The 50088-nt window shown below is 38.3% G+C and carries 47 protein-coding genes and 2 pseudogenes; 25 read left to right on the top strand and 24 right to left on the bottom strand.

The annotated features are described in order from the left end of the window. Positions 1–91: 91 nt before the first annotated feature. Positions 92–595 carry a DUF4112 domain-containing protein gene (locus VB713_RS09280; protein WP_323311272.1) on the top strand — a complete coding sequence of 168 codons (504 nt, stop codon included), beginning with the start codon at positions 92–94 and terminating at the stop codon, positions 593–595. A gap of 19 nt (positions 596–614) precedes the next feature. Further along, entirely contained in the window at positions 615–1550 is a 936-nt protein-coding gene (locus tag VB713_RS09275; RefSeq protein WP_323311269.1) for an alpha/beta hydrolase, read from the top strand. A gap of 697 nt (positions 1551–2247) precedes the next feature. Here the strand turns inward: VB713_RS09275 and VB713_RS09270 are convergent. The 3 genes from VB713_RS09270 to VB713_RS09260 all read right to left on the bottom strand — a co-directional run bounded on the left by VB713_RS09270 (position 2248) and on the right by VB713_RS09260 (position 5497). After that, the gene (locus VB713_RS09270) at positions 2248–2601 is read right to left on the bottom strand and encodes a hypothetical protein (RefSeq protein ID WP_323311268.1); all 354 of its coding nucleotides are present in this window, start codon (positions 2599–2601) and stop codon (positions 2248–2250) included. A gap of 345 nt (positions 2602–2946) precedes the next feature. Next, entirely contained in the window at positions 2947–4008 is a 1062-nt protein-coding gene (locus VB713_RS09265; RefSeq protein ID WP_323311267.1) for a D-alanine--D-alanine ligase family protein, read from the bottom strand. A gap of 130 nt (positions 4009–4138) precedes the next feature. Next, complete coding sequence (locus VB713_RS09260; RefSeq protein WP_323311266.1) at positions 4139–5497, bottom strand: NAD(P)/FAD-dependent oxidoreductase; 1359 nt, start codon at positions 5495–5497, stop codon at positions 4139–4141. Between the two features lie 733 nt (positions 5498–6230). Here VB713_RS09260 and VB713_RS09255 point away from each other — a divergent pair. Both VB713_RS09255 and VB713_RS09250 read left to right on the top strand, forming a co-directional pair. Next, positions 6231–6461, top strand: coding sequence for a DUF433 domain-containing protein (locus VB713_RS09255; protein ID WP_323311265.1), 231 nt, complete (start codon positions 6231–6233; stop codon positions 6459–6461). Further along, positions 6458–6790, top strand: coding sequence for a DUF5615 family PIN-like protein (locus tag VB713_RS09250; RefSeq protein ID WP_323311264.1), 333 nt, complete (start codon positions 6458–6460; stop codon positions 6788–6790). Before VB713_RS09255 ends, VB713_RS09250 begins: the two co-directional genes overlap by 4 nt. Positions 6791–6895: 105 nt before the next feature. On the opposite strand, the gene VB713_RS09245 is transcribed toward VB713_RS09250, so the two are convergent. Next, on the bottom strand, positions 6896–7264 hold the full coding sequence (locus VB713_RS09245; protein ID WP_323311263.1) for an SET domain-containing protein: 369 nt from the start codon (positions 7262–7264) through the stop codon (positions 6896–6898). A gap of 197 nt (positions 7265–7461) precedes the next feature. Here VB713_RS09245 and VB713_RS09240 point away from each other — a divergent pair, with 197 nt between their 5' ends. Further along, entirely contained in the window at positions 7462–7935 is a 474-nt protein-coding gene (locus VB713_RS09240; RefSeq protein ID WP_323311262.1) for a hydrogenase maturation protease, read from the top strand. Between the two features lie 27 nt (positions 7936–7962). Here VB713_RS09240 and VB713_RS09235 read toward each other — a convergent pair whose 3' ends face one another. The 3 genes from VB713_RS09235 to VB713_RS09225 are packed head-to-tail and all read right to left on the bottom strand — an operon-like array spanning position 7963 to position 10094. Then, positions 7963–8337: a hypothetical protein gene (locus VB713_RS09235; RefSeq protein WP_323311261.1), complete on the bottom strand. Its 375-nt coding sequence runs from the start codon at positions 8335–8337 to the stop codon at positions 7963–7965. Positions 8338–8356: 19 nt separating this feature from the next. Further along, entirely contained in the window at positions 8357–9643 is a 1287-nt protein-coding gene (locus tag VB713_RS09230) for a SagB/ThcOx family dehydrogenase (RefSeq protein WP_323311260.1), read from the bottom strand. Then, positions 9630–10094 (bottom strand): ankyrin repeat domain-containing protein, encoded by a 465-nt coding sequence (locus VB713_RS09225; protein WP_323311259.1) that lies wholly within the window; start codon positions 10092–10094, stop codon positions 9630–9632. The genes VB713_RS09230 and VB713_RS09225 overlap by 14 nt, the downstream gene beginning before the upstream one ends. 1101 nt (positions 10095–11195) lie before the next feature. Between VB713_RS09225 and VB713_RS09220 the strand changes: the two genes are divergently transcribed. Further along, positions 11196–11405, top strand: a complete 210-nt coding sequence (locus VB713_RS09220; protein ID WP_323311258.1) for a molybdopterin-binding protein — start codon at positions 11196–11198, stop codon at positions 11403–11405. Between the two features lie 207 nt (positions 11406–11612). Continuing rightward, positions 11613–12191, top strand: coding sequence for a Uma2 family endonuclease (locus tag VB713_RS09215; RefSeq protein ID WP_323311257.1), 579 nt, complete (start codon positions 11613–11615; stop codon positions 12189–12191). An 84-nt stretch (positions 12192–12275) separates the two neighbouring features. Here VB713_RS09215 and VB713_RS09210 read toward each other — a convergent pair whose 3' ends face one another. The 3 genes from VB713_RS09210 to VB713_RS09200 all read right to left on the bottom strand — a co-directional run bounded on the left by VB713_RS09210 (position 12276) and on the right by VB713_RS09200 (position 16084). After that, on the bottom strand, positions 12276–13475 hold the full coding sequence (locus VB713_RS09210; RefSeq protein ID WP_323311271.1) for a 4-hydroxy-3-methylbut-2-enyl diphosphate reductase: 1200 nt from the start codon (positions 13473–13475) through the stop codon (positions 12276–12278). 82 nt (positions 13476–13557) lie between these two features. Continuing rightward, positions 13558–14427, bottom strand: a complete 870-nt coding sequence (locus VB713_RS09205; protein WP_416242424.1) for an SGNH/GDSL hydrolase family protein — start codon at positions 14425–14427, stop codon at positions 13558–13560. A 292-nt stretch (positions 14428–14719) separates the two neighbouring features. Beyond that, positions 14720–16084 (bottom strand): ammonium transporter, encoded by a 1365-nt coding sequence (locus VB713_RS09200; protein WP_416242422.1) that lies wholly within the window; start codon positions 16082–16084, stop codon positions 14720–14722. A 182-nt stretch (positions 16085–16266) separates the two neighbouring features. Here VB713_RS09200 and VB713_RS09195 point away from each other — a divergent pair. Beyond that, positions 16267–16371 (top strand): annotated as a pseudogene (locus VB713_RS09195) (four helix bundle protein); the annotation flags it as partial. A 75-nt stretch (positions 16372–16446) separates the two neighbouring features. Here VB713_RS09195 and VB713_RS09190 read toward each other — a convergent pair. The 4 genes and pseudogenes from VB713_RS09190 to VB713_RS09175 all read right to left on the bottom strand — a co-directional run. Further along, positions 16447–18675: a CHASE2 domain-containing serine/threonine-protein kinase gene (locus VB713_RS09190; RefSeq protein WP_323311255.1), complete on the bottom strand. Its 2229-nt coding sequence runs from the start codon at positions 18673–18675 to the stop codon at positions 16447–16449. Between the two features lie 113 nt (positions 18676–18788). After that, positions 18789–19067, bottom strand: a complete 279-nt coding sequence (locus VB713_RS09185) for a hypothetical protein (protein WP_323311254.1) — start codon at positions 19065–19067, stop codon at positions 18789–18791. Positions 19068–19553: 486 nt separating this feature from the next. Then, complete coding sequence (locus VB713_RS09180) at positions 19554–20198, bottom strand: signal transduction histidine kinase LytS (protein ID WP_323311253.1); 645 nt, start codon at positions 20196–20198, stop codon at positions 19554–19556. Positions 20199–20413: 215 nt separating this feature from the next. Further along, a pseudogene (locus VB713_RS09175) lies at positions 20414–20560 on the bottom strand (mechanosensitive ion channel family protein); the annotation flags it as partial. A gap of 94 nt (positions 20561–20654) precedes the next feature. On the opposite strand from VB713_RS09175, the gene VB713_RS09170 reads away from it, so the two are divergent. Genes VB713_RS09170 through VB713_RS09160 form a run of 3 tightly spaced genes read left to right on the top strand, consistent with a single transcriptional unit; the run spans position 20655 to position 23636 of the window. Beyond that, a complete protein-coding gene (locus VB713_RS09170; protein ID WP_323311252.1) occupies positions 20655–22196 on the top strand; it encodes an FAD-dependent oxidoreductase in 1542 nt (513 codons plus the stop codon). A 14-nt stretch (positions 22197–22210) separates the two neighbouring features. Next, positions 22211–22915 carry an actin-binding WH2 domain-containing protein gene (locus VB713_RS09165; protein ID WP_323311251.1) on the top strand — a complete coding sequence of 235 codons (705 nt, stop codon included), beginning with the start codon at positions 22211–22213 and terminating at the stop codon, positions 22913–22915. Positions 22916–22934: 19 nt separating this feature from the next. Then, positions 22935–23636 (top strand): actin-binding WH2 domain-containing protein, encoded by a 702-nt coding sequence (locus VB713_RS09160; RefSeq protein WP_323311250.1) that lies wholly within the window; start codon positions 22935–22937, stop codon positions 23634–23636. 7 nt (positions 23637–23643) lie between these two features. Here VB713_RS09160 and VB713_RS09155 read toward each other — a convergent pair whose 3' ends face one another. After that, the gene (locus VB713_RS09155) at positions 23644–24594 is read right to left on the bottom strand and encodes a putative 2-dehydropantoate 2-reductase (protein WP_323311249.1); all 951 of its coding nucleotides are present in this window, start codon (positions 24592–24594) and stop codon (positions 23644–23646) included. A 120-nt stretch (positions 24595–24714) separates the two neighbouring features. On the opposite strand from VB713_RS09155, the gene VB713_RS09150 reads away from it, so the two are divergent. Both VB713_RS09150 and VB713_RS09145 read left to right on the top strand, forming a co-directional pair. Beyond that, positions 24715–25116 (top strand): fasciclin domain-containing protein, encoded by a 402-nt coding sequence (locus VB713_RS09150; RefSeq protein ID WP_323311248.1) that lies wholly within the window; start codon positions 24715–24717, stop codon positions 25114–25116. A gap of 314 nt (positions 25117–25430) precedes the next feature. Continuing rightward, positions 25431–25778: a hypothetical protein gene (locus VB713_RS09145; RefSeq protein WP_323311247.1), complete on the top strand. Its 348-nt coding sequence runs from the start codon at positions 25431–25433 to the stop codon at positions 25776–25778. A 509-nt stretch (positions 25779–26287) separates the two neighbouring features. On the opposite strand, the gene VB713_RS09140 is transcribed toward VB713_RS09145, so the two are convergent. After that, on the bottom strand, positions 26288–26770 hold the full coding sequence (locus VB713_RS09140; RefSeq protein ID WP_323311246.1) for a transposase: 483 nt from the start codon (positions 26768–26770) through the stop codon (positions 26288–26290). Positions 26771–26891: 121 nt separating this feature from the next. Here VB713_RS09140 and VB713_RS09135 point away from each other — a divergent pair, with 121 nt between their 5' ends. The 3 genes from VB713_RS09135 to murD all read left to right on the top strand — a co-directional run bounded on the left by VB713_RS09135 (position 26892) and on the right by murD (position 31083). Further along, positions 26892–27320 carry a hypothetical protein gene (locus VB713_RS09135; protein WP_323311245.1) on the top strand — a complete coding sequence of 143 codons (429 nt, stop codon included), beginning with the start codon at positions 26892–26894 and terminating at the stop codon, positions 27318–27320. Between the two features lie 170 nt (positions 27321–27490). Beyond that, positions 27491–29641: a glycine--tRNA ligase subunit beta gene (gene glyS / locus VB713_RS09130; RefSeq protein ID WP_323311244.1), complete on the top strand. Its 2151-nt coding sequence runs from the start codon at positions 27491–27493 to the stop codon at positions 29639–29641. Between the two features lie 80 nt (positions 29642–29721). Then, entirely contained in the window at positions 29722–31083 is a 1362-nt protein-coding gene (gene murD, locus VB713_RS09125) for a UDP-N-acetylmuramoyl-L-alanine--D-glutamate ligase (RefSeq protein WP_323311243.1), read from the top strand. A gap of 666 nt (positions 31084–31749) precedes the next feature. Here murD and VB713_RS09120 read toward each other — a convergent pair. Next, positions 31750–33408, bottom strand: coding sequence for an alpha/beta hydrolase (locus VB713_RS09120; protein ID WP_323311242.1), 1659 nt, complete (start codon positions 33406–33408; stop codon positions 31750–31752). A 154-nt stretch (positions 33409–33562) separates the two neighbouring features. Between VB713_RS09120 and VB713_RS09115 the strand changes: the two genes are divergently transcribed. Next, positions 33563–34000 carry a hypothetical protein gene (locus VB713_RS09115; protein WP_323311241.1) on the top strand — a complete coding sequence of 146 codons (438 nt, stop codon included), beginning with the start codon at positions 33563–33565 and terminating at the stop codon, positions 33998–34000. Here the strand turns inward: VB713_RS09115 and VB713_RS09110 are convergent. Further along, entirely contained in the window at positions 33997–35013 is a 1017-nt protein-coding gene (locus VB713_RS09110; RefSeq protein WP_323311240.1) for a M28 family peptidase, read from the bottom strand. The two genes, VB713_RS09115 and VB713_RS09110, sit on opposite strands and share 4 nt — an antisense overlap. Before the next feature lie 343 nt (positions 35014–35356). Here VB713_RS09110 and VB713_RS09105 point away from each other — a divergent pair, with 343 nt between their 5' ends. The 5 genes from VB713_RS09105 (at position 35357) to VB713_RS09085 (ending at position 39358) form a co-directional block, all read left to right on the top strand. Then, positions 35357–35956 (top strand): hypothetical protein, encoded by a 600-nt coding sequence (locus tag VB713_RS09105; RefSeq protein ID WP_323311239.1) that lies wholly within the window; start codon positions 35357–35359, stop codon positions 35954–35956. A gap of 283 nt (positions 35957–36239) precedes the next feature. Beyond that, entirely contained in the window at positions 36240–36557 is a 318-nt protein-coding gene (locus VB713_RS09100) for a hypothetical protein (protein ID WP_323311238.1), read from the top strand. After that, entirely contained in the window at positions 36554–36931 is a 378-nt protein-coding gene (locus VB713_RS09095; RefSeq protein ID WP_323311237.1) for an aspartyl protease, read from the top strand. The genes VB713_RS09100 and VB713_RS09095 overlap by 4 nt, the downstream gene beginning before the upstream one ends. 545 nt (positions 36932–37476) lie before the next feature. Then, a complete protein-coding gene (locus VB713_RS09090; protein ID WP_323311236.1) occupies positions 37477–38703 on the top strand; it encodes a sulfite exporter TauE/SafE family protein in 1227 nt (408 codons plus the stop codon). Positions 38704–38791: 88 nt separating this feature from the next. Continuing rightward, positions 38792–39358, top strand: coding sequence for a hypothetical protein (locus VB713_RS09085; protein ID WP_323311235.1), 567 nt, complete (start codon positions 38792–38794; stop codon positions 39356–39358). A 67-nt stretch (positions 39359–39425) separates the two neighbouring features. On the opposite strand, the gene galE is transcribed toward VB713_RS09085, so the two are convergent. After that, positions 39426–40424, bottom strand: coding sequence for a UDP-glucose 4-epimerase GalE (gene galE / locus VB713_RS09080; RefSeq protein WP_323311234.1), 999 nt, complete (start codon positions 40422–40424; stop codon positions 39426–39428). Between the two features lie 252 nt (positions 40425–40676). Between galE and VB713_RS09075 the strand changes: the two genes are divergently transcribed. Both VB713_RS09075 and VB713_RS09070 read left to right on the top strand, forming a co-directional pair. Beyond that, positions 40677–41306, top strand: a complete 630-nt coding sequence (locus VB713_RS09075) for a hypothetical protein (protein ID WP_323311233.1) — start codon at positions 40677–40679, stop codon at positions 41304–41306. A gap of 135 nt (positions 41307–41441) precedes the next feature. Further along, positions 41442–43193, top strand: coding sequence for an ABC transporter ATP-binding protein (locus VB713_RS09070; RefSeq protein ID WP_323311232.1), 1752 nt, complete (start codon positions 41442–41444; stop codon positions 43191–43193). 90 nt (positions 43194–43283) lie between these two features. Here VB713_RS09070 and VB713_RS09065 read toward each other — a convergent pair whose 3' ends face one another. From VB713_RS09065 to VB713_RS09045, 5 genes are all read right to left on the bottom strand, one after another. Continuing rightward, complete coding sequence (locus tag VB713_RS09065) at positions 43284–43469, bottom strand: hypothetical protein (RefSeq protein ID WP_323311273.1); 186 nt, start codon at positions 43467–43469, stop codon at positions 43284–43286. A gap of 42 nt (positions 43470–43511) precedes the next feature. Beyond that, entirely contained in the window at positions 43512–45116 is a 1605-nt protein-coding gene (gene murJ / locus VB713_RS09060; RefSeq protein WP_323311231.1) for a murein biosynthesis integral membrane protein MurJ, read from the bottom strand. Between the two features lie 164 nt (positions 45117–45280). Continuing rightward, a complete protein-coding gene (locus VB713_RS09055) occupies positions 45281–46216 on the bottom strand; it encodes a hypothetical protein (protein WP_323311230.1) in 936 nt (311 codons plus the stop codon). An 89-nt stretch (positions 46217–46305) separates the two neighbouring features. Continuing rightward, positions 46306–46815, bottom strand: a complete 510-nt coding sequence (locus VB713_RS09050) for a pentapeptide repeat-containing protein (RefSeq protein WP_323311229.1) — start codon at positions 46813–46815, stop codon at positions 46306–46308. 87 nt (positions 46816–46902) lie between these two features. Further along, on the bottom strand, positions 46903–48408 hold the full coding sequence (locus VB713_RS09045; protein ID WP_323311228.1) for an LCP family protein: 1506 nt from the start codon (positions 48406–48408) through the stop codon (positions 46903–46905). 304 nt (positions 48409–48712) lie between these two features. On the opposite strand from VB713_RS09045, the gene VB713_RS09040 reads away from it, so the two are divergent. Further along, complete coding sequence (locus tag VB713_RS09040) at positions 48713–49777, top strand: mannose-1-phosphate guanylyltransferase (RefSeq protein WP_323311227.1); 1065 nt, start codon at positions 48713–48715, stop codon at positions 49775–49777. Positions 49778–50088 lie beyond the last annotated feature (311 nt).

The following is a 50088-nucleotide window of genomic DNA, read 5'->3' as shown; positions in this document are numbered from 1 at the left end:
ACCAATTACCAATCACCAATTACCAATTACCAATCACCAATTACCAATCACCAATTACCAATTACCAATCACCAATTATCAATTATCAAAAATGTCTAATTCTCCTAATCGCTTTTCCATTGAACCTGATGGATATGCACCTAGATTAAAGCGTATACGTCAAATTAGTAGACTCTTAGATAATGCTATTACAATTCCTGGAACTCAGGTTGGGATTGGGTTAGATCCAATTCTCGGATTAATCCCTGTTGGCGGAGATGTTTTGGGATTGATAGTTTCTATCTACATTATCATTGAATCAGCGCAGATGGGTGTGCCTAGAGCTACCTTGATCCGAATGGTTGCGAATATCATCATTGATGCTTTAGTAGGTGCTATCCCCATGTTGGGAGACTTATTTGATTTTGCCTGGAAAGCAAATATTTATAACATCAAGTTATTAGAGGATTACTTACAAACTCCTGGTGAAAAAAAGAAAGTTGACCAGGTGTTTATTATTACCCTTTTTGCTGGATTATTTTTACTTGCCATTGTCTTAATAGCATTACCCGTGATATTAATAAGAATGCTATGGAATGCCTTAACTGGCAGTTAAATTAATTATTAATTACACAATGCAAGACTGGTGGCAAGTTAACTTTCCCAAAGGGCGGCAAAGTCTGATTATTCCTGATGGTAATGGCTATACTGCACAAATCGCTTATGGCGAAAAAGGTACAGGTAAGCCGTTAATTTTATTACATGGTCTGGGCAGTTGGAGTTATAATTGGCGACATAGTATCAAGCCATTATCTAAAAATTTTCGGGTAATTTGTTTTGATGCTAAAGGTTATGGTTTTTCCGAAAAAAATCTGTTTCGCCGAGAAAAAACTGGTCATCAAGTAATTGAATTAGAAAGAATTATTCAGGCTTTATGCGATGAACCACCTGTCATCGTAGCAGAATCTTTAGGTGCATTAGTTGCTTTAGCATTAGCTGCAAAAAATCCCCTATTAATTGGGCGTTTGGTAGTTATTAACGCACCTATTTTTGTTGAACAGTTACCCCATTGGGCTATGGGATTACTTGCCCAAACACCGCTGGAAATCATACACACAATTGATTTTTTACGTCTAGCATATTGGTTTGCACCTATAGTTAGAGAGGTAATGGGTATAGAAAGACGTAAAGTGTTATTTGATCCTTCTATTCTCACAGAAGAAGATGTTTATTGGATAACTTATCCGTTTATTGAAATTCCGGGAACTTTGGTAAAGGTAGCTGAAGAATTGCAAATAGCAGTACAAGAAATTGAAAATTTCCAAACTGGAAAGCCAAATATGCTCAGTGAGATTCAAAGTAATCTTAGCAATATTGAATGTCCTACACTAATTTTATGGGGTGATCAAGATAGTTGGTTTCCTCTGAGTCATGGGGAGAAATTACATCAACATATCCCTAATTCGCGCTTTCAAATTCTGTATAACTGCTATCATGATGCCTCAACTGGTGCTTCTCAGGTAGTGAATTCAGAGATTATTAAATTTTTGCAGGATACAGATTTTTGTTAGAGGATGTTTGTAAAGTATCAGAATTGATCGAGATCCCCCCAACCCCCCTTAAAAAAGGGGGGCAAAATTTCTCAAAGTCCCCATTTTTAAGGGGGATTTAGGGGGATCTACAAGTGTTAGATACCACACGAAAAAGTTTACAAACATCCTCTTAGAGGATGTTTGTAAAGTGGGTTACGCTGTAGCGAAACAACCCTACATATTTTTGATGTTTAATTAAGTTGATCCTAATTATCCATAAAAGAAGAGTGGGAGAAGGCATACCAATCGCCTTTAATCTCCCACTCTGCATTTGCTGCTGGAGCGTTCAGGAATATGTATAGACGCTGCCCGTTATTTAGGGGGGCTAAATTGTACGTCAACGACAGCGCCTGTATGCTGTGAATATTCCTTTGCAGCAAATGTTAAACTTGATTATTATTTTTTTGCTGAACTCATAGCTCAGAAAAATGTAAGTAGATTGCTTTTTATCCCTAAGGAAGACTTTCTAAAAAAGCCTTTGTAAGCTTCATTTCTTAATAGTAGTCGCCCCTGATAACAACACCCTTTAAGTCGTTTATCTTTTATTAATTTAACTGGGTTCTTTACAGATTGGTTGCCAAGTTGGCACTTTTATCGGTTATTAATTTGAGAGGATGTTGTCCGAGTATTCTGATTATTCTCAAAACCTTACACCCTATACTTTTCTTCAAACCCGTTATGGAAGTTTGAATAAGCGGAAGATTACCCAGCAACCAGCAGCACAAGTCAGTGCGATCGCAATTATTAACCATGAAGGTGTAGCATTACTGGTATCAGTGAATTTGGTGATTAGTTCTGCACTGACTACCTTTGAGGGTTTTTCTGCTTCCTTTTTTGGCACATCCCCAATGTAATTTAGTTCATAATAACCAAAAGTTCCGACTCCTACAGAAATTCCAAACAACCCTACAAACAAAAGCCAAGAATGTTTTACCAACAGGTTTTTAGCTGGAGGTGTATGTTTTGATGCTTCTAGACTAGTTTCTGTTGATTGGTTTGGCTTTTGCTTTACATTGTCACTACTGTCCATAATTCATATCACGCTTATATGCTCTAGTAGATTATTGTACTAGAAGACATAAGTGTTAAATTAATTCGTAATTCGTAATTCAGTTTGGTATTAGAGGATGTTTTAAAAGTGATGACTGATGTATTAAAAACTTTAGACCCTCCTAAATCTTCCTTTTTAAGGAGGACTTTGAGTAAGTTATTCCTCTCTTAAAAAGAGGGTTTAATGAGGATTTCGATACAGACATAGACTTTTCAAATACCCTCTTAGATATCGACTGAATTTAAATATGCGTTTTCCAAAACCCTTGTAGAGACATTCCTGATGTAGGGATTCTCGTCTCTACAATTCTTTTTCACCAGATGTTTATTTAGTATGGGAATGTCTTTCAATAGCTAATTGAATTAATTCGTCTACTAATTGGGGAAAAGAAATACCAGTATTGGCCCAAAGTTGAGGATACATACTTGTGGCTGTGAATCCTGGTAAAGTATTAATTTCGTTAATTAAAATTTCTCCGGTAGCTTCGATATAGAAAAAGTCTACCCGTGCTAAACCAGCAGCGTCAACAGCTAAAAAGGCTTTTAATGCCATTTCTTGAATTTGCTGAACTACTAACTCTGACAGATGTGCGGGAATAAATAAATCGGCTTTACCTTGGGTATATTTAGTTTCGTAATCGTAAAAATCACTATCAAACGTAATCTCACCAATAACAGATGCTTTGGGGTTATCGTTACCTAAAACGGCACATTCTACTTCTCTAGCGACAACACCGGCTTCGACAATGATGCGTCTATCATAGGTTGCGGCATTATCTAAAGCTGATTCTAACTCTTGGCGCGATCGCACTTTGGCAATTCCCACCGAGGAACCCAGATTAGCTGGTTTAACGAAACAGGGATAGCCTAAAGTTAGTTCAATTTCATCACATAATTTGGGAAAAATACAAGGATTTGACCAAATTTGCGCCCTAGTTATCGCTTTATATTTTACCTGGGGTAGTCCAGCTTGAGCAAAAGCGGTTTTCATACCGATTTTATCCATTCCCGTAGCCGAACCTAACACTCCAGAACCCACAAAAGGGACTTGCATTAAAGTGAGTAAACCTTGAATTGTCCCATCTTCACCATTGGGGCCATGGAGAATAGGAAACCACAAATTAATTTCTGCTGTTTGCGGTGGAAACTCCCATAAATTAGGGGTTACGGCTAGATTTTCTCTAGCCACACCAGATGATAAAACTTGCTGTGCAACTTCCCCAGCTTGCCAAAAACCATCTTTTTGGATGTAGAAAGGCACAATTTCGTACTTATGACTATTTTCCTCTGCACTTAAAGCATTAGCGATCGCACGTGCAGAAATTATTGAAACTTCATGTTCTCCAGAACGTCCACCAAACAGCAACCCCACCCGCAGCTTAGACATCTTCTGTACCTCGACACTATCTAAAGCAGATAGCGTACCACAGGGAATGCAATCTTAACCGATGAGATTTTCAAGAAATATATAGCAGGAGTCAGGAGTCAGGAGTTCGGAGTACAACTGGCCAAAAATCTTACAGCTTGACTGGCTGCTTTTTTTCTGTAGTTTGAGAATGACTGCTATTGTTAACAGGTGCTACTTCTAAAAAGGACTCTTTACCTGTAATCAATCTAGAGCGACGATTACGAGTAATATAATTCCATGCCCACTGGAATACTACTACTAATTTAGTGTCAAACTCAATTAAGAAGTAGATGTGAATTATTAGCCAAAATACCCAAGCTAGGAAACCGGTCAGTTTGATGAAGCCTAAATCTACAACAGCTAAATTTTGCCCAATCATCGCCAAACTACCTACGTCGGTATAATGAAATTGTGGCAAAGTATGACCGTGAAGCCGTAGTTGAATCAGTCCGCCTACATATTCTCCTTGTTGTTTAGCTACGGGTGCTACACCAGGTAAGGGTTTACCATTTTGATGGGAGAAGTTGGCTAAATCTCCAATTACAAAAATGTTTTTATAACCCTTGATCGTCAAATCTGGTTCGACAATTACTCTTCCAGAGAAATCGCATTCTACATCTGTTCGTTCTGCGAGGACTTTCCCCAGTGCCGAACCTTGAACACCTGCTGCCCATAATATAGTTTTTGAGGCAATGTCTGTCAATTCATCGTTTTGCTTGAAAGTAACTATGTCATTTTCAATATTTGTCACCCTGGTAAGAGTGTGAATAACCACTCCCAACTTTTGCAAAGATTCTGCTGCTACTTTGGATAACTCTGGCGCAATGTGTGGGAGAATGCGATCGCCCCCTTGCAATAGCAAAATTTTCGCTTCTGAGGTGTTGATGTTGCGGAAATCTTCTTTGAGAGTTTTGTATGCCAACTCTGCGATCGCACCTGCCAATTCTACACCAGTTGGACCACCCCCCACAATCACAAAAGTCAAAAAAGCACGACGTTTTACGGGATCAGTTTCTTGTTCTGCTGCTTCAAATGCCGAAAATATCCGCCGACGCATTTCTATGGCATCTTCTACAGTTTTCAAGCCAGGCGCAGTTTCTTTCCAGCTATCTTTACCAAAATAAGAATGGTTAGCACCTGTGGCGACAACTAATGTATCATACGGTACTATTTGATCACCCAAAATAACTCGTTGCGCTTTTGGATCAATAACACTTACTTCTCCCAGCAATACTTTTGTATTCTTGCTTTTGCTGAATACAGATCGCAATGGTGCAGAAATATCAGCAGGTGATAACGTACCTGTCGCAACTTGATATAAAAGCGGCTGAAATAGGTGAAAATTTCGTTTATCAATGAGAGTAACATCTACCTTTGCATTAGCAAGAGTCTTTGCTGTATACAGTCCACCAAAGCCACCACCAACAATGACAACTTGATGTAATGGCTTTTTCTCAAGTGCTACCATAAGACATATTTCCTTTTGTTAAGATTCCTGTAACGTTTCTTAACAAGAATGTAACAAAATCATAATATATTTTGCCGTTTATTTAGAACACTTGAAAAAATAATGAAAGTAGTCAAAGTTACTAATAAATTAGAACTTGTAACTCAGTTCTAGGATACTTCTAAGATACTATTTTCCTCTGCACTTCCAGAATTAGCGATCGCACCCGCAGAAATTATTGAAACTTCATGTTTCTCCAGAACGTCCACCAAACAGCAACCCCACCCGCAGCTTAAACATCGTCTGTACCTTGACGCTATTTAAAGCAGCGTACCCCAGGGAATGCAATCTTAGGGAACGAAAAATAGGGAAACGTTCAATTCAAGCTATAGCTTTATGTACTATACCTTGGTTTAAATATTATGAATAATTGTAGGTTGGGTTGAGGAACGAAACCCAACGCAAAAAGGGTAAATGTTGGGTTTCCTTGCGTCAACCCAACCTACTTTACTGGTAATAACTGGGAATATTGGCTTGATTTCAAAGAATCTTTAGATATAGAGGAATATGAATTTCCCGAACACTTATCTAATTTAGAAAATGAAGAAACCAAACATAAAAAACTAATTCAAGAACAAGCTGCACGAGATGATTTTTGGGCTAAACGAGATGCAGAAAGATTAAGAAAAGACAATAAATAAAAATTGTAAGTTAGATTAAAATAATAGGTATAAACAACAAACCCTGGTTAAAAATGAGTTATCGCCATATTATTACAATCGAGCCAGATAAACGCGGTGGTAAGCCCTGTATCAGAAGAATGCGAATAACAGTATATGATGTTTTAGGCTGGTTAGCTGCTGGAATGTCTCATGCAGAAATATTAGATGATTTTCCAGAATTGACAGAGGAAGATATCAAAGCTTGTTTAGAGTTTGCTGCTGACAGAGAACATCGCTTAATTGCTGTGGTAGGTGACGCTTGAAACTACTTTTCGACCAAAACCTGAGTCGGAAACTACCTACTCGCATAGCTGACATTTTCCCCAATGCTAGTCATGTTCAGTTTCACAGTCTTACAGAAGCAAATGATAGCAAAATTTGGGAATTTGCCAAAGCTAACAATTTTTGTATTGTTACTCAGGATGTAGACTTTGCAGAAAGAAGTCGTCTTTACGGTTCACCACCAAAGGTGATTTGGCTCAGGTGTGGAAATGCAACTACCAATCAAGTAGAAGCGATTATCCGAACTGGGGCAGAAGTAATTAAAGAATTGATGAGTAATGAAGCTTTAGATTGCCTTGAACTTTACTAAGCAATTGAGTCTTGATACTTCCTTAGTGTTATTGACACTAATTTTTTGTGAGTCGGTTACTAACTCCTGTTTTACTCTCTGAGACTCTGCACCTCTGCGTGAAACTCATTCCACCACATCAAACCAAACAGGCGACAAATCATCAACTTGCCCATTATAATTAACCGTAATTTCCTCACCTGCTCTAATATCTTTATGAGCAATAAATTCAATTACATTTTTAGAAAAATTCTTAATATAAAGCGCATTGGGATGATAGGAATGATTAAAAAGTGACGCAAAGCCCAAAGCTATAGCGCCACTTTCCCCATGCCAACCAAAATAATAATTTAATAAAACCGTTTTGACAATTAATTTAACTTGTTGCTTAGGGATAACAATCACTGCTGCTTTTTCAATTACCTCTCCTTTAGCAAAACTCTTCTGAGCAAATATACCTCTACCTTTAGAGTCTGTATCACGAAGTACTAGCATATACAATTCTGTCTGATGGGTGAAAAATATTGTGTAGGACTAATCACGCCAAACGCAGAGAGAATAAAGATTTTAGTGCATGACTTACGGCTGCTATAGTCACTATAAAGTCAATGATTAGAGATATAGTCAAAATTTCCGTAAATATTAATTTTTGTGCGCCGATATAATTGAAATCATGTTATTATAAATATCCCATGCTAACCATCATTGGTTGTGGAAATCTCAATCGTAATGACGATGCTGTAGGCGTAATCATCGCCCAACGTTTACAGCAATATCTCGCCCAAAACCCTCATCCCAACATCCGCGTTTTTGATTGTGGTACTGCGGGAATGGAAGTGATGTTTCAAGCGAGAGGAAGTGAAAAATTAATTATTTTGGATGCCAGTTGCACAGGTTCCGAACCAGGTGCTATATTTAAAGTCCCAGGTAAAGAACTAGAAGCGCTGCCAGAACCTAGTTACAACCTGCATGATTTTCGTTGGGATCATGCTTTAGCAGCCGGGAGAAAAATCTTTGTAGATGATTTTCCTCAACAGGTGACAGTTTATTTAATTGAAGCCGCTAACCTTGATTTAGGCTTAGAATTAAGTCCAGTTGTCCAACATTCAGCCGATTTAGTTTTTGCAGAACTAATCACAATTTTCAGCCAGAATGTTATGGCTTAATTAATAGTCCAAAATCCCAAATTTAGCTTATGCCCAATCACGATAAACTGATAATTCATCTACCCTCATTTCAAATGGTATGCCATTAGTTTCAGGGGGACATACGCGAATTTTAGCACTGCTGACAATGCTGTAGAGTAAACTTCCCATTGACACGATTTTTTGCAAAACCCGCCAGTTAGTAACTTGATCAGGGCATTCGATTACTAATGTTAAAGCACTAGCGTGAGTTGTCACATACCAACGACAATCGGACAATAGACCTTGAATAGTGCGATCGCACCCGTCATAAAAGTACCTACTAATAGAATACTCTAATTGTTGCCGCAAAATAATATCAGCTGATGTTGGCTGCATAGGGTGCTTATCATCAGCATGAGAATCAAATTGTCTTCTAGCCATTTCTCTTGATTTTCCTATTTTATTTACCAATTGCCATTACATAAAGCACATCCTTATTGGTTCCTAGAAACTCTTGGGCTTCATCATCATAAAAAGCACCAATACCACTACAATCTATGCCCCAATAATTGCTAAATAGATACACTCTTTGTCCGATAAAACCAGCTAATTGCATAGCAGTTTGATAGCTGAGATAATCGGATACAAAAAACAAAGTTACAGCGCAATCTTTAGCCAGCGCCTGATTAATACACAAGTAACCTGTATTTTCGCTAAAATCACCCGAATTTATGAGATTCCTACCGTTATATAAACCGGGTGTCATTCCCTCGACACGATGCACCACCGAGTAAATTTCTATTTCCTCAAAATTCTCACTTGGTATTGGTTGTTGAACATCTTGCAAAATTTGCCAATAGATTTGTTGGGAAATAGATTGCTTTTGAAAACGTCGAATAGAACGCCTATTCCAAACGTTCTCAGAAAACCTTTCTCGGTCAAAATTAAATTGAGGATGTTCTAGATGTTGCTGGTGACTAGATTGCCATGATGTTGCTTGATAGGCATCTTCAATGAATTGATTAGCTTGAAAATAGTCAGTACCACAAACAAAAGGAATAGGTAGTCTTAAGCGTCTGACTGGCTTTTCTTGCGTCTCTCCCGATATCACACAACTAGTAATAAACTCCTTATTCTCAAATCCTAAATCGGCATTGAGAGAGAGTTTATCAAAGTCAAAGATTAATTGGATGTTTTTTTCGTGAAGATATGCTGAAGATGCGATAGCGCCTAAATGGTGTCCGCTATCCAAAAAGCAATACCTCATGCTCCTGTCTTGATATTTCCAGCTAGACCTATAATAAACACAACTAACTAAAAAAATGAATCCGTTGATACGTTTATTCGGTATAACATAACTCTCCAACCCATCATCAATTAATTCATAGATCAGTGTTAGACAATTATTCTCAACTTCTAGATGATAGATAGCATCTAGAAATCCCTCAACACCACGCATTTGAATATAAATCTCCGTTGGGTATAACGCGCCTGCTGAGGGATTTACTCGGAGTTTATAAGCGCCATCCTTATAAATCTTCTCAAAAGTAATGGCGCTTGTTAACCTGATAAAAGCATGAATTGGATTATCGAGATTTAATCTCACTCGCCGATAAAATTTTGGATAAACTTTAAAGGTGTGGGGTTGAGTTGAGGCATCCACATAATTGGGATTCATCTGCACTGATAGGTAAGAATGCTTGGTAGCCTCGTGACAGGCTTCCGCAGAAAGCTTACTGTGTGGCATTTTTTAGTAACCTTAAAACTTCTATATTGCTGGCAAAGTCAATTGCTTTATAGTCGTCCAAATTTTGTAGATTCATGTTAGGATTGTGTTGTAATAGCAACCTTACTACTTCTGTCTTTCCAGCCGATGCACCATACATCAGGACAGTTGCACCATTATCATTTTGATTGTTAATATCAATGTTGACTGACAACAGCAAATTGATTAAATCGTAGTGATTGCCAAAACAAGCGAACCATAAAGCATTATTGCGATCATTGTTTCTGGCGTTAATATCTACACCCGCATCTATCAGTTCTCTGACAACTGGGTAGACTCCCTCTCTTGTCGCTTTCATTAAAGCTGTATCACCGTTTTCACCACGCTGATTTAAATCTTCAGCATTGTACTTATTTGCTATTAGCCATTGGCTAGTTTTTGTACTCAATTTTGGCTGATTTGTTTGACTCATAATTATGACTATGAACACAACTAAAAATATGATGGTGAGCAATGCCCACCATATCTAAAAACACTATTTTAATTCTCGCAAACTATTAGTAGCTGACGAACAATTTATAATTTATAGACCGACATATAATGATTTATTAAAAACAATTTATTGAGAATTAATATTTACGCAGTTTCTCTATATTTTTATCTAACTTTCTAGTACCGTGCGGTGTAAGTGAATGAACAATTTTCAAGCCTTGTAATCAATCAAATTTGCGTAGCTTTTAATGGTCATTTTAATTTACGCCGTGTTGTACTAGCTTGGTTTTAGTGTAAGGATTCAGGATACAGAATATTTGATATAGCAGGGAACAGAAGAGAAAAATATTCTTCTTCCTTCTTCCTCCTGATTCCTGAATTCTTAGGTTTTAGTTTAACCAGGAATAAAGTAAGAACATCTTTGATAACTCTGTAATCGCTTGTGGTAGAAATTTAGGTTTACCACCCAATACTGCTCGGTTAAGGCTCAAAAGTTATTATATGGTAGGTTGGGTTGAGGCACGAAACCCAACATTATCAAGGATTTTGTTGGGTTTCACTGTCGCTCAACCCAACCTACATTTCCTTAACCGACAAGTATTGGTTTACCACCAACAATTTAGCATATTTATATATTATCACTTCGATAAATTTAAATCATAAATCATTTATAAATATCCCCATGTTTTCAGCAGAGTTAGACAGGAATTTTATCCCATTCCCCACATATTTGAAATTAAAAATTCATCATAAATTTGAGATTAATTGCTATTAAAAAATATATAAATTATAACTGCGTATAATTTACTATGGAAATAATTAGAGATTCAATACAATTAGAGTCAAAAATTTTAAATCACGTAGCTTTGATTGGCTTAATAAAACTCAACATTTCCAGGACTTTTTAGAGTTGTGCTGTCACTGAATCCAACCTACAATTTTCTAATAATTTTGGATAAAAATAGTTATATGTTGTGTTAGTCTACTCAATAAATTTGTTAAAAAAATATAAAAAATTACCATTAATATATAAAATTTGTTAGCTTGTTCAGTGTAAATAACTAAAAGGAAAATAAAAACAATGGAAATTAGCGCCAGAAATACCTTCAAAGCAACTGTGAAAAAAATTGTTCCTGGTTCAATTAATACAGAAGTAACGTTAGAATTAGCGCCTGGTATAGAAGTAGTATCTGTCATCACTAAATCATCAGCAGAAAAGCTAGGTTTAGTAGAGGGTAAAGAGGCTTATGCTGTGATTAAGTCATCAGATGTACTTATTGCTGTTGACTAAAAAATTCAGCGACTTGTAAAGTGTAGGACAGGTAATACGATTCCTACAGAGCGCTTGTACGCTATCATGTAGTTCACCGCAGGTATCGCTTTTCCGGTATGTAGTTTGTGGAGAGTGATACCTTTAGTAAACTACATGATTGCATGGCACGAAATTTTCAACTTATCCCTGTTGATATAATCAAAACAAACTTGCAAAAATCTTGATATGATAGCTATTCCCCAACAACCCCTAAAAATGACTATTGAGGAATATCTCACCTGGGAACTTAACCAAGATATTCGTTATGAATACATGAATGGCGAAGTTTTTGCTATGACAGGTGGTACAATTCCTCACAATGATATTGCTCTAAATCTTTACAGACCTTTATATTCTCATCTCCGTCTTAGAGGTTGCCGAGTTAATGTATCAGATGTGAAAGTGCAAGTTACTTCTAAAAGCCCATACTTCTATCCTGATCTTATAGTTAGTTGTCACCCTGATGACCTCAACGCCCGTAAATTTATTCAAAATCCCAAATTAATTGTTGAAGTTCTTTCTCCTGGTACAAGTGATAAGGATAGAGGTGAAAAATTCAGATATTATTTAACAATTCCTAGTTTGCAAGAATATATTTTAATTGATTCTGAAAAAATTTCCGTTGAACGTTACTGTCGAGGAGAAGGAAGAATGTGGCTTTACTATCCTTACATTAATGGAGATATTATCACTTTATCAAGTATTGAATTTGAATTTCCGATTGAAATGCTTTATGAAGGGGTTGGATTTGAGACTGAAGAATAAAAATGCAAATGAGATTAGGAGTCAGTAATGCAATTCGTAATTACGAATTACGAATTACGTTGGGGTAGCCTGCCAGAAGTATTATTACACAGTTGCTTTTAATGCAAAAATTTTCTCAATGATATCTTCTACTACTTTATCGGGGGTGGAAGCACCAGAAGTGATGCCTACGACAATATCTCCTGCGGGTAACCAGTTTTCGGTAATCACCAAATCTCCTGTTAGTTGCCGATGTTCAATGGCATTAGTAGATTGAATACGCTCAACACAATCTATGTGATAAGAAGGAATAGTGCGGTCAAAAGCTATTTGTTGCAATTGAGTAGTATTTGATGAATTAAAACCACCTATTACTACCATTAAATCTAGATTTTGTTCTACTAATTCTAACATAGCATCTTGACGTTCTTGGGTAGCATCACAGATGGTATTGAAGTTTTGAAAATGCTGATTTAATTCTGTGGGACTATATTTTTGCATCATGGTTCGCTCAAACATTTTACCAATTTTCTCGGTGTCGTCTTTAAGCATGGTTGTTTGGTTAGCGATACCTACTCGTTCTAAATCTTTGTCGGGATCAAATCCAGGGGAACAAGCTTTAGCAAACTTCGCTAAAAATTCTTCGCGGTTGCCACCATTGAGGATGTAGTCTGTTACATATTCTGCTTCTTGTAAATTTAAGACAATGAGATATTTACCTGCAAAGGAACTAGTAGCGACGGTTTCTTCATGCTTATATTTACCGTGAATGATGGAGGTGTATTCGCCTTTTTTGTGTTTTTCAACTGTATTCCAGACTTTGGAAACCCAAGGACAAGTTGTATCAACAATTTGGCAGCCTTTATCATTTAAAATTTGCATTTCCTGAACGCTGGCACCAAAGGCGGGTAGGATGACTACATCCCCGGTATCAACAACAGAGAAGTCTTTTTTATTAGCTTCCACAGGAATAAATTTGACTTCCATGTCTTGCATTCGTTGATTCACAGAGGGATTGTGAATAATTTCGTTGGTAATCCAGATGCGTTCTGTGGGGAAGTGCTGACGGGTTTCGTAGGCCATGGCTACTGCACGTTCTACACCCCAGCAAAAACCAAATGCCTGTGCTAGTCGGATGGTAACATTGCCTCGTTGGAGGGTGTAATTGCGATCGCGTATTTGTTGAATTAAGTTACTTTGATATTCAGACTGCAACTGGGTAGCGACTTCTGCTTTATGTCCAAACCCTTTACGGTTGTAATTTTCTGAATGTTGGAGGCTGCGTTTAAATGCTTTCGTATCCATTTTGGTTTTGTGGCTAAAATCACTATTTACCATTTTCTCGTGCGAAGACACGATTTAGATAGCTAACTTGATTAAATCCAAATTAAATTCGATCTAAACTTGGTTTGTTCTGCCTTTCCTGAAACTGGGCTGCTAATTCTCTGTTGCTATAAATCTGCAATGCAGTCCGCCAAATTATGTAGCCTTGAGGATTGAGGTGTAAACCATCGGTAGTAAATTCTCGGCGGAGATTACCTTGTTTGTTGGTAAATAGGGGATATAAGTTGAGGTATCGGATACCTTGTTGAGTGGCTATCCCTTGTAGTTCATCATTCAAATTGCGAATGCGACTGTTGGGAATAGCCAGCAGTTTCTCCCGTCCTTCCCAAGTTGCTTCCTCTCCCCCGTGAGGTAAAATTGATTGCGCCACAATTTTCGTTTGGGGGTGCTTTCTACGTAAATAACGGATAATTTGGCGTTGATTGGCTAAAATTTCTTCATCGCTGACCCCACGAATCAGATCATTAATCCCTATCATCACAAAAACTATCTCTGGCTGGGTACGGTCAAATAAATCTAATCTTTTCAATAATCCATCGCTAGTTTCCCCAGATATTCCCTGATTCAGCCAATTTCTATCTTCGGGTAATAAATCAGGTGGAAACCACAAACTCAGAGAATCTCCTGCTAGGACAGTTAATTTCTGGGGTTGTTGTTCTGCTGATGCTTCGGCTTCTTGTTTGAGGACATCTAGCCATTGTCGGTAACTAAGTTTATGGCGAGGGCCTAACTCTGGTGGTAAAGATTGGGTTTGCGGGACGAAGTTAACTTGTTCTGGGGGAGTTGTAGTTGCAAATGCAGTAGTTAGTTTCTGCTGTCGCCAAATCAGCAGGATGACGGCTAACATCAGGATACCGTTGGTGACAAGCAAGAAAAATCCCCAGATCGGAAATGTTTTGGTTGGAGTGGACACAACTAAAAAATTAAAAGTCCTAAATTAAAAATTTAAAAGAATTCTATAGTTAATCTCATGGCGAGTAAATTAAATGTACATCAGTCCGACAAATTTTAGCAATATAAAAAACAGCGGGAGTGAAAGCTGTCCCGCTGTTGCTTGGGTTGTAGTACCGAGTTAAGAGTGCTGAGTTAAGAGTGCTGAGTATCGAGTATCGAGTATCGAGTACTGAGTACCGAGTACCGAGTTTCGAGTTTCGAGTACCGAGTTTCGAGTACCGAGTTTCGAGTGCTGAGTATCGAGTTTTGAGTTAGGGAATGTTGATGCGATCGCCGAATTCGGAGTTATAACCTTCTTCGCCGTGTTCGTTGATATCCAAACCTTGGGTTTCGGTTTCCTCTTGCACACGCAGTCCGATGGTGGCATCAATAAATTTGAGGATCAGCCATGTACCAGCAGCGGCGATGAAATAAGCAATTGCGATCGCTGCTAGTTCTATGAATATTTCTCCGAAATTACCACGCAATAACCCATCTTTCCCACCTGAATTGACTTCTGTAGTGGCAAAAATGGCAGTTAAAATTGCCCCTAAGGTTCCTCCTACTCCATGTACCGGATAGGTATCTAAAGCATCATCCACATTCAGCTTGTGCTTGAAACTCACAGCATAGAAGCAAACGACGGCGGTGAGAAAACCAATTAAAATTGCCGCTAAGGGCGTGACAAATCCTGCTGCTGGGGTGATACCAACTAAACCAGCTACCGCACCTGTAGCTGCACCAACAGCGGTGGGTTTGCCCCGTAGACGTGCTTCTAGAATTAGCCACATTAAAGCACCTGCGGCGGCTGAGGTATTAGTGGCTACAAATGCTACTGTGGCAACGCCACCAGCAGATAAGGCGCTACCAGCATTAAAGCCGAACCAACCAAACCAGAGTAAACCTGCCCCTAGCAATATGAAGGGGACATTGTGGGGAGGACTGAGGCGATCTGGATGGTTTTTGCGGGGGCCAAGGACGATCGCTGCTACAAGCGCAGAAACCCCAGAACTAATATGTACGACTGTACCTCCAGCAAAGTCAAGAGCGCCTATACCACCGTATAAACCCAAAAATCCACCTTTTGCCCAAACCATGTGTGCCAGGGGTGTGTAGATAAAGGTTGACCACAACAGCACAAATAAGCAATAAGCCCGGAAACTCATCCGTTCTGCGATCGCACCGGAGATTAAAGCCGGGGTGATAATTGCAAACATGGCTTGGTAAATCATGAATGCTTGGTGGGGAATTGTCTCCGCATAGGAAACAACATCCTCAGGGGTTGAACCTTGCAAATAACCGGTTGTTTCTAAACCGACTCCACTCAACCCTAACCACTGTAAGCCACCGATGAAGGGTAAACCAGGGGCAAAGGATAGGCTATAACCCCATAGTACCCAGGTGACTCCGACAATCGCCATCAACACGAAACTCATCATTAAGGTGTTGAGGATATTGCGCGATCGCACAAACCCACCATAAAAAAAAGCTAATCCTGGTGTCATCAACAATACCAGCGCTGACGAAATCAGCATAAATGCCGTATCTCCAGTATCAGGAGGTGGAGTTGTTGCTTGGGCTAAAGCATTACCCATCAATGGCACACCTGACAGAAAGAGGGTCAAAACCCCAATCATGAAAAATTTCTTCAGCACTTGTTTTTGTTCCTATGCACCAATTGCTTGACGTTATTTAAGTATTTTCCGTAGTCCTTGATACTATTTCTGTCTTTAAAGTTACTCAACTTTAAGTTTGCGGGAAACCTTAACAAAAAAATAATCCTGATCGTAGCTGTTAATGGCACAAACAATTATTTGCTGATGAGCTTAGACGCGCCTCAGTTTCTATTCCTGCAAATATCACAGAAGGATTTAAGAAAAAAGGAGATTTAGGATATGGTGGTGATATCTCAGAATTAAGGTGATATCTCAGAATTAAACAGAAGAGAAAAATATTCTTCTTCCTTCCTTCTTTCTCCTAACTCCTAACTCCTGACTCCTTAAATAATTACCAATGATTTCAAATCTTTAAGAACAACATCAGCAGATTGATAGCGATCGCTAAAATGATAGCAAACCATCCGATCTAAAATTGCCCCTAATTCAGTGCTGACGGTAGTTGTGTGTTGCCACATAATATTACCCGTTTCTGGATTTGGTTGTAATTCCTGGGGTTGAATACCCGTGATAGCTTGAATAGCAATCATACCCAAAGCGTAAATATCACTAGATAAACGGGGATGACCTGCAAACTGTTCTGGTGGTGAATAACCCCGTGTCCCAATAGCTACCGTTGCTAATTCTGTTTCTCCACCTATTCTGGGTTGAATTAATTTAACCGCACCAAAATCGATTAACACCAGTCGATTATCTGTGGTACATCTCATAATATTTGTCGGTTTAATATCTCGATGAATGACACGACGTTGATGGATAAATACTAAAATATCTAAAATTTCTTTGAGCATATCAACTACAAAAGATTCACTTTTTATACCTTGTTCCGGTGGTAATTCTTCACTTAAAGTGTGGCCAATAATATATTCTTGGACTAAATAAAACTCGTGATTATCTTCAAAATAAGCAAAAAGTTCGGGAATCTGCTGATGTTTGCCCAAAACTGCTAAAATTTCAGCTTCAGTATTAAATAACCTGCGAGCAACTTGTAAAAATCGGGTATCCTGACGGGCAGGCATTAACTGTTTAACTACACAAATAGGATTACCTTGTCTTTGGGTATCTTCTGCTAAATAGGTACGACCGAAACCACCTGAACCTAGAGATTGAGAGATTTTGTAGCGTCCAGCCAAAAGTGCTGCATCGTTTTTGGCTATTGATATATCCGGACAGGTCAGGTAATTAAACTGAGATGGAAATGCTGTTGTTTGATCAAATAATAAACTTAATTGTGCGATCGCTTCTTGTTGTTTTTCTACTTGCAATAAAATCGCCTGATTTTCCTGCTGAATTCGGTAACTCGTGTAAAGCATCATAGTAATACTACTTATAATCACCGCTAATGCAGGTGCAAATAATGGTATCCATACTCCTTGCAAATAAAGACCAGCAGCAACTCCCAACAAACTGAAAAGAATAAAACTTGCCACTAATAATAACAACAAAGGATGTCGCCATTGCCATGCCAAAATAGCACCCAGCAAAGCACAAACCCAAATCCACAACAATTCAGCCCAGTCAGTCCAATAATAAATTAAAGGTCTGCCATCTAAAACTGTACTGAGAATTTGACTAGCTACTTGAGCATGAATAAAAACACGAGCCATTCTTGCAGGTTGGTCTGACAAACTGCTATAAGGCGTATAGTAACCAGGATGCACACTAGTCGCAGTAGTCCCAATAATTACCAAGCGATCTTTTACCCAATTGGGATTGATTTGATTTGCCAGAACTTGTGTGAGAGTAACTTGTTGAACAAAATGATTTGGGTGATGGTAATTTAAAAGAATTTGATAGCCATCTGCATCTGTATTTTGATAACTTCCGGCATTTTGATATAAACGAGGAAATACAGTTTTACCTATTTGAAATTCTTGATTTTGATTAAAAGTATATCCAATTCCTTCTTTTCCTAGATATTTAATCGCTAATAAAACTGGAAAAGAAAACTGCGTTTGACATTTATAATCTGTATTTGTAGATTCAGTAAATAGTAAACTGCGCCGAATAACTTGGTCATTAGCGTTGTCAGTAACCACATCATCAAAACCAATATTCTCCATCGGAAATTTTGGTGGTGGTGGTACTTCTGAACGACCAATGTTACTTAACAAACAAGTACCAATAATATTATCGTACTTTTGTAAATGAGAAACTAAAGTTGTTTGTTCGCTGCGGTAAATATTTAAACCAATTACACGAGGTTGATAAGATTCTAATTTTGTTAATAATTTATCTATAGTTTGGTCTGACAAAGGCCATTTTTCTCTTGTCAGATCATCTTGAGTAATTGTAACTAATAAAATTCGCTGTTCGAGTGGTTTTTGAAGAGGAGATTTCTGTAATTGTGACTTATCTCGCAACATCTGATCATAAATTCTTAACTCACCAGCTTGTAACCATTTTAGTTCCCTCATTACCCATACTGAAGCTGTGACTCCCATGCTAGTCAGGAGAATAATTGACAGCCAATTAGAGGGGGTAAAAGCTGGAAGTGAACCCCTATCTTTGATGATAACTGCACGAAATTTTGCTAAAAGTCCATTAATCACTGTAATACAGCAGTAGCCTGGATGTGGTAGATGATAATATTTGCAATATACAGTAGATTACCGAGCAATGTGAAGTACAGAATCCAAATTCAAAACTAGACACTAAACCATTTTTATTCCTGTTGGGTATTTTGAACCTCTTCAATGGGATTGAGCATTGACAAAGAAATTGGTGTTGATTGAGTTGATGATTCTAATTTAGGTGGTTTTGGTAATAATTCAGCAGTGACATTATCGAAATAAGACCCAACAATCTTATCGTAGTTAGAAGCAACAGCTAAAAACGCTCCGCCTAAAATATATATTGGCAATGGTAGCGATAATTCCTTTACCCAGTCAAAAAATTCCGCCAAAGCAAATAATACAAAAAAACAGGCAAGCCAAACCCTCATCTTTTCTTCCCCTGTATGGAAACAACTCTACTTATAGGTTAGACAGCTTGCATGATACTGGATGTACGCCATAATCACAAATTTTGTGTTAAATCCTGTATCACCTGATGATGAAAAGTGCTGAGTTCCGAGTGCTGAGATGAAAGATCACCCTTTGTGGGCGGGGCTTTTTCTATAGTACAAAAGTAATATAGCGTTTCCTAGTCTAGTGAAGTACAAAATCATCTGCGTACCCTGCGGGAAGCAAGCTATATTTGCGTTCATCTGCGTTTAATTATTACAGCTTGTACCTCACTTGAATGGTAATTGCTATAATATGACGAAGCAGAATTAATTGCTATGGGGTATTTCTGGTAAAATTAGCAATGAGAGTGATATCCTAACAACTTTTTTAGCAAATCCTAATTACACAGTTAATAGGGACGAACATTTGTTCACCCCTAATTAATTATTAGTCAATTATGAAATCAAAACCAATAGTTTAACTTACACGACTGGGTTATCAATGGTTTCTACTCTTGCTTGCTTAGTACTTACACCTGCATAGCTTTCAGTATCCCGATTTCCCATTGTAGTGGGGGGTAAATCAGAATTGTAACGACCATTGGAAATATCATGTATTCTCCATTCCCGAATACCTTGATTACTCAAAATAGAAGCAGCACGTTTAATTTCTTCTTCTGAACCTTCTATAATTACCAGGTATTGCCCTTGGGATACTCTTTCACTATAATCCTTTGCTTGCTCGTCAGGAATACCCAAACCTGTAAGAGTGCCAATTAATCCCCCTGCGGCTGCACCAAGACCAGCACCTGCTAAGGTTGCAGCAATAGTACCAGCTGCTAGAAAAGGCCCCACTCCAGGAATAATTAAAGCTTGTAAACCTACAAGTAAGCCACCAAGACCACCTAAGATTGTGCCTGTTGTCCCACCAATAATAGTACCTTCTTCAGCGTTATTACCACTACCGTCTTCAGATTCTACGACTGGAACACTAAAGTCTGTGTTTTTAGCTAATACAGATACCTTATCCATGGGAAAACTTGAATTTCTTAATTCATACATTGCTGTTTCAGTCTGCTGACGATTAGCAAATGTACCAATAGCACGTTTATGTTCTTGATATGTCATGTTACCTCCTGTAATATTTACCAGCGTGTTTACAGAAAACAAGCCAGTAATTTTATCTGTATTTATCTATTTCCAATTCTCTCTTCTGAATGCTTTATTTTCATCACTCCATAGGTTTATATTTCTATCTATCAAAGGAATTATTTCACTGATAATTCTCTTGGTGAGAATCTAATTTGCTCTCATCGTTTTGCATTTTCATGATTTTGAGCATAGCTGATGCTACGCGATTTAGGAGCTTGAGATTTTCCTGCTGGCCAACCTTCTCTTTGACGGGATCTATCCCCATCTGTTTGGTCATGAAATAAAATTTGCATGGTAGGAAAAGGTAAATCAATTCCGTTTTCTACAGATAGCTTTTTTGTTCTGTGCGAATGATTGCAGTTTCTGTAGTCGTTTGCATACAACGCCAAGACTTAGAATGAAACAATATGCAATCTACCCGAATTAAATTTTATGTCTTTAACTGAAGAGATTCTTTCTCAACTTCCTGGCGATGTTTTAAGCGGTTTACATCGTACTGACCGCATCTTAACATCCCTACGAGCAGACAATGCAACCATACCAAATGTAGTTAAAGAAAACCAGCAACCTTTGGAATCTGTAGATTGGGATGTAATTATCTGCGGTGGAACTTTGGGAATTTTGATTGGTTGTGCTTTAGCTGTGCGGGGTGTGCGTGTAGCGTTGCTAGAGAGAGGTGTTTTAAAAGGGAGGGAACAGGAGTGGAATATTTCGCGCCAGGAGTTGGAAGTGTTTCTAGAACTGGATTTGCTGACTGAGGTGGAATTAGAAAGTGCGATCGCAACTCAATATAACCCAGCACGAGTTAGCTTTCAAGGCGGCACAGAGGTTTGGGTAGAAGATGTCCTCAACATTGGTGTAGATCCTGTTTATTTATTAGAAACCTTAAAAACCCGCTTTCTCGCTGCTGGAGGTAAGTTATTTGAAAATACACCCTTCACTGAAGCAGTAGTTCACCCCAATGGAATAACTGTCAACAACCAATTCACAGCCAGATTATTACTTGACGCAATGGGACATCTTTCACCAATATGTCAACAAGCGCGTCAAGGCAAAAAACCAGATGCACTTTGTTTAGTTGTAGGAAGTTGTGCTGAAGGATTTCCGGAAAATAACTCAGGCGATTTGTTGTTATCTTTCACGGCTTTGCAAAATCAATGCCAATACTTTTGGGAAGCATTTCCTGCTAAAGATGGGAGAACAACTTATTTATTTACTTATATGGATGCAAATCCCCAACGTTTAAGTTTAGAAACTTTGTTTGATGAATATCTCCGCCTTTTACCAGAATATCAAGGCGTGGAAATTAGTCAACTTAATTTTAAACGGGCGTTGTTTGGTTTTTTTCCTAGCTATCGTCAAAGTCCTCTCAAAACTCCTTGGCATCGCATTTTACCAGTGGGAGATAGTAGCGGTAATCAATCACCTTTAAGTTTTGGTGGTTTCGGCGCTATGGTACGTCATTTACAAAGATTAACTTTTGGGATTGAGGAAGCACTAACAACTGATCAATTATCTGTGCAATCTTTGGTAAGATTACAACCATATCAACCGAGTTTAAGTGTAACTTGGTTGTTTCAGCAAGCGATGAGTGTTGGTATAAATCAAAAAATTCCTCCAGAACAAATTAATCAACTACTCTCGACTGTTTTTCAGGAAATGCAACAACTAGGTACACCTGTTCTCAAACCATTTTTACAAGATATAGTCCAGTTCAAAGCCTTAACACAAACTTTGTTAAAAACAGGTTTATCTCATCCTAGGTTAGTTGCCAAAATAATTCCTCAAGTTGGTTTAGATAGTTTACTAAATTGGTTATTACATTATCTTAATTTAGGTGTCTATACTGGTTTATTTTCTATAAATTCAACTCTAGAACCATTAGTTAATACTTTACCAGAAAAACAACAATATTATTGGCATCGTTTAGTTGATGCTTGGAAATTTGGTTCCGGTGGTGATTATTCTGAATAATATCTGAGGATAAAATGATTGAACGCAAATCAGTTAGAGTCAAATACTTTGCAGTTTTGATTGAATTACTCCGAGAACGCCAAGTTTTTTTAGAAGAAATTCGTCAAGGTGTGAGATTACCAAGTAAAATTATTTCTTTGTTAGTTTGTAGTTCCCTTTTTATTGCTATGTATGGGGGAATTATTGGTGCATATCATAGTTGGATGCAAGCCTTATCTTCAGCAGTTAAATTACCAGCACTCTATTTAATCACTTTGCTGATTTGTCTACCGACTTTGTTTTTTGCAAACATCATATTTGGTTCCAAACGCACTTTCGGACAATATTTTGCCTTAGTGTTAACAGCAGTTTCAGTTATTAGTGTCCTCTTATTTAGTTTTGCGCCAATTACGCTGTTTTTTTTAATGACAACAAATAATTACCAATTTTTGATTTTACTGAATGTAATTATTTTCTCATTAACTGGATTTATTGGCATTTCTTTTTTATATAATGCTACTAATCTGGTCTTAGAACAAGAAGATGAAAATAGTCAAACGCGTAAAAAAATTATTCAAGCGTGGTTATTCCTTTATGCTTTTGTCGGTAGTCAGTTAGGTTGGACTCTCAGACCATTTTTTGGTGCGCCAGACTCTGCATTTCAATTATTCCGTGAAAGAGAAGGTAACTTTTATTTGAGTGTCTTGCAATCTCTTGGGTATATTTTGGGAATTCGTTAATTATTCAGGGGCAACTAAAATGACAAATAAACAAACTTACGCGCAAAAATACTTTGGTGTTTTACTCATTTTATTAAGAGACCGCCAGAGTTTTTTAGAAGAAATTAGTCAGGAAATCAGATTAGTAAGTAAAATCAGTTCTCTTTTCGTGACTAGTTCTATCTTTTTCGCCATTTACGGGGCAATTATCGGCGCTTCTCATAGTTGGGCGCAATCATTATCTGGCGCAATTAAACTCCCAGCATTCTATTTATTAACACTGATTATCTGCTTTCCTACATTATTCTTTTTTAACGTTTTATTTGGTTCTCGCAGTAGCTTTCAGCAGCATTTTGTTATCTTACTCACAGCAGTATCAGTAATTAGTGTACTATTATTTAGTTTTGCTCCAATTACGCTATTTTTTATGATTACTGCACCTAATTCATATCAGTTTTTTAAATTATTAAATGTCTTGATTTTTGCAATTACAGGTGTTTTTGGTGTGAAGTTTCTTTATGAAGGAATGCAGTTACTTTCTCAACAAGATGAAGTCGGGCAAAAAACTCGCACTACAATTTTAAAATCATGGTTATTACTGTATGGTTTTGTAGGTGTGCAATTAGGATGGTTTCTCCGTCCCTTTTTTGGTGCGCCAGGTACTAAATTTGAGTTATTTCGGGCAGTGCGAGGTAACTTTTATTTAGACATTGTGAATGCGATATCAGCGATTTTTAAGTAGAATTAGTTTAAGTTAAGACAGAATTTTGTATCCTGGCATTTAAAAACTTCAACTGTTGATATAAACAACGAATTTGCGGTAAATTTACACCTGCTGCTTCTGCTTTATTTAATGAGTTGCCAAAAATTGCTTCTACTTCCAAAGGACGACATTCATCAAAATCAATTTTCATGCTGGTGCGGTAGGGTTTCATTTTCACTGTATAATCAAGCATTGTTTGAATGAAACTGTCGGGAATAATTCTTCCTGTACTTTTTGCACCTGCGACTACTTCAAACATTAATTGTTTAACCAACTGACGGGTGTGAATATCTGACATTAATTCGTCGGTTGTAGCATTGAGAATCACAGATAATCCGTTGTAGGGAATATTCCAAACCAATTTTTTCCAACGTCCTAATAGTAAATCTTCTGCTAGTTCTATTGATATTCCCGCATTTTGAAAATCCTCAGCAATTTCCCGCATTCTGTTTGTAATTCCAGTGGGAAGATAGTTAGATGTATATTCACCAAGAGTAATTTGTCCATAGTCTAGATGATGAATATGTCCTGGACTCACTTTGTTGGAACAAAGAAAACATAAACCACCTAGAACCTGAGTGTTGCTGACAATTTGGGCAATTTCTGCTTCTATCCCAAGTCCATTTTGTAATACTAAGACTACCCCATCATTTTTGACGACAGGTGGTAATATTTGCGGTAACAAGTGGTTTTGGGTTGTTTTTAGCGCTACTACCACCACATCACACCGAGGCATTTTCTCTACGTCGTTGTAGGCGTTGACTTGGGTGAGGATAAAATCACCGTCTTTAGATTCAATAAATAAACCATGTTGCTTGACTTGTAGATAATCACTTTTGAGTAAAAAGTGGACATTATTGCCAGCTTTTTGCAGTTTAGCGCCATAAAAACCGCCTAATGCACCAGTCCCGATAATTGCGTATGTGCGTTTACCCATTTCATCTATAGAGAAATCTTAGGAAAATCATAGAAGGATATTGTAGCAAGATGTGAGTTAATAAAATTTAAATATGATTTACTATTCTTTATAACTTTAGGCAGAGATAAGGTGACATAAATGGCTGATATTGTTGATATTGCAGTTAGTAATGATTCGTTTCAAACTTTGGTGGCAGCTGTGCAAGCGGCTGGTTTAGTGGAAACGTTGAAAAGTCCCGGGCCATTCACTGTCTTTGCACCAACTGATGAGGCATTTGCTAAATTACCCCCAGGCACAATTACAACTTTATTACAAAATATTCCCCAGTTAGCACGGATTTTAACATATCATGTTGTTCCCGGAAAGCTAACTCAAGCTGATTTAAGCAAATTGGGTACGGTGATTTCTGTAGAAGGTTCCCCCATAAAAATTAATTGTGAAGATGGTTTTGAAGTGAAAAATGCCCAGGTTTTAGCAGCAGATATTGATGCAGATAATGGTGTAATTCATGTTATTGATACTGTGATTTTAATGGGTTAATTCAGTTAGGGCTAAAGCTGAATTTCACAATCAATATCTCTTGTGGGCTGCGTCAGACTCCATAATTTGGCAACAATCAACAGATTTTCGGGATCTGATGCACTCTACTAATATTCCGGTTGAGATCAGTCCTGTTGGTAATGGCAGGCATTTTCCAGCATATCTCAATATCTAGTTGAGAATTTTGGTTTGCTTAATTCTTTAAAGAATGTAAAATAATCTACGTGAATACTTACTCCCATGCTACTATTAATTTAGGTAAATAAATAAATGTTAACCTTATAAATAAGTCAATTCTTAATTACCATAATTTGATGCTCGATTTCAACACTTTAGCTGAATTATCTCGTGCCAACTGTGCAGGTATTTGTGCATTTCTCATACCAGCAAATATTCTGTCTACATTTTTGACAATTACCCTCACAGCACTCAACCGCCCCACAATTCAAGTATGGCAATCTGCTGGCTTTGCTAGTATTTTCGCTTGTGTGATGATGCTACACGTTTATACTTGGTTAATGATTGGTGTGGTGATGCTACCAACTTATATTTTATTGGGTCTAGCAATTACTTGTTTACTAACTAATTTAGCTGCTATTCTCTGGCGTTTCAATGCGCTACCATTGGTTTCTCACTGGAAGTATAATAGACAATCTGAATAAGTTCAAAAGATTGGTTTATATCAATTTTCCAAATTAACCAGATTAAATATAGCAATTCCCATTCAAGTGAGGTACAGGCAGTAATAATTAAACGCAGATGGACGCAGATGGACGCAGATAATTTTGTACTTCATTAGACTAGGAAATGCTATATATCAATAAAGTGGGAGGGTAATCATATTACTCTCCCGTATTATTTTATATGTAGGGGTTTAGCAATGTTAAACTCCTACCCATTTCGGCTTTTTGTGTATGAAATTTGTATGGCTACACCATGCAAGCCATCAAAAATCAAATACAGAAATACCTTATTTTCAAAATCACATGATCAATGATAATGGGTCTGATGCACCCTACAAGAGATGAAATCCATAATTCATATTATTTTATATAATATCTAATTCCAAGCTGATTAGTTTGCGTTTTATTGCTGAGATTTATGGGTTATTAAAATAATAATATAATAATTTATCTAAGAGGGTGTTTGAAAAGTTTTGAGGGGTCAAAATTTATGCCAGTCGCCGTACCATGATCCGGATCATGGCAAGGTAAATAAACGTCTCCGATGTTTCCGGCAATAATTCATAATCTCTGACCAAACGCCGACACCCCATCAACCAGCCAAAAGTGCGCTCTACTACCCAACGTTTTTTGAGTAAAACAAAGCCCTTGGTTTGCTCCGGTCGCAGAACTACCTGCACAATCCAACGGCAAACATCCATTACCCACATCATGAAGGCTGGACCATCAAAGCCGCCATCAGTCCAAATTGTCGTCAAGCGAGAAACCTTATTACCCATTGTTTGCCAAGGAGGAAAATCCCCAGGCAGGGATCTCCATCTCACTCCTTCTAGCAGGACATAGAAGATCGCGTTCAAAACAGACCACATATCGACTTCACGCTTGCGACCACCTGGTTTAGGTTCTGGAATCATGTCACTCAGAAATTCATATTGTTCATGGGTCAGATTGCTGGGGTATGCTTTACTCATGTTGCTCTCTCGGTGCTGTCTATTATCTATTCACAGCATATACTGAGAGGGCTTTTTTACAAACTGTCCGACTTTTCAAACACCCTCTAAGGTTAGATTACTTCTATGGTGATAATCAATTATGCAAATTAAAGGAATAAGCATCGCTTTAGTTCTGGGTCTTTCTTTGCCCATTGTCACAGATATTGCTGTTCAGAATCAAGCTGTGGCTGGTCTCGCTTTTCCAGAGGGAGAATTTTTTGCAGTGCAGGGTCAACCACGCAATTGGAATTTAACTCTTTGGCAAGAAAAAGGTAAGTATTACTACAAAAATTTAAATTTAAAAACAGGAAAACAACTTTGTTTAGTTGGTGCTAGAGCATCTGGTACTAAAGCTCGTCCTGTCTTTACTTGGACTAATGGCAAATATAAATATCAAGTTGCTTGGCAAACTGTCCAATCCGATTTGGTGCGATTACAGGTAATAAATCCTGCGGGTAAGATGATTTTAAATGAACTTCTCGTTCGTCAACCTGGTGAGTTTGAAAATCCTAATGCAACTAAATGTTAGAAGATATTTAGATATGGGCGTAAAAAACAACGTAGAGCGGAGAATCCCTAACCATGTAAGGTCTCTACATTGGAAAAAAGAAAATTTTGCCGAATCAGTTGTACATCGCATACTTCAGCCTGATGGCAAGGTACACTGTTGGAATTGACTGATAAAGTTAAGAGTGACCTATGCCTGCATTTTTATTAGAAGTTGGAACAGAAGAACTACCTGCAAGCTTTCTTAGTAATGCTATTGTACAATGGCGATCGCGCATTCCCCAAACTCTAGAAGCTAACAGCCTGACATATCAAGGTTTTGAGGTTTATGGAACTCCTCGCAGATTAGCAGTTTTAATCACCGGTTTACCATCCCAACAACCAGATAAAGAAGAAGAAATCAAAGGGCCACCCGCACAAGCAGCTTTTAAAAATGGTCAACCCACACCCGCAGCAGTTGGGTTTGCGAAAAAACAAGGTGTGGAAGTCGCAGCTTTTGAAATTCGTCCCACAGAAAAAGGTGATTTCGTCTTTATCCAAAAAAAGACTCCCGGCCGTCCAGTTGCAGAAATTCTCACAGAACTAGTTCCTCAATGGATTTGGAATTTAGAAGGAAAGCGATTAATGCGTTGGGGAAATGGAGATGCTAAATTTTCCCGTCCGATTCGCTGGTTGGTGACTTTGTTAGATGGGGAAATTTTGCCGTTAGAATTGGAAAATGGTGGTAAAACTGTCAAAAGTAATAGAATATCTCCAGCACACCGCGTTTTACATCCTGAACCTGTAAATATTTCCCACGCTACAGAATATGTAAATACCCTCCGTTCTGGTTGTGTAATAGTTGCACCAGAAGAACGGGAAAGCATTATTAAAGAACAAGTTACAGCAGCAGCACAAAAGGTAGGTGGACATACACCAATTTACCCCGATTTATTAGCAGAAGTCATCAATCTTGTTGAATTTCCTAGCGCAGTTATCGGTAAATTTGAAGATGAATTTCTCCAATTACCAACTGAAGTAATTACTACAGTCATGGTCAGTCATCAGCGTTATTTCCCTATTTTTAAAACTGCTGACAGCAAAGAGTTATTACCCAATTTTATCACTACTTCTAACGGCGATCCTGCCAAATCAGATATTATTGCTGTAGGTAACGAAAGGGTAATTCGAGCGCGTTTAGCTGATGGTAGATTTTTCTATGAAGCTGATTTAGCTAAACCATTAGAAAGCTTTTTACCCCAATTGGAAAAAGTCACTTTTCAAGAAGATTTAGGTTCTGTTCGGGCGAAAATAGACAGAGTTGTTAATATTGCTAATTTCATTTCTCAACAATTGCAATTAGGAGAAAGTGAAAGCAAGAAAATTAAAAGAGCAGCATTATTGTGTAAAGCTGATTTAGTTACGCAAATGGTGTATGAATTCCCCGAATTGCAGGGAATTATGGGAGAGAAATACGCCTTAGCTAGTGGGGAAGATGCAGAAGTTGCTACAGCAATTATTGAGCATTATTTACCCAAAAATGCTGATGATATTTTACCCCAAACTCTCACAGGTCAAATTGTCGGTTTAGCCGATAGATTAGATACGTTAATCAGTATCTTTGGCTTAGGTTTAATTCCTACTGGTTCATCAGATCCTTTTGCATTACGTCGCGCTGCCAATGCCATAGTTAATATTACTTGGTTTGCGAATCTGCAAATTAATTTAGAACAGCTATTAACACAAATAGCCACAGATTTTGCTACCAATTTTAATAAAGATGGAAAATCTTTAATTAAGACTTTGCAAGAATTTTTCCTGCAACGGATTCGCACCTTATTACAAGAAGAAAAGCAAATTGATTACGATTTAGTCAATGCAGTTTTGGGAGAAAATGACCCAGAATACACAGAAAGAGCATTACAGGATTTATTAGATGTACGCGATCGCGCTCTCTACTTGCAACAAATCCGCAAAGACAGTACTTTAGATAAAATCTACGAAACCGTCAACCGTTCCACCCGTCTAGCAGCGCAAGGCGATTTAGACTTCCAGCAGCTAGAACCGCAATCTTTAATTAACCCCGAATTATTTCAAAAATCCTCTGAATCTGCATTCTACAACGCCTTGATTGAGTTAGTACCCGAAACCCAAGCAGCGCAACAAAACCGTGATTACCGACGATTAGTAGCCGCACTGGAAAAAATTGCTCCCACTGTGAGTAAATTCTTTGATGGTGAAGATAGCGTTTTAGTCATGGACTCCAATCCTGAGATTAAGCGAAATCGGTTAAATTTACTGGGATTACTACGGAATCATGCTCGTGTTATAGCTGACTTTGGTGCGATCGTAAAAAATCTGTAGCAAAAGTCAACAAAAACAGGTGTAATTTTTGCTAATTAACGCTACCATAGGGTAGCTTAACCAGGGATGCTACACAGTCTATGCCAGAAGCTATAGTTATTGGATTGGGAAAGTCCGGTGTTGCTGCGGCAAGATTGTTGAAACAGGAAGGCTGGGAGGTGGAGTTGAATGATAGTAGCACCTCCCCGACCCTCCTCAAAGAACAACAACAACTTGCAACTGAACAAATTCCCGTTCAATTAGCCTACACGCCAAGTTTTAATAGTACTAACTTACCTAAATTAATAGTTGTTAGTCCCGGTGTACCTTGGGATATTCCTATCTTAGTCAAAGCGCGAGAGTTAGGAATTGAAACTATTGGGGAAATGGAACTAGCTTGGCGAAATTTACAAAATATTCCTTGGGTAGGAATTACCGGCACAAACGGTAAAACAACCACTACAGCCTTAACTGCTGCCATTTTTCAAGCCGCCGGATTTAACGCTCCTGCCTGTGGTAACATCGGTTTGGCTGCGTGCGAAGTAGCTTTAGCTGTAAAAAAACCAAATTGGATAATTGGTGAACTTAGCAGTTATCAAATCGAGTCTTCCGTCACCCTTTCACCCCGCATTGGTATCTGGACAACCTTCACCCCAGATCATTTAGCGCGTCATAAAACATTAGAAAATTACTACAATATCAAAGCCAAGCTATTAAATAATTCTCAGTTGCAAATATTCAACGGAGATGATGCCTATTTAAGCAAAATAGGATTAAGAGATTGGCCGAATGCTTATTGGACAAGTGTTAAAGGTAAGGATTTTTTAATTGGTGACAAAGGCTTTTATTTAGAAAATGGCTGGGTAATCGAAAAATTAAGTTCCACCTCTACACCCACACCAATTGTGGAAGTATCTGCTTTGCGAATGGTAGGAGAACATAACCAACAAAATCTCCTCATGTCAGTAGCAGCAGCAAGGTTAGCAGGAATTAATATTGATGCAATTTCCCATGCTGTGAGTGAATTTCCTGGTGTTCCCCATCGTTTAGAACATATCTGCACCTGGGAAGGTATTGATTTTATTAATGATAGCAAAGCGACTAATTATGATGCTGCTGAAGTTGGTTTAGCATCTGTAAAAAGTCCCGCAATTTTAATTGCTGGTGGGGAAGCTAAAGCAGGTGATGATACTGGTTGGTTAGCCAAAATTCAAGCCAAAGCTGCTGCTGTTGTACTCATTGGTAATGCTGCACCTGTATTTGCTCAACGTCTGCAAGAAGTAGGATATACTAACTTTGAAATTGTGGAAACAATGGAAAAAGCTGTACCCAAGTCAGCAGAATTAGCAAAACTCCATCAAGCATCTGTCGTTTTGTTGTCTCCCGCTTGTGCAAGTTTCGACCAATATCCAAATTTTGAAATACGCGGCGACCATTTTCGGCAATTGTGTCTTATCGAATAGGAGTCAGGAGTCAGAATGAATTTTGTACGACTGGCGGATAAATAATCGGGTTTAATACCCGCGACTGATTTATTCTGACTTCTGAATTCTTACAAATTCTCTAATTTGTAGAGTGGCTATAAACTGAAGAAATAATGGTGGATTACGCTGCGCTAACCTGCACTACAATTTTCAGTTAATTTATTTTTTGGTGTTCCCTGATAACTGTTATAAGTAATTAGAGAAAATTAATTACACAGTTTATTTCCCATTTCTTTTTAAACTCCAAAGCTATATATAAAGATAGATGAATTATCCATCTTATAAATGATTAAATTTGCCAGAGTCTTTCACTTCTGTGATTAAGGTTTGGCACAACACCAAGCCTTTTTTATACTTTTACTATATCACGCTATAAAGTAAATTTGGCAGTGTTTTCGTTCAAAATTAGCCTTGATTGTACTCCTTAAGGAGGATGCTTAAATTACTGAGAGTTTATAAACTGGGATATATTTTACCCTGAGTGAAGTCTTGGCTTGGTTTCCCTTCCAAGCCTTTTTATTTTTCTATACTAAAAACGGGTTAAAAGTGTCATTCTGAACGAAGTGAAGAATCTCCGAGATACTTCGCTGCACTACGTTACGCTCAGTATGACATAAGTCCAAATTTCACCCGTTTGCAGTATAACTATCTTTTCATCAACCCCATTGCATCCATAGGAATTTGTCTGACTATACTAAATGGAAACAGAGGAGTTGAGGAAATTTGAGCATATTCTGGAGTCAAAAATTCCGCATATTTACTAGCTTCTGGTGTTAACTGTGCTGCCATCGCTAGAGTTACAATTTTGGCAAATTTCCGCACATCAGTTGATTGCTCACCCTTGATTTCTCGACTAGAAAACGGTGTATTTGGTTCTACTTGCTGATTTAAATTGGTGTCAGGATCTATGACACTCATGTGTGTAGCACCAACAGCACCAGCAAACCATTTAGGAGCCTGAATTTTAGCAAATCCTATTACCTGTTCAGTTAAAGGTGGAGTAATTCTATCTGCGGAACTGGCTAAAATGAGGGTGGGAATTTGTACTTTTGTTAAACCAGTTTCACCAAATAATAAAGAAGTGGCAGGATTAAGTGCAACTATTTGTTTAATTCTGGGATCTTGTAATTGATAGCTTTTCTCTGGTAATTCTTTAGCTACACACAGAAAGCCTTCCACTAAACTCAATTTAGCGGATTTTTGCTCACAGCTTTGTTTGAGGCTTTCAATTTGGAATTCACCACCAGCTAGTGCTAAAGCTGTAGTACCACCAAAAGAGTAACCGACAACCATGACTTTATCAGTTGCGAGTTTCCCTTGTAGTGGGTTATTGGCAGTTTGGTTGAGTTTTTCTAATTCATCGATCACAAAACTAATATCACGAGGTCTGTCTAAAAATTCTTGAGGTTGTAGCAACTGGGTTTTATTTTTAGTTGCTAATTCACTACTAGTTTTATTACTACCTGGATGTTCTAAGGCTGCGACTACATAACCGTGGGATGCGAGATGTTGTGCTAAATAACGCAAATCAGCGCGAGTTGAGCCAAAACCGTGAGAAAAGACAATTACAGGTTTATCGGTATTTGCGGAATTTGACCAGTAAACATCTAGGGGAATATTGCGATCGCGCTTTTCGTCATTTAAACTTAAATTGAGTACTTCAACTTGGGCGCTTCCGGCTTGTTGAGGGTCAAGGGAATAAGCTGGTTTTAGATTGCTGGGGTTATTGGGGGTAGCCATAGCCAGCATGAACATTTGAGTCCGCAAAAAAGCCATATTTAAGCTTTTCGCCACATTTAAAGCCTGTGGTACATCAATTTCTAGGCTTTTGCTGGGATAAGCATTAATAAAATTGAGTACAGATAGACCTTGAGGTGAATTAGCACCTAAGATTATTCCGGATCTAAGTGCTTGAACTCCAGCATTATCTTTGCGGCTAATACCAGTAGAAATGTCATTGAGAACTGTGCTACCGATTTGTGTATTCAGTAACCTAGTTAGGGTGACGACATTTAGCGGTACTCTTACTCTCAATCCCCTGACTAAAAAGCGGCGTTGTTGTTCTGATAGTCTTTTGGTATAAGTTCCTAAACTAGCGGGTAATTCTCCAATTTCCGCCGCTTTTTTTAAGTCAGCTAAAGAAGCAGATTCTTCTAATGCACCATACCGAACAACAACTGTATCTGCTGCTTGCGCTGAAGTGTTTGCTCCTAATAATGGCATGAATGCGATTGCTATCGCAGGTATCGCGCTAAATACACTTGCAACTAGCTTGATATTTTTCCAGCTTTTTCCTATCAACATTTTTAAACTGCATCTCTACTTAGGGGATTGTAGCTGCTTTTAGTGTGTTTGACTACTGTACTTGTAAAAAACATGGAATAAAATAATTGATATATTATGGCATTATTCTGATTTATCTCAACATAACTTCTATTCCCCAAACTAATTTAGATTTATGCGTAGTCCCTTTCTATATGGTTCTATTTTTCTGCTTTCTTGCTTAATTATTGTTATTTGGTGGCCTGTAAATGATTCTGTTTGCAGCCTTGTCGATGTGCTGAAGTTGAAAAAAACAAATTTTCAAGTTCAAGCGACTCAGGTTGTTGTTAAACCTTGGCTAGGTAAACATCATATATATGCAATATTTAAGGTTCCTGATGAATACAAAGAAAGAAAATTTTTGCTAACTGTTCCAGGTAATCGTCAATATTGTTCTAAACCTTTTGGAAATAGCCAAAATTATGATGATGTTTTTGCAGAACCAGGAACCCATTTAATTAAGCATTATATTAGAACTCGCACTGCTGTCAAAATGATTTTTCAAGGTATGTATTCCCAGCTTAATAATCCCCAAAATTGGACTTTGACATTTCTTAAAACCAAGGTTAATTAAGTTGCTGGTTGAGTTGTTAAAACACCGGATTTTTCTAACAAAGTATTAGTAGCATTGACTATAATTTGCGCTGAACCTGTGAAAAAAGAGCGATCGATATTTTTTGGTAAATCACTAGGTTGGTGGTAATTAGGACTACGCAAATTAGCAGTATCTGTCACTAAAACAGCACCTACACCTTGATACCAAAATGGTGCATGATCACTGCGTAAAGTATCCGGTGTTAACAAGCCTTTAAAGGGTATGGGTAATGTCAGCACTGCGGGTAGATTTTTATTTTTGCTATCAAAAGCATTTAATAAAGGTAAATGTTCAATATCACCGACTACTACTAAAAAATCACCTTTATCACTAAGTGGAGTTACAGGTAATCCAGTCGGGTATTGCTGACACCCAGTAGTGTAACAAGCATAACCTACCATATCCATGACAATTACACCCTGGATATTTTTTAATCGTGCTGCTTTTCTCACAAAAGCTTGGCTACCTAAAAGTCCTGCTTCTTCTTGGTCAAAAAAAGCTAACTGCAATGTTCTCGGTGTGGCATAATCAGCAAAAAGCCTAGCAATTTCTAATACTACAGCTACACCAGTGGAATTATCGTCTGCACCAGGAGATAAATCAACGGTATCATAATGGGCAGCGATGAGAATAGCTCCAGCAACTTTGTCAGTTCCCTGTTTTTGGGCAAAAATATTGACACCAGTGGGAAATTTTTCTATTTGGGGTTGCCAGCCAAATTTTCGTAATTCGGTTGTAATATAGGTGCGGGAGTGCGATCGCTCTTTTGGAGTAAAACGCTGAAAATTCAACTTCTGAATATGTGTCCAAAGTTGATCAGCAGACACCAAGGGAATATTAGTATTAATTTGTTGTTCTGGCTGTAGTTGGGGCTTTTCTATGGGTGTATTTTCAACAATAGGTAAAATCTCAGGTTGCTGAAAAAAACCGCTAATACCCATCACAACTATTGCACCCAATATCACCAAAAGCAGCCAAAGCCATTTTTTCATGATGATTTTTCCTATCTTCCAAATCTAAGGTAATTTTTATACTGGAAATCACTTAAGCTCTCATAATAGTGCGATCGCTAGATTTTCAAATCTTACTCTATATAAAAAGGGTATGTGTCAACAATTAGGGATAAAATAGTAATTATTCGTGCATACTATTCTAGTAAGAATTCAGGAGTCAGGAGAAAGAAGAATATTTGGCTCTTCTGTTCTCTGTTCCCAGCTATATCAAATATTCTGTATCCTTACATATTTTAAATAACATTACACTGCATCTAAATATTTTCTGAATCAATTTAAAATTAATGAAAAAGCTACATTAGAAAATAATAAGGTAATGCAAATGGCTTATAGTGATTTTACATTGAGTAAATTCAAAAAGAGTTTCAATATTCACATTGACGAAAAAATGGATTTATTCGCTAATATTGAACCTATCCAAATAAGTGAACAACTTAAAAATAATTTAGAAGAAACTACTGAATTAGCATTAGCAATTAATACTGAAAAAGCACGCTCTGAAATGATTATTGCTCCTATTCTTTTAGAGGTAAGGCGTAGAGCTAATTCTCAGATTAGTTTATTTTCAGGAAGTGATTTTAATGTTGATATTGAAAAAGGTTTAAATGGTTATTGTGATTTTGTAATCAGTCGTTCTAAGGAACAGTTAACAATTAATGTACCTGTAATGATTATTGTGGAAGCGAAGAATGAAAACATCAAAGGTGGTTTGGGGCAATGTATGGCAGCGATGTTAGCAGCACAGTTGTTTAATGAGCAGGAAGGTAATGAAATTAAAACTATTTATGGGGCTGTCACTACCGGAGATATTTGGAAGTTTTTAAAATTGGAAGGAATTGATATATTTATTGATTTGAATAATTATTACATTAAGGAATTAAACAAGATTTTGGGCATTTTGTGTCAAGGGATTCAGGGATAAAAATTATGGAAATACATTCAAGATGATATTTTTAGTTTGCCAGCAATATCATTTTTGATAATAAAATAGGACTTACGCACAAGTCAGGGAAAAACGTATCGCTAAAGCGAAAGCTCTGCGTTAGCAGAGCGTGCCGTCAGGAATACCACAGAGGACACGGAGAAATAAGAATTTGAGTGATTTTTTTGTGTAAGTCATATAAAAATATGAAAAGTGGTCACTGTAAAATCATTCAGATATTTTATAATAAGATATTGAAAATAAATTTGCTTGAGGTATTAATATGACACAAACTCCATCAGAAAGAATTGTCAGACGCGGCAGGGTATTTCCTGAAATTCAATGGACACAAGCTCAAAAAACTCAAGATAGAGCTAGAAGACAGGCATTTTATGAGCGTTGCTGGGTAATTTTTGAGCGTTTAAAACCGGAAATACTAGATAAGTACTATGGTTGGTACATTGCCATTGAACCTGATAGCGGTGATTATTTCATTGATCAGGATAAAGAAGTTGCAAGTAAAATGGCGAGAGAAAAGTATCCTAATGTGATTCATCATATTTTTGGCATTAATGAAAGAGGAGTTAGTGGCAGAATATGATGGAGGGAAGATTTGGAGAAAATGGTCAAATTTATTTTGAAATTGATTTAATTGGTGAAGATAATTTCAGTTTTCCTGTAGAGACAATGTTAGATACAGGATTTACTGAATTTTTGGCTATGAACAAACAGGATGTAGAAAGTCTTGATTGGACTTTTTTAGGTCAAGATAAATTAAGAACTGCTCAAGGGGAAACTGAATTTGATATTTATAGCGGTAGGGTAATCATAGATGGTCAAGAGTGGGAAGTTCCTGTATTTGCTGGAGATGAAATACAGGAGATTTTGCTGGGTTCTCGCTGGTTGAAATTATTGGTCTTAGTCGCTAATTATGGTGAAAACAGGGTAAGTTTAGACTTATTAAACTTAATTTAATTATTTGGTTTTTAGATTACACTTTCCTTAAACCCATCTATAAAATATTAACTAGGGCTTGCTTTTAAGAATCACTCTAAACAAATTTTTTCAAAAATTGTATTTCCACTTATTACAAAACTTTAATAAATCCCATGCCACATTGTAGAGAATGATCATCTTGAGTCAGTATATAGCAATTACCATTCAAGTGAGGTACAAACTGTAATAATTAAACGCAGATGGACGCAGATATAGCTTGCTTCCCGCAGGGTACGCAGATGATTTTGTATTTCACTAGACTAGGAAACGCTATATATTGAATTTTTAATTGTTCCATAATTACTATAGAAGTTAAATCTGTAAATGATATATTGCGTAACAACTTATTCTATATCAATTATGGCGGTTTTGAGTTGGTCAGAGGATGCTTTAATACAATTTCTAACTTGAACCCCCCTGGTTTGACAGGTTGTCTTTTGACAAAATTACAAATTTAATCTAGAGTTTTCCTCTAGTAAAGCTCTGAGCATAAACTTCAGAACTTAGAACTCAGGACTTTATTTATGTTAGATTTGCTGTTGATCACAATCCTGGGATTCCTAGGGAGTTTTGGACATTGCTTTGGGATGTGTGGCCCCTTAGCAGTTGCATTTTCTCTTTCCCATCAAGAAGAAACTCAGAGTTGGCAACAGCAATTAAAATTTCACACTTTGCTCAACTTAGGACGAATGTTGAGTTATGCTCTAGTTGGTGCTGGTATTGGCGCATTAGGTTCGGTATTAGTTGAAGGTGGACAATTAGCAGGTATTGGTAGCGATTTCCGCCGCTGGATAGCAATTGTCACAGGGATAATGCTGATTTGGTTTGGTTTAGGACAAGTCAAACCGGATTTGTTACCGAGTATTCCCTTATTACATCCACTATTAAAAGGTAGTTTACATAATCGCTTGAGTGCAGGGATGGTAAAGCTGTCTTTAGATACAAAATGGTGGACACCAGCATTATTAGGGATGACGTGGGGTTTAATGCCTTGTGGTTTTTTATACGCTGCTCAAATTAAAGCCGCTGCCACTGGTAATTTATGGCATGGTGCAATTACCATGTTAGCTTTTGGGTTAGGAACTCTACCGACGATGTTGGGAGTAGGTGTTTCTACTTCTTTAATCAGTAAAGATCGCCGTAGTCAGTTGTTTCGTTTGGGTGGTTGGGTGACACTCATCATTGGCGCAATTACCCTATTGCGGACTGGTGACACAATGGTAGATTACAGCGGACACGCTGCTTTGATATGCTTAATTCTGGCGCTAATTGCTCGTCCTATTAGCAACGTTTGGGCATCACCTATGCGCTATCGTCGTGCTTTAGGAGTGGGGGCTTTTGTGTTGTCGGGAGTACATACTATCCACATGATAGAACACTCCCTAGAATGGAATTTTGCCGCTTTCTGGTTTTTGCCGCGAGAATTTCAATGGGGAATGGGTGCAGGTGCGGTGGCGTTGGTGTTAATGATTCCTGCGGCTTGCACAAGTTTTGATTTTCTGCAAAAGTCTTTAGGTAAGCATTGGCGACAAATTCATCTTTTGAGCGTTCCAGCTTTGCTATTAAGTACCATTCATGCAGTATTGATTGGTTCTCATTACCTTGGTGCTTTAAGATTGACTTGGGAGCATAAATTAGCAGCTTTTTTACTGGTAATTATTACCCTTAGTGTATTGTTAGTGCGATCGCATTATTTTTGGTCAAAGTCCAGTATAGAAAAGTTATATGTCCCCCCAAATAAATCGCGTTGAAAAAAGCAGGGGCGCAGGGCGCAGGGCGCAAGGGGGAAAATTCCTCTGCTCTTTCCTTCTACCTTCTGCCTCCAATTACGAATTCTTATTGTTGTTATTTTTAGCATTCACATCTCTACCTATTGCTTCTGCCCATACGGTAAAAATAGCGGGTGATGTTGGTGGTACGATCCATGTTGAACCCAATGATAGCCCCCGTGCTGGTGAACCGGCTCAAACATGGTTTGCTCTTACCCGCAAAGGTGGTAAAGTGCTACCGCTAAAAGAGTGTAATTGTCAGTTGGCTATTTATGCCGAACCCCATACACCAGGAGAACCTGCACTGCTTGAACCTGATTTGATCCCTGTGCAAGCTGAACGGTATCAAGGCATACCCGGCGCAGAAATTACTTTTCCCAAACCGGGGGTTTATGAATTGCAACTGAAAGGTAAACCAGTCACAGAAGCGAATTTTCGACCTTTCGAGTTAAAGTTTCAAGTTACTGTGGCCGCAGGTAAGGCTGTAGCAGCACCACAATCTGTACAAAATGCAACTGAGACTAATCAACAGCAAAGTACGGCGATAGGATTCATACAGCCTATAATTATCCTGGCAATTACACTACTATCTTTAGGTATTGTAATTTTCTTAGTTAAAGCACTAAGAAGAGAGTAATTCCTAATCACTCGGTACTCAATCCTCAATCCTCAATCCTCAGCACTCAGTACTCGGTACTCAATACTCACTTGTGCCTTTTTTGATGCCAGTTCCAGGCATGAGCGACAATATCTTTAATATCAGGATACTGAGGTTTCCAGCCTAAGATTTTTTTAGCTTTCTCACTTGTACCAATGAGAACAGGAGGATCACCGGGACGGCGATCGCATTTTTGCACAGGTATAACCGTTCCTGTCACATCCTCAGCAGCAGCAATCACCTCTCTAACCGAGAAGCCGTTACCATTACCCAAATTGAAAACTTCACTATTTCCACCTTGGAGTAGATATTCCAAACCTAAAATATGAGCATCAGCTAAATCAGTAACATGGATATAATCACGAATACAAGTACCGTCTGCTGTATCGTAATCAGTGCCGAAAATTGAAATTGATTCCCGCTTACCTAAAGCAGTCTGCAACACCAAAGGAATTAGATGAGTTTCTGGATTGTGATCCTCACCCAATAAGCCACTAGGATCAGCACCAGCCGCATTAAAATAGCGGAAACACACTGATTGTAAACCATAAGCCACATCAAAATCTGAGAGAATCCTTTCTACCATCAGCTTAGTAGCGCCATAGGGATTGATAGGATTTTGAGGATGGTCTTCAGTGAGGGGGATAAATTCCGGTACTCCGTAGGTGGCACAAGTGGAAGAAAATACAAAATTCTTAATAGATGCAGAAAGCATCGCTTCCAAAAGTGTCAAAGTTGAAACAACGTTATTGCGGTAGTATTTAGCAGGGTCACTTACCGATTCTCCCACATAGGCATAGGCAGAAAAGTGCATCACTGCTTTAATATCATGATTTTTAAAGAGATTATCTAACAGAGGGCGATCTTCTATATCACCTTCGATCAGTTTTACCTGTAAAACCTGTTCGACTAAATCCCGATGTCCATAGACCAGATTATCAAGGATGACTACCTGATAGCCAGCTTGCACCAGAGCCAGCACTGCATGAGAACCAATATAACCTGCTCCCCCCGTCACCAAAATGGTGGGTTTTCCCAGCGACATAATTTTTACTTTCCACGAGTTGACAATGAATACTCAATTAATTTAGTTTACGGGTGCTACCTGACTCTTCCAAAAAATTCTAAATAATACACTCAGTGTCAAAAAATTGCACTAAAATCACTACGACGGCAGTTTGTGTGTGTGAGGGTTAAGTTATTTTTAAGTCACTGAGCAATTACAGTTTGACGATAAAATCAACCTACTTCCCCCGTTCTCTAGACCTGCCGCACCAGAAAATTAGAGAGTTAATCTATGTTTCAATTACTAAGTCGGGTCTTGCTATGGATGCTCATTGCCGCTGTTGTCTTTTCTTTGTTTCAAAAATTCTATCCAACAGTAGACTATTTTGGACGATTTGTTTTATTGGTTGTAGTGGTAATTCTCATTGTGGCATTTTTAAATCCCAATGAATCAGGGCCAGTAGCTTCCCTGTGGCGGTTTATATCTTTTCCACTCAAGCCTCTGGGAGCTTCGGTGTTAATGCTAATTTTCGCTGCCCAAAAAATCAAAGATGGTGGCATAGGCAACCCAGGAGGATTTTTGGTGGGTTGGGCGCTGACAATTTTGCTGTTATCTAGCACACCAGCTATTGCTTACTTTCTCTTGAGGTCTCCAATTGCGGCCATGACTCCTCCTACCACATTAGTAGCTTTGGGGCCAGCAGCTAATGGTGGCAACATCTCAGATGTGATGGGAAATGGCATTATACCTGTGGGAAATATGAAAATCCCTTCCTATCTACTACAAAATCCTCAAGCTATCGAAAGACGGGGATTGCTCGTAGAAGATTTTGTCCCTAATGCGGAAACCTTGCAACTCACAACTCAAGTTTGGGACAGTTATCTGAATCAGGTATACATTTTCTTGCGTGGTCGTTCTTAAGCAGGAGGGGGAAAATTCTCCGGGCTAAAGCTACGGAGATTCTTCGTTCAACGAGTAAAGTCCGAAATACGGAACTACGTTGCTTTCCCTCAAGGGTTTTTGGCATATTCTTTATAAAGTTGCAAAATTGCTTGAATGTCAAAATCTCGACGGCTTGCTAAACTCGCTACTTACCTACGTCCCCATTGGCAGGATGTTACATTAGGCATTATTGCTTTATTGACTGTTAATGGGCTGGGTGTTTATATCCCTTTGTTGATTCGCTCTGGGGTTGACCAACTTTCGACAACCTTTAGCTTGGATCAAATACTACGTTATGTAGTTATAATTATCCTGCTCAGTTCAGCAATGTGGCTGATGCGTATGGCTTCCCGCATCTGGATTTTTGGTGTGGGTCGTCAGGTAGAATTTGAACTAAAACAGCGAATTTTTGAACATTTACTCAAACTCGAACCAGCTTATTTTGCCATTAATACTCCTGGTGATTTAATCAGTCGAGCTACGAGTGATGTGGACAATATCCGGCGGTTGTTGGGTTTTGCGGTATTGAGTTTAGCAAATACTTTCTTTGCGTATACTCTAACGCTGCCAGTGATGCTATCAATTAGCGTGGATCTGACGTTAGCTTCTCTGGCAGTCTATCCGTTTATGTTCTTTTTGGTGCATCTGTTTAGCGATCGCTTACGCAAACAACAAATGGCTGTACAGGAACAACTTTCAGAAATTAGTGAGCTAATTCAAGAAGATATTAGCGGCATTTCTTTGATTAAAATCTACGCTCAAGAAGAAAACGAGCGTCGCGCTTTCCAAAGAAAAAATCAGGCTCTATTGTCTGCTAACCTCACATTGGCAAAAACTAGAAATACTCTCTTTCCTCTCATTGGTGGGTTGGCTAATATCAGTTCCCTAATCATCATTTGGTTGGGAACCATGCGGATATCTGCTGGAACTCTGGCTGTGGGTGATTTTTTGGCGCTATTAATTTATGTAGAACGTCTGGTTTTCCCCACCGCTTTACTAGGATTTACACTTACAACCTACCAACGGGGTGAGGTGAGTATTGACCGGCTGGAGTCAATTCTGAGTGTGACACCAAAAATTCAAGATCCACCAGATGCTATCAGTCTTTCAGCCAATACAGTTAAAGGGGAAGTGACAGCCAAAAATCTCACTTATACTTATCCAGGTGCTAAGATCCCAGCTTTAGATCATCTCAACTTTACTATTGCTCCTGGGGAACTTGTGGCCATTGTCGGTGCAATTGGCTCCGGGAAAACAACTTTGGCTAATGCTTTGCCTCGGTTGTTAGATATTGAAGCGGGGCAGTTGTTTTTGGATGGTTTGGATATTACTAAAATAACTTTAAATGATTTACGGGGTGCGATCGCTTACGTACCTCAAGATAGTTTTTTGTTCAGCACCACCATTCAAAATAATATCCGTTACGGCGACCCCCTCAGTGAATATAAAGATGTGGAAGCAGTAGCAAATCTTGCCCAAATCGAGGCAGAAATTAACAATTTTCCCCAGCAATATGAAACAATCGTCGGTGAGAGAGGAATCACTCTTTCAGGTGGTCAGCGCCAACGTACAGCCCTAGCTAGAGCCATGTTGATTGATGCCCCAGTCTTGATATTAGATGATGCCCTCTCCAGCGTCGATAATCAAACAGCTACACAAATTCTCAAAAATCTATCTAGTGGTACTCAACAAAAAACAGTAATTTTCATTACCCATCAACTTTCCGCCGCTGCCACATCTGACCGAATTTTGGTCATGGACAAGGGCAAAATTGTCCAAGTAGGTAATCACATGGAACTTGTAGAACAGCCAGGGCTATACCAAAAATTGTGGAGTCAGCATCAAGTAGAGGAGTTACTGCGGTGAGTACCGAGTACCGAGTATCTAGTGGTTGACTCTTGATTCCTACTCGTTATACTCAAAACGGCTTAATCATTTGATTCTATAGGTAGGAGTTTAGCACTGCTCATTGGTGTCAACTAACGGTACTGCCTCCCAAACTTTTTGAGTAATTTGTTGTACATCTCGATGTCGTTTCCTTGTAGCTTTGACTAAACCAAATAATTTCGCTCGTTCTACAAGATAGTTGACGACATCGGGGTTTTCACACCTTGCAACTTCCCTGATGATGACAAAGGACAAATTTCTGATATGTACAACTTTCTCATGAATAAAAAATAAAACCTACCTCTTCAAAAACTTCTGTCGCATCTTCAGCACAAAACTATTAACCTCCGGTATTCTCAACCAAGCTGCAAAAACAGCGAACACCCCAATTCCCACCAAAGCAGAAATAGATAACTCAACCAACAAAATAAATAAACCTTTATTCCCCAAAACCTGCTGACAACCAACCAAAGTCCCATAACTGGCAACTCCAGCAACCATACTACCCGCAGTTAAACCAAAAATTGGTAAACTCCATTCCCGCAAAGGTAAACCGTTAAGTTTACGATTTAACAACCACAACAACATCAAAATTGAACTGCAATTTACCCCTACTGTTGCTAATACTAAACCAGGCGCACCAAAAGGTTTAACCAAAACAAAATCTAAACCAGCATTGAGTAAAATATTAAAAGTGCTAATTCTAAAAGGTGTTTGTCCATCACCTAAAGCATAAAATACTCTGACTAAAACATCACGCGCTAAATAAACAAACATCCCAATACCATAAGCCACTAGCAGAGAAGATACTAACTGTGTAGCTTCTTGTTTAAATGCTCCGCGTTGATAAATTACCTGCACAATTGGCTCAGATAAAGCTATCATTAAAGCACCCAAAGGTAGCATCGTCACAGCAGTTAATAAAAGTCCTTGACGAATGCGTAATTTTAAATCTGGCCAGTTTTCTGGTTCTGCTAATTTTGCAAATATGGGTAATAAAGGCAGTAAAATAATATTAGAAATAATTCCTAATGGAGTTTGTACTAATAAATTGGCATAGTTAAAACCTGCGGCTGCACCTTTAATTGGACTGGCAAAATATAAATCAGTTGCCACATTAATCGGCATCATTCCCGAAGAAATTGTTGCCGGAGTCATGATTTTAATTACTTCTTGAACTGCGGGAGATTTAAAATCAAATCTCAACTTTAATGTTCCTAAACCTAACCGCCACTGCACAATTAATTGTACTATCCATTGGAGAATTGCACCTGCTAAGGTTCCCCAAGCTAATACCATACCACCGATTAAAGCAAATTCTGGCTTGATGATATCTTTGCCATATTGCAAAGTTACAATACCAATACCTGCAACTACGGTAATACTAGATAATAAAGGACTTATGGAAAGTAACCAATATTGATTTGCGGCGTTGAGAGTACCAAAACCAATGCCAATTAAACCAGCAAATAAAGCCATGGGAGCCATTATTTGCAGTTGCCGAATGGCAATTTCTCTCGTGGTAGGCTCTAACCCATAACCAACTATATCAATGATTGGTTCTGCTAAGAAAATCTGAGCAACTGTCACCACCAACAACAACCCACCAACTATGGTTGTCACCGTTTCTACTAGAGGTGCAGCTTCTTCTCGTTTGCGCTTGGCTAAAACGCTAACAATGGCACTATGCAATGGTCCATTTACACCACCTAATAAAATTAACAGAAAGCCGGGGATAATGTAGGCGTAACTATAAGCAGTAGCAGCAGCACCAACACCAAAAGCAGCAGCTATGGCTTGTTGTCTTACTAAACCAAAAATTTTACTAATTAAAGTCGCTGCGGCAACAATACCAGCAATGCCAGCGAAAGAACGAGAGGGTTTTTCTTCTGATTGTGTCACTAATAATACCTGAAAACTCTTGCAGAGTGTATATTTAAGAATATTTAACCTGAAATCTTAACATCTGTCAGGTAAATTTTGATAAATTAAGTTAGTAATTTAGCATCTGATGAGCAATGCTGACTACTGCGGCTATTCTATTGCGGTTATAGGGAAAACAGGTACTATTTTTGATTTAGAAAAGTTTTAACAATATTAACTATTTGTTGTTTCTCTTCAAACCCAGAACTATAGACATGACTTAAAGGTACAATTTCTCCTGACTCTAAAATTAAAATCAATCGATAAGTAAATCCACCTTCATCAGAATCAGAACTTTCAACTTCAATATTAACAATTTCATTTAATGAGTACTGAGAAAACCCCTTGCCAAATATTCCAAACCATCGGTAGCGGCTCAGAATTAGGCTATTTGCTTCTTTATTGAAATTGCAGCTAATAAATAAACCTGCTCCTATTATTATTAGAGGCAATAAACTAAAAAATATTGTTATTGCAACTAAAATTGATCTATCATCTTCCTGAACTAGTAATTTTTTTTCTAATGGCTGCGCCAAAAAATTATTAATTTGTGATATTATTGACTCTAACTCTTCATGACTAAATCTACTAGCTCTGTATGCTTGTCTAAAAGGAAAACTTTCTGTATTGGTGATTAACTGAATTCGATATTTATAGTAAATTTTTTTTCCATCGTTATCAGTCTCACTTTGTTTTTCCAAACTAGCTCCAATTAATTCAGAAATATGTTTCTGGCTTTTTTCATGACTAAACCAATCTAATTCTACCAATTTACATATCACTAGTGATGTCTTCTGCTCAGTGCTTTTAGCAATAATTGAAATATCTATATTTTGTGGAACACGGTTACAATTAAGCTGTGTGATAGGTGTAGCTATCAAGGTAGAATATAAGCAAATTATTGCTATTTGTCCAATAAACAAACCAATAAACCGAAGTAACTTGGGTTGAATAGTAAAGTCCAATTTAGCTTGTGTTTGCTCATCAACTTTGATCGTCTTACCCTTTATAAAATACCAATATAACCACAAGTTGGTAATCCATAATATAGCTTGTAAGGGAAGATATTTACTATCCATATTTAAGTACCTCAGTCGTAGGGTGCGTTAGCGACAGCGTAACGCACTGATTCCCAGATTTTGATGTGTTATACGAACGCTAACATACTCTATTCCCTACAACCTAAACTATCCCTTGTAGAAATACCAGTTACAGGATTAACACCTTCTGCTCGTTCACATAATAGGGATACCTGATAACGGTCAATTAAAGCATCTGTAAAATCAGCACCTGTGATATTCGCATCATAAAAACGAGTGCTAGTCAAAGTTGCTTCTGTGAAAATGGCATTTTTTAGATTAGCACTATCTAAGGTCACTCTATCAACTAAAGCACCTGTTAAATTTGCATCTTCCAGATTTGCTTTTAATAAAACACCTTTAGTTAAAATGGCATTGCTTAAATTCGCACCTTGAAAATTAGCCCCTCGCATTTCTGCTGCCACAAAAGTTACACCTACTAAATCGGCATGAGAAAAGTCTCGATTTTCCAAGGAAGCGTTGTTATAGTTAATAGTGTTGACTTGAGCAAAAGCTGGTTTAGGATTGATAATTACCCAGAAAAATGCCAATGTTAAAATCAATATTAGAGTTAAAAATCTCAACAAAATCTTTTTCATATACTTAATTAATTGTCAATCTTTATTAATCAATGGTCAAAAGTCAGTTGTTTTTTTCACTAATGACCAATGACCAATGACTAATTACTATTTCCAATCTTTCCCAATCCGAATGGTGAGGTCAGATTCTAAATCTCCATTTGCAGAAACCTCGATTTGACCCAAGCCTAAAACTTCTTGTAGGTCAATTCCTGGTTGTGGATTTCCTTTCTGGACAATTATCTGTGTTTGGCGTTGGGTATCAGGCCAATCAGGAACTGTGTAAATATTTGTAAAACCTTTTGTTTTGAGATAGGTAATAACTTTTTCAGTTAATTGAGGTTGATTGGAGGCGTTTTGAATAGCAATTTTAAGGCGAGAAACTGGACGAGAATCTGATTGTAGACCAGGTACATTTACCCCAACATAATCATTCAATAAGCTTTGTTGTCCAGTCATATTCAACCAATAACTACTGGGGTCTTTGCTGAATTTGCTAAACGTACCAGGCAACATAGCCATTTGGAAATTATCCCGTTCTACATTCACGGAAAAATTCGCCAATGCCATCATTTCTTCCATTTTTAGGTTGGTGTCAAAGTACTTTCGCATTATGCGAGTTAGTTGGGGCAACCTGGGTAAAACTGTGGGACTATTGAGGCGTTGCAGCAAAGCTGTGATTAGTGCTTGCTGTCGCTGTACTCTTGGGATATCTCCGACATTTGAGTCACGGAAACGAGCAAACTGTTCTGCTTGTTCACCGTTGAGAGTTTGCCAACCGCTGACCAAATTTATCGACAATCCATTAGAGTTATCTTGATAATTCATTGGCTGGGGTACAAATACATCTACTCCACCCAATTGCTCAACTAATTGCCGCAAGCCGCTAGTAGAAATGCGAATATAGCGATCTATAGGGGCATTGTTTAAGGTACGACTAACTACCCGTGCTGCTAGTACTGGACCACCTTTGGCATTAGCTTCAGATACTTTGGTTAATCCCTGTTCTGGGATGGAGATCATTGTCCCTCTAGGAATTGAAAGTACCCGAATAGATTTATCGTTGGGATTTAGTCTGATGAGTAACATGGTATCGCTACTACCAGCAAAACTGTCTAGTGAACCGTCAACAGTACCTTTAACTGGTTCAATTCCCATAACTAAGATATTCATGGGTTTTGATAGTTGGTACTGGGAGAGTTTTCTCCATAAGTCCCCAGGTACTTTTACCTGATCTTTGGTAGTAGATCCCAAATCGTCATCTTTGACTTGATCTAAATTACTCCATAGAGGAGTCCACAGCGCCAGAGTTGATACTAGTAAGCCAGATAAGATAATGCCGACGACAAAGGTTAATATCCACAATAGCCAGCGCGGCATTGTCAACCCTAAGCGATCATAGAGTTCATCGGGGATAGCACCCACGGAATCGATGACGTTAAGCGGTTGGGCTGGCTGTTTTCGTTTGATTTTTTCTGCCTTACCGCTGGTGACTGAGGTAGGTATTGCCTGGGCTTCATGCCGTTGAAGTTGTTGTGGTCTTACCTCTTGATCTGAGGCTGGTACTTGCTGAGGTATGACCTGATTATCTGACCATTGAACTTGTTTTATCACAATTCTCTCCCCACTCAACCACTCCCTAAAGGTATGTTAATGCCAGCTACAAATCTTGCCAGAGTTAAGAACTAGTAATGTTTTTCTCGGAAATACTGCGCGATCGCTATAGTTCGTCATTACTATTTCGTTTGAGATTTTTTGGGCGTTGTAGCTCTCGCAGTTTTAACTAAGTTACAAATCAAACATTTTTAAGGATGCTGATTTATCAGTAGAAATAATCCAAAATCATGCCAGTTAATCTAAAATCCAAAATTGAATAACTGTACACTTGTATTGTTCTGGAATAGGTGTATATGACCACATGAATAATGTAATGATTCCTGTAATTCTTGCTGGTGGTAAAGGTGAGCGTTTTTGGCCTCTCAGCCGCCAAGATAGACCTAAGCAATTTTTAAGTCTGGATGGCAGTTCTAGAAGTCTACTACAAGCAACCGCTGATCGATTGATAACACTCGCAGACGGTTGGGATAACTTGTGGGTGATCACTTCTAGTCCAATAGCTGAAGGAGTACGACAACAGTTACCCGATCTGCCTGAGCAAAATTTGCTGATCGAATTAGAAGGAAGAGACACCGCCGCCGCAGTTGCTTGGACAAGTTTGGAAATTAAAAAGCGTTACGGTGAAGACGCTGTCATCGGCTTTTTCCCGGCAGACCATTGGATTGCTGATCAAGAAGTGTTTGCACACACCTTAAATGCTGCGACCCAACTGGCGACTAGCACAGCAGCGATTGTCACTTTGGGGATCAAGCCTACTTTCCCGTCAACTGGTTACGGCTACATTGAGCAAGGTGAGAAGATTGGTTGCTTTAATAATTTGCCAGCTTATCACGTCAACCGCTTTACTGAAAAGCCCGACCGGGAAACGGCGGAAACTTTTTTATCTACGGGAAGGTTTAGCTGGAATAGCGGTATGTTCGTGTTTCGGGCGGGGGTGGTTCTGGAAGAACTGCGTACTCATGCTCCAGAAATTCTTGAACCCTTAGAACAACACGGTTCTGATGTTTACCCCCAGTTGCCTAAAAAAAGTATAGATTATGCACTGATGGAAAAAACAAGTCTAGCATATGTTTTACCGGTGGATTTTGGTTGGGATGATTTAGGGGACTGGAATGCGATCGCTCGCTTACACCAAAAAGCAGATAATCCTAATGTTGAGTTAGCTACCCATATTGGGCTAGATACCCAAGGGGCAGTTGTTTATGCCTCCAATCCAGATGATGTAGTTGTGACTATTGGGTTAGAGAATGTGGTAATCGTGCGCGATCGCAATGTTACGCTAATAGTTAACAAGGAACGCACCCAAGATATCAAGCAGATTCTCAAAACCCTACAAAGCGATCCTCGATTTACTGATCTACTCTAATGTAAAAGATAAAACCCTTGGTAGAGGCTCAAAAGTTTTGTTTTCAATTATAACTAAACTGTCAATTCTATTCTGTGGCATTTAAGTTAATCAACAATTTTGAGCCTTTATTTAAGGGAATCATAATTAAATTTATGTTTTGCTTAACAAAAAAATATATATAGCAGAATTAAGGAGTTCAGGAGTTCAGGAGTTCAGGAGTTCAGGAGTCAGGAGTCAGGACGTTACGCCCCAATCCCCAATTCCTCAATCCCCAGTCCCCAGTCCCCAATTCCCCAATCCCCAATCCCCAATCCCCAGTCCCCAATCCC

Source organism: Anabaena cylindrica UHCC 0172 (assembly GCF_034931625.1).
Taxonomy (GTDB): domain Bacteria; phylum Cyanobacteriota; class Cyanobacteriia; order Cyanobacteriales; family Nostocaceae; genus Anabaena; species Anabaena cylindrica_A.
The sequence above is the reverse complement of the archived record's forward strand: the minus strand, read 5'-3'. Positions and strand labels throughout refer to the sequence as shown.

Bases quoted from the DNA above. Each gene is read 5' to 3' on its own strand.
- galE (WP_323311234.1), bottom strand. From the start codon at position 40,424: ATGTCGCTGGGAAAACCCACCATTTTGGTGACGGGGGGAGCAGGTTAT.
- VB713_RS09200 (WP_416242422.1), bottom strand. From the start codon at position 16,084: ATGATTGGGGTTTTGACCCTCTTTCTGTCAGGTGTGCCATTGATGGGT.
- VB713_RS09140 (WP_323311246.1), bottom strand. From the start codon at position 26,770: ATGAGTAAAGCATACCCCAGCAATCTGACCCATGAACAATATGAATTT.
- VB713_RS09055 (WP_323311230.1), bottom strand. From the start codon at position 46,216: ATGGATAGTAAATATCTTCCCTTACAAGCTATATTATGGATTACCAAC.
- VB713_RS09160 (WP_323311250.1), top strand. From the start codon at position 22,935: ATGACAAATAAACAAACTTACGCGCAAAAATACTTTGGTGTTTTACTC.
- VB713_RS09215 (WP_323311257.1), top strand. From the start codon at position 11,613: ATGATAGCTATTCCCCAACAACCCCTAAAAATGACTATTGAGGAATAT.
- VB713_RS09120 (WP_323311242.1), bottom strand. From the start codon at position 33,408: ATGTTGATAGGAAAAAGCTGGAAAAATATCAAGCTAGTTGCAAGTGTA.
- VB713_RS09040 (WP_323311227.1), top strand. From the start codon at position 48,713: ATGAATAATGTAATGATTCCTGTAATTCTTGCTGGTGGTAAAGGTGAG.
- VB713_RS09165 (WP_323311251.1), top strand. From the start codon at position 22,211: ATGATTGAACGCAAATCAGTTAGAGTCAAATACTTTGCAGTTTTGATT.
- VB713_RS09155 (WP_323311249.1), bottom strand. From the start codon at position 24,594: ATGGGTAAACGCACATACGCAATTATCGGGACTGGTGCATTAGGCGGT.
- VB713_RS09230 (WP_323311260.1), bottom strand. From the start codon at position 9,643: ATGCCACACAGTAAGCTTTCTGCGGAAGCCTGTCACGAGGCTACCAAG.
- VB713_RS09210 (WP_323311271.1), bottom strand. From the start codon at position 13,475: ATGGATACGAAAGCATTTAAACGCAGCCTCCAACATTCAGAAAATTAC.
- VB713_RS09245 (WP_323311263.1), bottom strand. From the start codon at position 7,264: ATGCTAGTACTTCGTGATACAGACTCTAAAGGTAGAGGTATATTTGCT.
- VB713_RS09105 (WP_323311239.1), top strand. From the start codon at position 35,357: ATGGCTTATAGTGATTTTACATTGAGTAAATTCAAAAAGAGTTTCAAT.
- VB713_RS09090 (WP_323311236.1), top strand. From the start codon at position 37,477: ATGTTAGATTTGCTGTTGATCACAATCCTGGGATTCCTAGGGAGTTTT.
- VB713_RS09270 (WP_323311268.1), bottom strand. From the start codon at position 2,601: ATGGACAGTAGTGACAATGTAAAGCAAAAGCCAAACCAATCAACAGAA.
- VB713_RS09095 (WP_323311237.1), top strand. From the start codon at position 36,554: ATGATGGAGGGAAGATTTGGAGAAAATGGTCAAATTTATTTTGAAATT.
- VB713_RS09180 (WP_323311253.1), bottom strand. From the start codon at position 20,198: ATGACATATCAAGAACATAAACGTGCTATTGGTACATTTGCTAATCGT.
- VB713_RS09255 (WP_323311265.1), top strand. From the start codon at position 6,231: ATGAGTTATCGCCATATTATTACAATCGAGCCAGATAAACGCGGTGGT.
- VB713_RS09265 (WP_323311267.1), bottom strand. From the start codon at position 4,008: ATGTCTAAGCTGCGGGTGGGGTTGCTGTTTGGTGGACGTTCTGGAGAA.
- VB713_RS09235 (WP_323311261.1), bottom strand. From the start codon at position 8,337: ATGGCTAGAAGACAATTTGATTCTCATGCTGATGATAAGCACCCTATG.
- glyS (WP_323311244.1), top strand. From the start codon at position 27,491: ATGCCTGCATTTTTATTAGAAGTTGGAACAGAAGAACTACCTGCAAGC.
- murD (WP_323311243.1), top strand. From the start codon at position 29,722: ATGCCAGAAGCTATAGTTATTGGATTGGGAAAGTCCGGTGTTGCTGCG.
- VB713_RS09050 (WP_323311229.1), bottom strand. From the start codon at position 46,815: ATGAAAAAGATTTTGTTGAGATTTTTAACTCTAATATTGATTTTAACA.
- VB713_RS09260 (WP_323311266.1), bottom strand. From the start codon at position 5,497: ATGGTAGCACTTGAGAAAAAGCCATTACATCAAGTTGTCATTGTTGGT.
- VB713_RS09135 (WP_323311245.1), top strand. From the start codon at position 26,892: ATGCAAATTAAAGGAATAAGCATCGCTTTAGTTCTGGGTCTTTCTTTG.
- VB713_RS09240 (WP_323311262.1), top strand. From the start codon at position 7,462: ATGCTAACCATCATTGGTTGTGGAAATCTCAATCGTAATGACGATGCT.
- VB713_RS09075 (WP_323311233.1), top strand. From the start codon at position 40,677: ATGTTTCAATTACTAAGTCGGGTCTTGCTATGGATGCTCATTGCCGCT.
- VB713_RS09070 (WP_323311232.1), top strand. From the start codon at position 41,442: ATGTCAAAATCTCGACGGCTTGCTAAACTCGCTACTTACCTACGTCCC.
- VB713_RS09225 (WP_323311259.1), bottom strand. From the start codon at position 10,094: ATGAGTCAAACAAATCAGCCAAAATTGAGTACAAAAACTAGCCAATGG.
- VB713_RS09185 (WP_323311254.1), bottom strand. From the start codon at position 19,067: ATGAGGGTTTGGCTTGCCTGTTTTTTTGTATTATTTGCTTTGGCGGAA.
- VB713_RS09170 (WP_323311252.1), top strand. From the start codon at position 20,655: ATGTCTTTAACTGAAGAGATTCTTTCTCAACTTCCTGGCGATGTTTTA.
- VB713_RS09275 (WP_323311269.1), top strand. From the start codon at position 615: ATGCAAGACTGGTGGCAAGTTAACTTTCCCAAAGGGCGGCAAAGTCTG.
- VB713_RS09115 (WP_323311241.1), top strand. From the start codon at position 33,563: ATGCGTAGTCCCTTTCTATATGGTTCTATTTTTCTGCTTTCTTGCTTA.
- VB713_RS09100 (WP_323311238.1), top strand. From the start codon at position 36,240: ATGACACAAACTCCATCAGAAAGAATTGTCAGACGCGGCAGGGTATTT.
- VB713_RS09220 (WP_323311258.1), top strand. From the start codon at position 11,196: ATGGAAATTAGCGCCAGAAATACCTTCAAAGCAACTGTGAAAAAAATT.
- VB713_RS09145 (WP_323311247.1), top strand. From the start codon at position 25,431: ATGCTCGATTTCAACACTTTAGCTGAATTATCTCGTGCCAACTGTGCA.
- VB713_RS09150 (WP_323311248.1), top strand. From the start codon at position 24,715: ATGGCTGATATTGTTGATATTGCAGTTAGTAATGATTCGTTTCAAACT.
- VB713_RS09280 (WP_323311272.1), top strand. From the start codon at position 92: ATGTCTAATTCTCCTAATCGCTTTTCCATTGAACCTGATGGATATGCA.
- VB713_RS09110 (WP_323311240.1), bottom strand. From the start codon at position 35,013: ATGAAAAAATGGCTTTGGCTGCTTTTGGTGATATTGGGTGCAATAGTT.